The 41,827-nt window shown below is 38.3% G+C and carries 26 protein-coding genes and 3 pseudogenes; 9 read left to right on the top strand and 20 right to left on the bottom strand.

Translation table 11 applies throughout. The features are described 5' to 3' along the window. Positions 1-436: 436 nt before the first annotated feature. The 20 genes and pseudogenes from HMPREF9007_RS16540 to HMPREF9007_RS16630 form a co-directional block, all read right to left on the bottom strand. Positions 437-2,530 carry a SusC/RagA family TonB-linked outer membrane protein gene (locus HMPREF9007_RS16540; protein WP_277754641.1) on the bottom strand — a complete coding sequence of 698 codons (2,094 nt, stop codon included), beginning with the start codon at positions 2,528-2,530 and terminating at the stop codon, positions 437-439. A gap of 78 nt (positions 2,531-2,608) precedes the next feature. Continuing rightward, positions 2,609-3,661 carry a DUF4961 domain-containing protein gene (locus tag HMPREF9007_RS16545; protein ID WP_008760969.1) on the bottom strand — a complete coding sequence of 351 codons (1,053 nt, stop codon included), beginning with the start codon at positions 3,659-3,661 and terminating at the stop codon, positions 2,609-2,611. A 17-nt stretch (positions 3,662-3,678) separates the two neighbouring features. Then, positions 3,679-4,131 carry a DUF5004 domain-containing protein gene (locus tag HMPREF9007_RS16550; RefSeq protein WP_008760968.1) on the bottom strand — a complete coding sequence of 151 codons (453 nt, stop codon included), beginning with the start codon at positions 4,129-4,131 and terminating at the stop codon, positions 3,679-3,681. 29 nt (positions 4,132-4,160) lie between these two features. Continuing rightward, positions 4,161-6,017 carry a RagB/SusD family nutrient uptake outer membrane protein gene (locus tag HMPREF9007_RS16555; RefSeq protein WP_016269515.1) on the bottom strand — a complete coding sequence of 619 codons (1,857 nt, stop codon included), beginning with the start codon at positions 6,015-6,017 and terminating at the stop codon, positions 4,161-4,163. 217 nt (positions 6,018-6,234) lie between these two features. Continuing rightward, the gene (locus HMPREF9007_RS16560; RefSeq protein ID WP_008760966.1) at positions 6,235-7,566 is read right to left on the bottom strand and encodes a DUF5005 domain-containing protein; all 1,332 of its coding nucleotides are present in this window, start codon (positions 7,564-7,566) and stop codon (positions 6,235-6,237) included. A gap of 26 nt (positions 7,567-7,592) precedes the next feature. Continuing rightward, entirely contained in the window at positions 7,593-8,621 is a 1,029-nt protein-coding gene (locus HMPREF9007_RS16565) for a DUF4361 domain-containing protein (protein ID WP_008760965.1), read from the bottom strand. A gap of 19 nt (positions 8,622-8,640) precedes the next feature. Further along, a complete protein-coding gene (locus tag HMPREF9007_RS16570) occupies positions 8,641-10,692 on the bottom strand; it encodes a RagB/SusD family nutrient uptake outer membrane protein (RefSeq protein WP_008760964.1) in 2,052 nt (683 codons plus the stop codon). A 31-nt stretch (positions 10,693-10,723) separates the two neighbouring features. After that, positions 10,724-13,825 (bottom strand): TonB-dependent receptor, encoded by a 3,102-nt coding sequence (locus tag HMPREF9007_RS16575; protein WP_008760963.1) that lies wholly within the window; start codon positions 13,823-13,825, stop codon positions 10,724-10,726. A 31-nt stretch (positions 13,826-13,856) separates the two neighbouring features. Beyond that, complete coding sequence (locus HMPREF9007_RS16580; RefSeq protein ID WP_008760962.1) at positions 13,857-15,227, bottom strand: IPT/TIG domain-containing protein; 1,371 nt, start codon at positions 15,225-15,227, stop codon at positions 13,857-13,859. Positions 15,228-15,411: 184 nt separating this feature from the next. After that, positions 15,412-17,085, bottom strand: coding sequence for a hypothetical protein (locus tag HMPREF9007_RS16585; RefSeq protein WP_008760961.1), 1,674 nt, complete (start codon positions 17,083-17,085; stop codon positions 15,412-15,414). A gap of 114 nt (positions 17,086-17,199) precedes the next feature. Then, the gene (locus HMPREF9007_RS16590; RefSeq protein WP_225651866.1) at positions 17,200-17,871 is read right to left on the bottom strand and encodes a GDSL-type esterase/lipase family protein; all 672 of its coding nucleotides are present in this window, start codon (positions 17,869-17,871) and stop codon (positions 17,200-17,202) included. 559 nt (positions 17,872-18,430) lie between these two features. Beyond that, complete coding sequence (locus tag HMPREF9007_RS25990; protein ID WP_277754640.1) at positions 18,431-19,090, bottom strand: alpha/beta hydrolase-fold protein; 660 nt, start codon at positions 19,088-19,090, stop codon at positions 18,431-18,433. Between the two features lie 9 nt (positions 19,091-19,099). Next, entirely contained in the window at positions 19,100-21,778 is a 2,679-nt protein-coding gene (locus tag HMPREF9007_RS16595) for a glycoside hydrolase family 78 protein (RefSeq protein WP_032850277.1), read from the bottom strand. A gap of 70 nt (positions 21,779-21,848) precedes the next feature. Beyond that, positions 21,849-23,252: an SGNH/GDSL hydrolase family protein gene (locus HMPREF9007_RS16600; protein WP_032850275.1), complete on the bottom strand. Its 1,404-nt coding sequence runs from the start codon at positions 23,250-23,252 to the stop codon at positions 21,849-21,851. Positions 23,253-24,017: 765 nt separating this feature from the next. Further along, a pseudogene (locus tag HMPREF9007_RS16605) lies at positions 24,018-27,100 on the bottom strand (discoidin domain-containing protein). A gap of 13 nt (positions 27,101-27,113) precedes the next feature. After that, positions 27,114-29,462 carry a GH92 family glycosyl hydrolase gene (locus tag HMPREF9007_RS16610; protein WP_008760957.1) on the bottom strand — a complete coding sequence of 783 codons (2,349 nt, stop codon included), beginning with the start codon at positions 29,460-29,462 and terminating at the stop codon, positions 27,114-27,116. Positions 29,463-29,496: 34 nt separating this feature from the next. Next, positions 29,497-32,046, bottom strand: a complete 2,550-nt coding sequence (locus HMPREF9007_RS16615) for a glycoside hydrolase family 38 C-terminal domain-containing protein (RefSeq protein WP_008760956.1) — start codon at positions 32,044-32,046, stop codon at positions 29,497-29,499. Positions 32,047-32,053: 7 nt separating this feature from the next. Beyond that, complete coding sequence (locus HMPREF9007_RS16620) at positions 32,054-32,284, bottom strand: hypothetical protein (protein WP_008760955.1); 231 nt, start codon at positions 32,282-32,284, stop codon at positions 32,054-32,056. A 75-nt stretch (positions 32,285-32,359) separates the two neighbouring features. Beyond that, positions 32,360-32,884 carry an RNA polymerase sigma-70 factor gene (locus tag HMPREF9007_RS16625; RefSeq protein WP_008760954.1) on the bottom strand — a complete coding sequence of 175 codons (525 nt, stop codon included), beginning with the start codon at positions 32,882-32,884 and terminating at the stop codon, positions 32,360-32,362. Positions 32,885-33,074: 190 nt separating this feature from the next. After that, positions 33,075-34,680 (bottom strand): annotated as a pseudogene (locus tag HMPREF9007_RS16630) (DUF6377 domain-containing protein). Positions 34,681-34,939: 259 nt separating this feature from the next. Between HMPREF9007_RS16630 and HMPREF9007_RS16635 the strand changes: the two are divergent. From HMPREF9007_RS16635 to HMPREF9007_RS0124815, 9 genes and pseudogenes are all read left to right on the top strand, one after another. Then, positions 34,940-35,317, top strand: coding sequence for a hypothetical protein (locus HMPREF9007_RS16635; protein ID WP_008760953.1), 378 nt, complete (start codon positions 34,940-34,942; stop codon positions 35,315-35,317). Positions 35,318-35,430: 113 nt separating this feature from the next. Beyond that, the gene (locus tag HMPREF9007_RS16640) at positions 35,431-35,781 is read left to right on the top strand and encodes an NADH-quinone oxidoreductase subunit A (protein ID WP_008760952.1); all 351 of its coding nucleotides are present in this window, start codon (positions 35,431-35,433) and stop codon (positions 35,779-35,781) included. Beyond that, positions 35,772-36,365, top strand: a complete 594-nt coding sequence (locus HMPREF9007_RS16645; protein WP_008760951.1) for an NADH-quinone oxidoreductase subunit B — start codon at positions 35,772-35,774, stop codon at positions 36,363-36,365. The genes HMPREF9007_RS16640 and HMPREF9007_RS16645 overlap by 10 nt, the downstream gene beginning before the upstream one ends. A gap of 20 nt (positions 36,366-36,385) precedes the next feature. Beyond that, complete coding sequence (locus tag HMPREF9007_RS16650; RefSeq protein WP_008760950.1) at positions 36,386-37,978, top strand: NADH-quinone oxidoreductase subunit D; 1,593 nt, start codon at positions 36,386-36,388, stop codon at positions 37,976-37,978. Positions 37,979-38,093: 115 nt separating this feature from the next. Next, positions 38,094-39,170: an NADH-quinone oxidoreductase subunit NuoH gene (gene nuoH, locus HMPREF9007_RS16655; protein ID WP_008760949.1), complete on the top strand. Its 1,077-nt coding sequence runs from the start codon at positions 38,094-38,096 to the stop codon at positions 39,168-39,170. Positions 39,171-39,180: 10 nt separating this feature from the next. Beyond that, on the top strand, positions 39,181-39,669 hold the full coding sequence (locus tag HMPREF9007_RS16660; protein ID WP_008760948.1) for a 4Fe-4S binding protein: 489 nt from the start codon (positions 39,181-39,183) through the stop codon (positions 39,667-39,669). Positions 39,670-39,671: 2 nt separating this feature from the next. Beyond that, positions 39,672-40,184 (top strand): NADH-quinone oxidoreductase subunit J, encoded by a 513-nt coding sequence (locus HMPREF9007_RS16665; RefSeq protein ID WP_008760947.1) that lies wholly within the window; start codon positions 39,672-39,674, stop codon positions 40,182-40,184. A gap of 95 nt (positions 40,185-40,279) precedes the next feature. After that, on the top strand, positions 40,280-40,588 hold the full coding sequence (nuoK, locus tag HMPREF9007_RS16670; RefSeq protein ID WP_007764713.1) for an NADH-quinone oxidoreductase subunit NuoK: 309 nt from the start codon (positions 40,280-40,282) through the stop codon (positions 40,586-40,588). Between the two features lie 87 nt (positions 40,589-40,675). Next, positions 40,676-41,827 (top strand): annotated as a pseudogene (locus HMPREF9007_RS0124815) (NADH-quinone oxidoreductase subunit L); the annotation flags it as partial.

Genomic DNA, 41,827 nt, shown 5'->3' with positions numbered 1-41,827 from the left:
GCTTACTCGCATTCTTACGAGAGAGATACAGGCTTGCCCTGTTCCACGTAATTGACAAACGGATAGTTTAGGTTCTGCCAAGTCCGCCGGCAGTGCTGTGTCCGTGTAACCCCAACATGGGCAAGGGTTATCCGACTGCTTACCTTTTGGTGAGAGCTAAAGTATCTTGCGCTCCTTCAAACCTTACGACGGCTAAAGTCAGTTCACTTACGTTAACCATGCTATCCAGCCTCGCCACTCAACGGTATGATACTAACCGTCCTTGACATTCCCTCACGGTTCAGTCTTGTCCTTTCGGAAAGTGTACTTTGTCCTATAAGCTTGGCACAACCCATCACTGGAGATGCACCTTATAGTAGGCTACCGCTGACGGAACAGCGGGTTAAATCATGCAATTAATATCACTGTCTAACAATCAATTACGTGACTTTACAGGTCACACCCACGTTTGATATAAATTTGCCAGTTTATCTTTTTCTGTAAAACTTCCTGAACTTTGTCCTAAATTAGTCCCCAACCGATAATCATCACCTCCTGAGGAATAAGTCTGATAATACGTATAATACCCAGCATTATTCATACCATTACCTGTCTTACCATACACACCGCGTATCTTTAGTTGATTCAGCCACTCACAGTTTTCCATAAAATTCTCTTTGCTGATATCCCATCCTAAACCGAAAGCGTAAAAGGTTCCCCACCTTCTGCCTGGAGCATAACGATTGTAATAACTTTCACTTAATGCTACCTGTGCAAAATATCGCTCCGCATAATCATAAGAGACATCACCTATAATATTTGATGGATATTCAGGAAGATCCCAGTTAGTAAGAGTATTTCGCGTATCTCCTAGAACACTGGCCTTAAATTTGTGCTTACCAAATTGACGTTCATAATCAACAGCAAGCTGACCATACATCTGCCGATAGGTAGACACAGAACTAAATGAATTTGATTGCGTTTTCTTTTCTCCATACCGAGTATAAACGTCATTGCCATCCTTATCAATAGTATAATCAAAAACTTCGGAAGTTTTTGTTCGTTTCGTAGTCGAACGATTCTGAGAAGTTACACTACCTACCATACGAACAGACAAGCCTTTAACTAACTTTCCAAAATCATAGCGCAAATTAATAGCTCCCAATACATCCCGAGCCCCATCTGTTATATAACCAGAGTTAATAGTCTGCGATAACAAATTATTATTGAACGACTGACTACCTCCCCATGATCCATCTGGATTTGTCACAGGATATGCATTACTTGGAGTAGAATAAATTGAACTGAGAATATCATCATACCCATTTCCAGTCCCTCCTGGTTGGGTACCTTCTTCTATACGTCCCATCAAAGTAACTTTTGCTGTCAAATCATCAGTAATATTGATGTTCACTTTAGAAGAAATCATATAACGATCAAATGTCATATTTGTATCGTGAGCATCTCCACCTGGATTTTTAAATAATCCATTTTCACCTACATAGCCTACACTAATAAAATATTGTGCGTACTTGTTACCGCCTGTAGCATTCAAATTATAAGACTGAGTAGTCGAATTTTTGTTCATCAGTTCATCACACCAGTTCACACTTGGATGTGTATACGGACTGGAATGATCACGAAACTTAATAAAGTCATCATAAGAATAAAAGGGATTTTTACCATCATTCAGCAACGCCTCATTCAATAAATAAGCATATTGAGAAGTAGACAGCGGATTTAGTTTTTTCACTGAACTCTGCACACCAAACCGTCCAGTAAATGATAACTGAAATCCCTGTTTGATAGGATCTTTAGTAGTAATTACTAATGCACCACGGGAACTGCGCATCCCCAAAAACATAGATGACAAAGCATCCTTCTGAATTGATACCGATTCAATAGCATCAGGATCGATAGAATATAATTCTCTTTGCACACCATCCACTACCACCACCGGTGCATTGTGGCGTGATAGAACATTAAATTCCGTATTATCACTATATGCCTCTTTACCCAATGTAGGGCTATTAAAGTTAAAGATGGTTCCAGAAGAACTGGATTCAATTTGACTCTTACGTGCACCACGAGTACGTACAATATCTAGTCCTGGTAAACGCCCTTGTAATGAAGGAAGAATAGTAGTTCCCATCAATGAACTAACCTGATCTGTATAAACCGTAGCAGCTGAACCTAAATAGCTTGCTTTATCTTTCGTATCATAAGGTCCATTTATTACATCTGGAAATTTCACGAACTCTTCTGTCAACGTTACTTTAAAAATACGTTCCTGATTTCTTAGCTTGTTCACCTTAATTTCCTTATGTAAAAAACCTGGATGAGAAAAACGAAGCATATCGCCCTTCTTATACTGAAATTCAAAAGTACCATCATCACCTGTCACAGTCTTAAAATCAGTATTCTTCATCGTGATTACAACACCCGAGACAGGATTGCCATATTGATCGATTACCTTACCTGTAATATTAGCCGTTCCTCCTGCTTCTTGAGCCACCGCATTCAAATGTCCCAAGCCAAGTAGTAGCCACATTACAAAACATGTGAAACAGTACCGACTATTTCTTTTATTCAAAATATTACGCATATAATCTTTTTTTAAGGTTAAACTCTATTCACATTGAAATTCGAATACGAAAGGCTCTTTTATTCCTTCTTCTACCTCTTCTCCTTCATTATCTCTACTGTCATCTGACTGGGAAATAGATACTGTTCCATCTTCATTTGTGAAAATATACTCTATACGAGAAATTGTTTCACCGTCCGGAATGTTAAAAAATCCACCAGGCCAAAGAGTTACATTATATCTTGGCAATTTCGTTTCTCTTTTCATTAGTGTTTTCGCACTCTTTTCATTGACTGTATATATCTTTCCTTCTATCGTATAAGCAGTAGCTTCTATATACACATTCTCAGCTTTTATCAATTCATTGGTATTAATATCCCCTTGAAAAGTGAATGTTACATAATCATCTTGTAAAGCAGACAAAGGTTCAATTTGATAATAGTGCGTAGAACAAAAATCAATCACAGTACCTGATCCTTCTACCACTTCAAAGCAATCATCAGCATCCTTAACAGAATAATGAGCCTCGTCTCCTCCAATCCCATCACTAGAGTGATTGATAAAAAAACTTGGTCGGAATTTTAAGTTGCTTTTTCCTGAATTACACTTAATTGTTACTGTATAATGTATTGTTCCATTTACACTAGGATAGTTATCCGATTTAAATGCAATCCATTCCATATCGTTCAAGACATTGCCTCGTACACCATATTTTTTTTTCAATGCCGCTGACCAACTCATACCTTTATAATTTGCAGGCTGTTCAGTATCTGGAATTACTGTCATTTTGTGATCCACTTCCGTTTCATACCTATCTTCTCTGTATGTCACAGTTGCATTCTGACGTACATTCCAACTTCTTGGAGCCAAGAATCCAACAATAAACGTTTCATTGCTTGCATCACCATCGATGTTTATTTCTCCACTAAACGTAAAAGTTGCAATTTCACCAGCCTTAATATAGGCAACCATCTCTCCGGCCTCGTTCTCTTGTTTAACATTTACCTCCTTAATCAAAAAGGAACATCCAAAGACTATTAAGGAAAGTACCAACAAAAAAAAGATTTTTATTCTATGTTTTTTAAAATAATATTTCATAAGCTTTTCTTTTTAAATCATTCTTCTATTTTTTCAAAAGAATAAACATAAGAGTTGCTCGAGCATCCCGGACTAATTGTAAGGGTTATATGGCGTTTCCCTTGTACAATCGGGTAAGTGATTTCAGTTATAGCTTCTCTTTCAGCACCTTCCTCCTGAAAAGTTAAGAAAAAAGGATATGTCAAATTATCAATTCTCCATGTACCATTTTTCTTTACTAAAAAAGGGAGATAGTTTTCAATATTATATGTATTATCTTTATTCATAATCAGACGAAACTGACTAAAGTCCATCACTTCAGATATATCCGTTCCATTGCGTACAACAGTTTTTAATTGCCACTTCCCATCTAACTGCTTTGGTACTTCCATATAAGAATCAGGAGCTATTTCATCTTTAAATGTATTGCAAGCACTCACAGTACCTAATAAGACGAAAAGTAAAACCGTAGTTTGTATTTTAAATCTCATATTTCTTATTTTTAATATAACAATCATTCCTATTCATAATAAGGATTCTGCAACAAATCCGGTGATTTCACAGTCTCTTTATAAGGTATTGGATAAAAATACATCGCTTTACGGAAGGTATGCTGACGAGTATCAATGATTCTTCCTGTCTTCCGCTCACCATTTCTTGTGATTTCAAAACCATGCATCATCCTATTATCTGTATCTTCAGCAATCATCCAACGACGTACATCAAAGAAACGATGTCCTTCAAACGCTAAATCCAACCGACGTTCCAACCGAATAGCTTCTGTCATATCAGCCTGGCTCATATTATTTTTAATTCCATATGTTCCATCCTCGCCAGGCTCTATGCCAGCACACTCACGTATCTTTCTCAATACAATATATGGGCTAATTTCTTGATCTCCTAGTACATCTTTATGATCAGGTCCATAATATTCATTAGCAGCTTCTGCATAATTCAGCAAAATTTCAGTATAACGCATCAATGGTCGTGCTTGCGAACCTCCATAAAGCATTTGATTTGCCATTGAACCGAATTTCAAGAATTTATGTGTATAATACCCTGTCGGAGTCCCTCGATAGATAGCGTCCTGTTGTGTTCCCACAGATATATTAATTTCAGTATCCTGCATATTACTCTTCATTATGCATCCATCATAAGTAACAGTGAACATGAAACGAGGGTCACGTTTGTTAGCAGGATTCGTAGGGTCATAATCTGGACTATCCTTAGTCGGTGTGCCATCTGCCATTGGGAAAAGTTCAGCCAAATCATGATAAACATACCCTCCAATACCATTTCCTCCTGTACTAGGAGGAGCAAACCATCGGTTTGTATCTATACTAGCTCCTGCTTTCTTTTCAAAGATTGTACCGCAATAAACCTCCGTTCCCACTTTTCCATAATAATCAGCAGGTAACAACTGTGCATAATATCCCCATCCCGGATAAGCCTCATTATTCTCATCTTCATTACGAATGTACAAATCATACTGTTTCATCTTTATCACATCAAGGGCAGCATCTACAGCAATTTTCCAACGCTCCTTATCATAAGTAGGATACCCTAACAATTCTTTTGGAAAATCAGCAGGCGCAAAATCACTACCGTTGAATAATTTGCTAGCAGCATACAAACGTACACGTGAAATTAAGGCTTTACAAGCTCCTCGGGTTACACGTCCAAATTTGTTTCCACTTCTTTCAACTGGCAATGTTTCTGCAGCTTTATTAGCTTCATCCACGATATACTCAACGCAATCCGCATAAGAGTTACGCTCCTTGATTGCTTCTTCTACAGTTTCATAAACATCATCACCAATTAAAGCCACACCACCATAATGTCTTAATAGCATTGCATAATACCAAGCACGCAAAAAGCGTGCTTCTGCTTTATACTCTTCCTTTGCCGCTTCAGCCATTCGGGATCCATCTGCATATTTAAAGAACACATTTACTCGACGAATATTTCGATATGCAATTCTCCAAACATCGTCTTCAGAAATAGTAACAGGATTGACTGTTCCAGTAGCGAACATTACATCTGTCGTAAGCCCGGTACTAGCTTTATACGCAGCTTCATCACAACTAGTCTGCAATCCTCCATGATCATTATACTGATCTTTATACCGATTATGTTGGATATCAAAACCAATATCCACATAAATCTGGTTTAAGAAATCTGCCGTATAAGTACTATCAGCGAATACGGTTGCCTGATCTAAGTCCGTGGTTTCTGTCTCACCCAGAAAATCATCTGAGCAAGACGAAAAAAGCCACGCACCTACAATAGATAGGAATAAATAAAATAAGCTTTTCATATACATAGAAATAGCGGTTAATAAATTTAGTTGATAAACTCTAAAAACGGTAATATTCATTATTATTAGTTCTTTTTAATATGTGTACTACTTTATTGTTATTTATCTAATGACGATTTAAAAATGATATACCACTAAAACAATTACATGTTTTTTATTAATAAATTTACTTGTATGCAGGAAAGCTCAGAACATATTAAAAAAGAAAGTCATTTCTCCCTTTTATGAAGAAATGACTTTCTAAATCAATTTACCAAGATGAATTCGTCAGTAGCTATCACTCATCTTCATCATATATACTTTCCCAATTGAAAACACGATAAAAATAAGGACGGCAAAAGTCAGCACTACCCGGAAAATCAAAATTATCTCCAGCAGTATCAGCATCAGTATTAGTAGAAAATACTAATTCACCTTCTCGTGCAAGTTCTAGATGCAAATTTACTCTAAGCAAATTTTTATAATACTGATTACCTATCTTATCCACAGCATAAGGGACATTAAACAAAATTTTTTGATCTGTAAAAGGTCCATAAGGCGTCTCACCACGATATAAATAAACAGAATGACCATAAGATACGGCTTGTCCTATCATATAGTAGTAATCTCCTTTTTTAAAGATCTGTGGCATACTACATACATAATTATTTTCCATTATAGTAGAGCGAGTTCTCTCCTCTTTCGTCGGATACATCTTTTGCCACATAAAGTTACCACTTAAATCACGTATGTAATACTCCCACTCAGAAGTTAAATCATGAGTAGTGGTGCGAGCAACTAATGGTCTGTTATTCTCTGTTACATAAAGATAAATATGTCCATCTTCATCTTTCCATATAGTAGAACCATAGCCAACATCATCTGTATTGAATTCTTCGTTTTTACTAATTCTTTTAAGATAAGTACTATTACCCGGCTGTCCTTCCAAACTGTAAACAGCTAAACAGGTACCAGTTCGAGTCATTTTACCTTCATGATTATCCATTTCCCCCCACAACATTTGAAGTTCTTTAACTCCATTATTATCAAATATCGTAGCACCACCTATCTGATAGAAATGCTCTTCATCTGTTTCTTCCATAATAGTCTCATCTGGAGCTATGTGTGTATACGCCTGATAATAACCTTCTCCATCAGGATCATTAGTTTGTATATAATCAACTAACCATCTTAGATCATCATCCGTTTCTCCAAGACTACCACCAACAGTCGTTTGGACCATAATACTATTATGTGGGAAATTACAATTACCTCTTGCTCTTGTTTCAGCATCTACAACTCCAAAATAGCTATCATTAAAAGCCCATAGAACATTTCCATCAGACAATGATGTAGATTGCACACCAATTCCACCATTCCATCCCAATGTGCGAGTAAATAGCTTATCATACTTTTTGTCTTTATAAACAAAAACCTCACCACTATGCTGACCTACATTAGGAATTAGCTGTAATTCCCATGCCGAATCTATATTTGGAGGAGTAGTCGTTACATCACTATCCACTATTTCTTCATATGCAGTTTGCGCTGCGTCATAATCGTTGCATGCAACTAACACCACTGCAACGAAAGTTACATATAGAAGACTATATATATTTCTTGTTTTCATAAGATTTATCATTTATTATCAGCCACTCAATTATTTTCGTTAGCAATAGCCACTGGAGACATCACCTCTTTCATTTCATACCAATCATTTGAGTTATAATTATAACGATAATTCAACGTAAACTCTTTCTTCTCTGGATTATAATATGATGGGGTATCCTCAATATTTAACACTGTAATTCCACCATTTACATTATACCATTTATCTAATGTCACTTTTTGACATTGGATATATTCTCCAGTTGGCAATCCATTACTCCCGATAACAGGAACATCAATCATCTCCTCAGGATGGACCGTAACAACAATCCCTTGTTTACGGAGTTCTTTTCTATCCGATGTAAGTGTAGATCCCGTTAAAATACGAATACCATATTCCGTAACTGGAGCAACTAACTTTGTGGCATTTATTGGTTTATAATCTGGAGCATTATTCTTTTTGTCCAAAGGTTCCCAAGTATCTTTAGCTACTCTCAATCTTGTTCCATTCATAGTATAGTAGCTCTTCTCCTTAGTCGTTGCATAATCATTTTTCATAAGTATCTGCATCAATACATTCCTCCTTGCAGAAGAAATCATATAGTCAGAAACAGAAGCTATTCTTAAAGGAAGAAAGTAATTATCTTCAGGTTCCAACCCATCAATATTTACTTTAATTGGAAATAAAGAATAAGATGAATTTGCATTTGGATATAATTTTATACTCCAATCATCTACTTTATAATGAGTATCTGGTAACTCCAGGACATAGTTTTTGTAATTATCCCCATATCTCTTTTGATTATAGTCCGATAATACAGTTTCATTCCTTTCCAGTTCTACCATCACTTCTTTTTCAATTGGAGTTGTACCACTTGCATAAACAGAAAGGTATCCTATTTCCTCCCCGCCGAAAGAAAATTCTCGTTGGAAAATATTATCTTCTCCACTAACAATATAAATTTCCTTACGATACTGTTCATCCTGATAAAACTCTTGCTCGCAGGATGTGAGAACAGCAGTAGCTGTCACACCTACCATAAGCATCAATTTATTTGTAAAATTTCTATATTTCATAGTTTATACATTTAAAATTTTATTTATCCCAACCAGGATTCTGATCAAGAACAGAAACCTTTCTAATCTCATCCAAATGTAAAGGTAACCATACCATCTTAGGTTTGAAATCACGTTCAATTATTGATTTATACTGAATGACAGTGGGCTGATAGAATCCTTCCCATTCAGCCTGTTCTACATTTAACCCCATTAAAGGTTCCCTTTCTAAATCTTCAACAATTCCCCAGCGTCTAATATCATAATAACGTTGTCCTTCCCAAAATAACTCAATCAAACGTTCACGTTGAACAACTTTATTAAAAGCTTCCACTGTAATCAAATCATCCGCTGTTAATCCCGGAATACCAGCACGATAACGTATCTGATTAAAATAATATTTGATAGCTTCTGTATCACGAGTATAAGTCTGACCATCAATTTCATATGCTTGAGTTAAATTATTCAAGGCTTCTGCATAAGCAAGCAATATTTCTGCATATCGAATAATCGGAAATGACTTATCTTTTTGACGCGCCCCACTACCACTCATAGCATCTTGTGGATTGATATATTTTCGAGAAGTATATCCAGTTATATTATAAACATTATTATTAGAATGATTTTTACCAGAATTAGCTCCATTCCAATAATCAATATTAACATTTTTCTTAGCACTTTCAGTAGTAGATCCCATCGCCCACCAAGCATGTGAGTAACCAATATTCACATAGAAACGTGGTTCACGATTAGTATATGCCAAATATGTTCCTTGGCTGATTTTATAACCTTCAGATAAAACTTTGTCTTCTGTCGTCACACAAGTCTTATCATAAGGACGGGATATATACGGATATGCACTACTAGAATTTTTAATATCACGCCCATCTGCCATATAAAATTGGTCTACTATATGCTGAGGTACACATAAACAAGAAGATCCTCCAAAATTCAATGGGAATACGTAACCCATATGGCTACCAACCTGCGCTGTAGAACTACACCATATGAACTCCGGATTTTGATTAATAGCAAGCTCTCCATTAAACATTTCGGCATAAGAGCGATACGGATCTACGACTTTTTTATCTCCCATCCCTACACCATTTGGAAATTCTGCAGTAGGAACCTCTTGCGGTAGAGTGACTACATATGTACCATAATTCCCTGATTCAGGATGTTCAGCATCAGTAGAAGCAGCAACAGTATATAATTGATATCGTCCTAAATCAATAACCTTCTTCGCAGCCGCAGCAGCAAGTGCCCACTTACGTTCATCATATGATTGAGAAACATAATGATCTCCATCTGTACAACGGGTAAAATCACCAAAAAATCTACGGGCTGCCTCTCCACCGTTATATAATGGGCTAGCAGCTTGTAATCTCACACGAGCAGCTAAAGCTAAGGCAGCTCCTTCTGTAGGAATATATTGATCCATCGAAGTGGTAGCATCAGGTAAGTTTTTAGCAGCTTCATCAAATTCTGAACAAATATAATCCACACATTCGTCATACGTATTACGTGTTCTTGCATAATACTCCGCTTCCTCATTATTACTAACAATTTCATCACCTAACAAAATCATTGGACCATTCTGTTGCAAAATTAAATAATATGCATAAGCTCTTAAGAAACGGCATTTTGCACGAAATTCCATTCTTTCAAAACTATTCATATCACGAACACCATCAATATGTGGCAATATAGTATTCACCTTACGAATCACCTTATAACATTTAGGCCAAATATTGAAATCCCATGTCCAACCGCCCATTGAACTAGAAGTAATCTCATTATTCATTAACTTCGTTCCAGAGAATTGTATAACAACCATACCATTCCAATCACCACAGCTCACAGCCTCGTCTGAACCTGTAACTCCAGGAGTGTTCCCATATTCCCAAATTTTATCGACAACAGGAAGCAGAGCGGCAGCCCCATTAAAATAACGTTCAATATTACGCTTATTTGCATAAATAGAATCTTCTTGAAAGGTATCCTCAAAATAATCATCTATATTCAAATAATTACAAGAAGCAAAAAAGCCGGATACCAATAACAGAACCGATAATATAAAATATTTTTTCATGAACTAATTTCTATTAAGTTTATACATCGTATTAGAAATTCAAATATAGCTGCAATGAATAACGTGCAGGTAAAGGATAAGCCTGTCCACAAGATGTCGCTTGTTCTGGATCGAATATATTTACAGAATCCCATACTGCCAAATTTTCACACATCAACTGAATATTCATGGAATTAATGCCCAAAATACGTTGTAATGCAGGAACTTTTAGATTATATGCCAAGCTCAATTCCTGTAAACGCAAGTAACGGGCATCACCCATCCAAAATGTAGAAGGTTTCGTATTATTCTCATTTTTTCCATAATACAAACGTGGAAAACGAGCATTTGGATTCTCTGTAGCCTGATTTCCTGAATATTCAGCAGAAATCCAACGATTCTCCGGATTATAAGCAATTGTCATTATATTTCCTTTATCCTTCTGATTAAATGGCATGTATCCATCGAAGTTTCTACCATCCGAACCGCCATATAAGAACTTATTACGTCCTGTCCCTTTGAACAAGACATTTAGTGTCCAACTTTTATAACGAAACTCAGCACCAATACCATACATCAACTGTGGTACCCCTGAATAAGCAAATAAAGGAACTTTATCATCATCAGTAATTTTACCATCACCATTTATATCTCGATATTTAATATCACCAGGACGTACCGTACCAAATTGTGTAGGACTCATTTCTACATCTTGTTGATCTTTAAACAATCCCATAGCAACAAATCCACGTTGTACATTATTGGCATAACCATTATTTTCCAAATATGTATAAGGCTTCTTTGTATCTTCCCAATTTAATATCTTATTCTTACTCAAAGTAAAATTACTACGTAATATCACATGTGCATCCTTTCCTATCTGTTGATAGAATTCCATATTTCCATCAGCACCCCAGCTTTTCATACGACCTATATTACCATAAGGCATTTGAATCAAACCTACATAATCAGGAATTTGTTTACGTTCCTGAAAAATACCATCTCGTGTATCCTTAAAATAATCTAAAGTCAAAGTAAATTTATCTTTAAACAAATGCAGATCCATACCAACATCAAATTTCTTTGCTTTTTCCCACATCAAATTATTGGCACCAACTTGTTCTTCTGTTAAGCTACCAGTCCCTCCCCAAGGATTTGAAGCATTTTCTTCTTTTATTAGGGTCAGATAAGGAAAACGTCTAGAACTGATGCGGTCATTACCAACAACACCATAAGAAACGCGAAGCTTGAGAAAATTCAACCAACTTACATTTTCACGTATAAATTCATATGAAGATGGTACCCATGCGAAAGCTCCTGCCGGAAAGAATCCATATTGTTTACCTGGTTCAAAGTTTTCAGATCCATTCAAACCAAAGTTCAAATCCCAAAAATATGTATCTTTAAAACCATATGTAAAACGGCCCGAAAGACTTTGATAACGCTTTGGTATAGCATTCATACTTTTATCTGCACCAGTTTCAGATGTATCTTCTATATAATAAAACAGTAAACCACCTAAACGATGATCGCCAAAGGTACGGTCATAATTAACATTTGCCTCTAAATATAGCTTCCTCCAAACCCAAGCAGCACTGCTATATGTAACGGTTTTCTCATCAGCTATTTTCTCAAAACTCAAGGTTCCATTAGGGTTACGCTCCTTCAAAGCTTCATTTAGTTCTGGCATTTTATAGCGTGCTTCTCCAAATAAACTTTGTGTATCCCATGATCCCTGTACTTTAGCTGATAGCCCTTTAGTAATCATCGACAAATCCTGTGTAATACCTAAAGTAACTAAATTCCTGGTATTCTGTTCTCTAGCATTACCTGTATAATTCAATAGAACATACGGAGATATTTCATCCTTAGTTCCTGCAGCAGGATAATATCCGTTTGAATAGCGTAATGGATAGCTTATTGGAGTAGTCTTTGCCTGTGAACTCCATAGCCAATCTGTCAAACTGACTCCTCTAGAATATTCCCCCATGCTCGGGCGAGTATTCACCGACATATAGCCAGTTGTTCCAATATAGACTTTAGTTGTTTTAGTCAAATCTATATCCAAATTCAAACGATAATTATAAGTATCATAGCCTACACCTTTATTGTATTTACTATCTTTGGATGGATTATAAGCCGCAGATTCTTTCGACATTCCTAAACTTGCAAAATAACGGGCAACACTGCTACCACCTTGAGCACTTACATAATAAGTTTGCTGGAAAGAATTGGGATTTAAAATAACATCTTGCCAGTCAATGTTTGGGTACAGATCCGGATCTAAGCCATATTTTATAATATCCATTTCTGTCTTGTTATAAATAGGAGATAATCCGGTTGCAACAGAAGCTTCATTTGCCATTTCAGCATATTGAGTGGCATTAACATATTCAGGTAAACGTTTTAAATGTGAGATTGTCATATTAGCACGACCACTGATCTTCAATTTGGACTCCAAACCACGCTTCGTCGTTACCAATACTACACCATTTGCACCTCGACTACCATACACCGCTGTAGCCGCAGCATCTTTCAAAACAGAAAAACTTTCAACATCGGCAGCATCTATCTGACTCAAACTACCTTCCAAACCATCAATCAACACTAATGCACCACTATTAGCACCAAACGTACCAATTCCGCGCACCCAAAACTCGGAAATATTTTTGCCCGGTTCACCACTAGATTGAACTCCAATCACACCTGCAACACGACCTGCTAGTGTATTAACTATATTTGTAGCAGGAACCTCTAGTTGCGCTGGATCCATCGTTGTAATTGCACCAGCAACACTGACCTTTCGCTGCGTACCCATACCTACTACAACTACTTCATCAATATTCTCCGTAGCCGGTTTTAAGGTAACTTTAACATTGTCAATTTTATTCGTCAAACGTTGCTCATAGTTTTCATATCCCAAAAAAGACACAACCACTATATCATATATATTTACCTTTAACCGAAATTTACCATCAATATTAGTTGTTATTCCCACACCTGGTTTATCTTTAACATATACATTTGCTCCCGGAACTGGTTCATTAAATTCATCGAAGACTGTACCAGTCAACATAAAGCTTTGCTCTTTCTGTGCATGTACTTGTGCTACAAACGCAAGAAGCAAAGCAAAAATTACAAATATTCGATTCATATTATATTAAATATAAAGTTTCACTAATTATTTATTCGACAGCTAATCGACGAATAGCACGATTCTCTGAGTCGCCGATATACATTACATCGTCGTTATCAATACAAATTCCCAATGGCTTTTTGAATTGAGCATCTTCTGCACTACCATTTACATAACCTGAATTTTGGGGTTTTCCTGCTAATGTAGATACATAACCTGTACTCATTGTTATCTTACGAATACAGTGATTTTCGGTATCAGTCAAAATTATATTACCTTCTGAATCGACACACATCTGTCCAGGTTTATTAAACATAGCTTGTCCTATTGGTCCATCCAAATATCCACTTTTACCTTCTTGACCAGCCCAACATGCACATTCTTTAGTACGTAAATCATATTTATAAATACAATGCTTATCATTATTTGAGAAATAAAAAACATTCTCATCTTGAGGATCGAAAACAAGTCCATAAGCACTACCATCCTTGGTTCCAACCAAATCCCCATTCGTTAGATTCTCTCCTCTAGCATTCTCTACATCAATCCGTACCAGATTTCCACCTAACATTCTTGAATACATTTTTCCATCTGGTCCCATTGTAAAATTACACTTGGCTGCCCATACTCCAAATCCTTCAATATTTGGAAAATTTGGATCATCCCATGAAATAGAACTTATAGCTGTAGTTGGTGCATAATCCGTCTTAGGGTCAAAATAATAAACTTCATGACTATCTCTATTAGCCCAGAATTGATAGACAATATCATCCTTACTGTTATACCCCAAAACAGGAGAGTTAAACAACGCATTAATATCTGACTTTAGAGATATTAATTTATCAGCCTCCTCATTTAACATAAATGCAGCAAACTTTCCATCATTATCTACTAAAAAGAAAACATTTTTATCCTGATCTACACAAATACACCTATCAATATTTGCTCTAAATTGTGCTTCAGATAGTGGTATAGTTCCTGTTGGATTCACCTGTGCCGATGTACTTCCTCCCACTAACGTAGTCACAGTAGTCTGGATATAATAATCAAATGTCTGCTTGTACTCCTCTATTTGTTCATGTACTTGTACTTTAACCACACATTCTGGGTCCTCTATTGTAGATGCACGTTTAGGAGCCAATACCAACATTCTATCATCCTTCACAGAAATGACAGAAGCCTCTTTATCATTGAAAAAGACCTTCACATTTTCCTTACTATCCCCAAAATTCGATCCATTAAGAATAACTTGAGTTGCAAGTTTTCCTTCGGGCGGATAAAAATCAGTCAACACAATCGGCTTATTCGGATCATAGCCCGAAGTTGACTCTTCATCATCTTTACAAGACGAAAAGCAGCAGCCTACAGCCAAGCAGACAAGCCACTGCCATTTAAAACATTTTTGTAATAAGTTTCTCATAGAAAATACCGTTTTTAAGAATTTATATAATAATAATGATCATAATTTTACTTTCGTTATTTTATGTTTCTTTCTCATACTTTTTGCTACCATTGATAGTAAGACGACTAAAATAATACTAACCACTAAGTAATATTCATTTATTTTTTTATATTCTATAACATATAAGAAGAAAAAACGAAAACTATTTCCTGTATTTATCAATGGTCTCTTGTATACCTACAGGAAAACCAAAAAAGTTAGAAGAAATCTTATACATTGAAGGGCAATTATCGTTTTCTAGAGATAAGTCGTTCCATTCTTTCCACAAATCATCAAATGCAGTAATATATTTATCCATCTCTATCCGGTTAAAAGACTTTTTTGTTGTATCTGCCACATAACCGCATAGCATAATCTGCCACGAAACAGCAAAAAGCTCATATTTAATGCGTCCATACGAACAGGAAATACGAATAAAATGATTCAATTCTTCTGAGGGAAAATGTAGTTTTTGAGATATCAGTTCTATTTCCTTCCAAATACGAACAGCTTCTTCCTTTTCTTTCAGATAAGCATTTACTTGATTTCTTTCAATCATACGATCAAAATAACTCTTTTGATATACATCTCCCGTTATGGTGTCATCACGTGTCCAATTAACATAAGTATCTCCCATAGTACTATATTGCCCTTTTATCACTCCATCTTCTGATAATAGGCAAAGTCGACGGAACATCTCCCATTCTGACTCGGGAAGCCCTTTTGCTTTTACAAAATCATATAGTATTTCTTTTTCTGTTTTCAAAGGATTACTAGCCCAATGTGAGATGACATAAGCATTTAATTCGATCCAAAACTCATTCTTGATATAAGGACCTCCCCAGCCACCGCCACGTGACCAAGTCCAAACACCCTTAAATAAGGGATTATCTTTCACTTGGTTTAAACAATACGGCTTCTTTATACCAGGTTTCTTAAATTCTTCAAAACCATCAATTACTCCTTTAGCGATATAATTGGGATGTGCTCCCTTTCCTTCATACTCACGTTGACATTGCACTTCAACTACTTGTTGATGTTTACCAATACCTATACAAGGATTAAAAGGAACACCATATTGTCCTGATTCTTCCAACCAATATTTATCCATTGTATTATAATTCATATCAGGATCAGTAATTGCTGATCTCCAAAAATCCGTCATGGTATGCTTGATAGAGAAATAAAGATTTGGATGTGGCTCTATACTGTCTGTAACGGACAAATAATATTTAGGGATCGAATGCAATTGCCCCATATCCCATGTACGATAAAACAACTTCTTATTACGTCTTTCACAAACCTCTTCCCGTAACAAATTAATTAACGTAATATGATCATACATACCATTTTGTACTGGATGATTGCCTACATAATAAGGAGCATCGTGCAGGTAAGTTTCTCCAGTACGAATCACTAATCCATCCAATTGTGGAAACGTTTCAAACATTTCCTTCATCAATTCACGAATACAAAGCTGAGTGTAAGGTTTCGATATATCAAGTTTTCCTTGTTCGTTAGTAAGTTCTGTTCTATGTTTTTCTACCAGCAAAGAAGGAAGTACTAACATATCAAGCATACAGTATACTTGAAGGTCTTCCTTTTTTGCTGCATCATATTTTTTATGTATTATTTCTGCTTTTTCTGCCACCCAACGTCCGGCTTCAGTCGTATCCGGGAATAAAGAAGGATCAAAACTCTTCCAATCAATTCCAAACTGTGCAGCCTCAAACAAGAAAAAAACTTTTGCTCCATATTCATTTTTTTTCAAAAAAGAAGGATCGAGAAACTTCGATTCCGTCATAGCCTCACCCGGATTATGGTGTACCATATCCATTACAACATATTTCTGTCGTACACAACTAGTTAACAATAGATTAACAGCACAACATAATAAAAAAACAAAATAAATATATCGCCTCATGTGTCGTTTTATAGTATGATTTTTCTTCTAGTTAGCAAATGCATTTTCCAATTTAGGAGCTTTTTTACCTGTAATAGCTTTATATATATGCTCCGCCAATATAAGCGAACCGCTCTTATTCAAATGTACATTATCCCATACATAGCAAGTTGAATCAACTTTATGTTCTAATGGGCTATACAGATCTACCAATTTCAGATGAAACTTCCTAGCTACTTTCTTTTGTATCGGATAAATTTCATCTTTTATTATTTCATTACGGATCCCATATAAATTATTACTTGCCGGAATACAACGACATATAATAATTTTTGGTTTAGATCCACACTTCTGAAAAGTGCTGATCATATACTCTAAATCAGTTTCAAATTCATCCTTATATTTCCAGTTCTCCGGCTTGGAATCATTTGTACCAAGTTTAATAATTACAACGTTCGGTTGAAATTTCTGTGCATTGATAAATGCATCGGTACTCATATAAGGATGATCACCTTTTCGCAATAAAGTATGGCCCCACTTTCCAAAATTGCCAACTTCATATCGATCTCCAAGCATACGAGCCAAAGGAGTCGGATAATTGTCAGCCCCTTCAGTTATACTATTGCCAATGCAAGCTATTTTAATTTTATCCTGCGCTACACCACAAACAGGTATAAGCATCAGAAATGCGAAAACTAATATTCGAACTATTTTCGTCATATGATTTTGTATTCTAGTCACTATTTTTCCTGTTTTTAACTGAAAACAAAACCTCTTTACCTTTAAAAAAACGATCTACCTATCTTGACCTACAGTATTTTACAAGTTCCCTCCGGTGTAGTAAAAGCAATGAGGAGCAAATTTTAACCGGAGGATAAACTTGAAAACCAATCAAACACCAATTCTAACCTTTTACCTAAATTAAACCCATAAAAAACAATGTTTATATTAAGAACGAGTAAGCAAGCAAATACCACTAAAAAGAAATAAAAAAATATCTATAAATTTTAATTCATACGACAAAAGGACTTGATCTTCAAAGCCTATTTTGTTAAGAATCACTTTACTTACGCTCAATATTGAGTAAATATTTTAGAAACAAATCGCATAACCTCAGGTAATTCCATCCGCCAATAAGTCCACGAATGACTGCCGTCTTTCATACGAAATTCATGACCAACCTGATGCTGTAACAACGTGTTATGTAAAAGACAGTTCGTTACCGATAAGAAATCATCATCACCACAACTGATATACCAACGAATCCATTTGATACGGTCTAGCTTTTCTTTCGGAGATTTCTCCAAGATAGTTTGTATATCCATTTGCCCGAGAACTTCCGCTTTTTTTCTTCTGACACCTTCGATAAATCTGATTGACTCTTGATCTGATCGAATGTCCATGCCCCTCCAACAGCACTTAACGGAGCAGCAGCAACAAACATCTCCGGATAATGAAGAGCATAAAACAACGCTCCACCACCTCCCATAGACAAACCGGAGATAGCACGATAACGACTTTCAGCACGCACTCTATACGTTTTCTCGATATGCGGAATCAATTCTTGAAAAAAGAAGTCCTCATAATTATATGTTCCATCCAACAAGTTAAAATAACCTTTATGAACCGTGTCAGCATCTGGCATAACAATAATCATCGGAGCTGATTTACCCTCAGCAATCGCTTTATCTGCAATATACTGAACCTGCCCAAATTGCACCCATCCCGTATGATTATCTCCTAATCCATGAAGCAAATACAATACCGGATAACTACCATCTCCTTCCTCATAGCCTGCTGGCAAATAAATGGAATAACTACGTTCCATTCCCAGAATCTTACTTTTTACGGTACGTGTCTCATACACTTTCCCTTGCTGGGCAAAAGCCGTAGTAACCAGACACATCGCTAAAAGCGCTGATAATAAATGTTTTTTCATACGTATCTATTATTTCATGTAAATATAATATTTAAAATTACCTGCTTTTAATTGAATCATTTTCTTTTCTATGCGAATATTCTTCCCATCCATCATACAGGATACAGCCTCATCGGGAATACAGAGTGTAGCAGTAACCCCAACTGGAATATCCACTTGAAGATTCATAATATTATCTGTCAATTCCCAGTCAACAGCAATCACACCATATGGAGTATCTTTTGTCACCTTAGCCCAAGTCACACCTTTCGGTATTTGAGGATCAATAAATACATGTTGATAACCGGGTACCGATTCATCTATTCTAAGTCCCCCTATTGCTTGATAAAACCAGGTTCCGATTCCATTATAGCAGTTATGCACCCTACTCCGTTCACCACTCCAATACTCCCAAGTCGCTGTAGCACCATTATCTATCATATACAGATAACCTGGATAATCACGTTTCTTCAACATTTGATATAAAAAGTCAACTTCCCTGTTACGAATAGCCCACTCTGTCAAAATTGGGACACCTACCAACCCTACAGCAATATGACCTTTGTGCTGCTTTTCAGTATCAGTCATCATCTTTCTTTTCACATCATCATACAAAGAATCCGGTACAGCTCCTACAAGCATTGGATAACACATATCCAACTGTGAACCTGTAGAATAGATACCTTTACCCGGATGATAAAACTTTTGATGAATCAACTCATTTAGATTCTTCCTGCGCATAGCAAACTTCTCTGCCTCCTCTTTTTCCCCAAGCATCAGAGCTATTTTTTCCATTGTCCCCAAACATTCACTGATAAAACAATTATTTACCAGATCAACAGAAGATTGTGCTCCTGCATCTACTCCTATCGGTGCAAGCCAGTCACCAAGAAACCAATCCCGATATTGAGTATCAGGCCAGCGTTTCAGCAATCCATCCACCGTATATTTATCCACATATGAGAACCATTCTTTCATTTTCGGATAATAGTTCTTTATTAATCTCGGATCATTGTAATTCACATACGTTCGCCATGGCGCCTGTACAATAAATCCACACCAATACGGACCACCGCCACCTGCACCGGGATTAGGACCTACATGGGCCAGACTTCCCCCTTCGCGCATTGAATCTCCCCATGTTTGTATCCAGTTTGTGAAAGTCGGTGCTACGTCATACATTGTTTGCAAACTCATTGTAGACGAATTTCCATCGCCACCATAGCCTGCCCGCTCCAAATGCGGACAGTCGACCATATATCCGCTAAATGTCAGACACTTCATAGTATATTGAATCATATTATGAATGGCGTTCAAGTCAGCATCCGAACATTCGAAAGTCGCAGTCTGCCGATAATCGCCATAAATCTGGAGAGATTTTATCCATTCAGTTTTCGGTCTTGCCGGAAGGTTGGAGATACGGACATAACGATAAGCATGATGATTGAATTTATTCCTAAAATATTCTCCCCTCTGTCCACCTGCAATATAGACATCACTTTCACCTTGCTTGTCAAATTCTCCTTCTTTAGTCAGATTATCGCTATATTCCATCGTGACCTCATGTCCCGCAGATAACATCGGCATCTTCATTTCAAACCATCCGGTCTGTATTCTTCCCATATCTACCAACCAGGTATCTTCACTAAGTTTCCTGATAGAAACAGGTTGCAACGTTTGATGTATCTTGTTAGCTTCACACATTTGAGGTGAAACAATGTGTCTTGGTACATTTACTTCCACCACAGGATACCATTTCATTTTATCTAGAGAATAAGTTGAAAAATCTGTCGGCACTATTCTCCCATCCACCCTTTCACCACCAAATTGTAAAGCACACCAATTACCTGTATCCGAATAGCCACTTTCTCGTCCCCTCCAAGAAGTGTCAGTTGCAGTCAATACTTCCCATTTTCCATTTCTCAGCATATTCAGTTCCGCTTTTACCAACGGACCGTCATAAGCAGCACCAAAAGTAGTTTTCTTATACCACCCTTGTCCAAGCCATATCAGCAGGTCATTCTCTCCTTCTTTCAAATAAGAAGATACGTCATAAGTGACCATTAACGAACGTTTATTCAGTTGAGAGACTGCAGGGGTAAGAACATTCTCCGTAACCTTCTTTCCATTGACATATACTTCATGATATCCCAGCGAATTCACATACAGAAAAGTCGTTGCCAGTTCACCTATTTGCACTTTTTTACGAAGTAAAGGAGCACAAACCTTGCCTCCTTCCGGTGATGAACCGATATAGACACCGTGTATCTGTTCCTTATTCAAAAGACCAACAGAAAAACGCGCCACCGGACTCCATTGGGAAACATGCCTTTTCCGATCCCAGACACGTACCCTCCAGTAGCATAAAGAACGCGAAGCCAAAGGTAAGCCTTGATAAGGCACCATCACAGAAACATCAGACTTCAACTTCCCCGATTTCCATAAGTCAGCCTTCCCCCCAATTAATAGAAGACTATCTGACGCTACCTGAATTTCGTAAAATGCTTGTCCATCCACCACCCCATCTCCTTTCAACTTCCAACTCAAATGGGGAGTAACGTTGTCAATCCCTAAAGGATCAACCATATTCTCACATTTTAACTCCACTAAAGAAAAAGAGACCTTGTTTTCTTTCCCATGTACAATCTTTGGCAAACACCAAAGACAACACATTATTCCTATGCCTAGTAACAGTTTTTTATTCCTCATAAATAAGTTTCTGCGAATATTACAGCTATGGATCATCACCCCAACACTCTTATAATGGATAATGCATTACTCAACCTATCTTTGTCAACTTGACTTTATGAGTTGTCGGCTTATTCATTTTATAAATTGTATCGACGATGATCTTCATATATCTACTCCATACTTCGCGTATCTCAGGATACATCGCTTTGGTATACCACTCATAACTCATCCTCAGAAAACCATCTTTAGGTAAATACTCCCTAAGTTTATTTATCGCCTTCTCATTATCAGCAAACAGCAGACCTTCCTTTTTCAAGAACGAATATTCTGTCCACAAATATTCTCTGAAACGTTTTTCTACTTCAAAACGTTCTTCATTCAGATACATGATTTTCATGGCTTGCTGGTATTGGGGTGTATTGGGATAATCGGCCAAATTGATACCATCTTCCAACTGTCCAGATGAAACATTATCGATAAACAATCCATCTATTGTCAGCCGATAATGTCCTTTTTCTAAATTAGTCACCTGCAAACGTTCTTGATTAAATTCCTTCATAAATGGTATCAAATCCATAGCATCACGTTGTGACCTTTTATTTCCCCAACCATGTCTTGGAATAGAATCCAAAGGATAAGGAAGTGAATTTGCCAAATAATCAAAACTTAAACCACCAGCTTCTTTCTTTAGTTTGGAGACCTTACAATTCCTATGACTTAATAGATTCTTGTTATTTGCATCAATTGAAATATCCGAAACTTCGACTCCAGCCAGTCCCTGCGCCTTTAAAAATAAATAAGCCATCACCATCTGTCCATCATTATCAGGATGGATTCTATCTACTCTACAAAAAGTGAATGTCGAATCTTTCTTTTGCTCTTCCAGACTTATTTGTACCATCGGCTGATTAAAATCCACAAATCCCCATCCATTTTTCTTAGCCGCCTTACGCTGGGCATCAATTATCTTTAAAATAGCATCATTTTTATGAAGAAAAAGTAAACTGTTCAATTTCGTAGTTTCATCATAAGGTGATCCACCTATCAGCACTTTGGTCATTTTATTCTCTGCCAGCAAGCGCTTCTCTATTTCCCGAAAGCTTTCCAAAGATTTTTCAATCCGTTGCTCCGACAACTCCTTAGCATTCTCTTTCCAGAAAATATCATACCCTGTGTCATTCATACCAAAAGTCAGAGTTACATAAGTCGGTTTTCTGTCAAAAACATCGTAGTCCAACCGATCTTTAATATCCCACGCACTCTCACCGCCAATTCCGGCATTCATTATTGTAATCAGTTTGTTTGGAAAACGAGTCATATAATATAACCACACAAATGAATGATAATGTCCACCATGAGTTATACTATTTCCAACAAAGACTACCCGTTCTCCTTTTTTAAAGGGTGGAATTGATTGTGCGTACAGGCTATTAGAACAAACACAGATTAGAAATAGCAGGAAAAAGACCTTTACGTTTATTTTACTATTCATTTGATTATACACTTTATTACAAATTTAATTATTTATCTTTCAAAACATTCTCTTTTCCAACTTTGAATAAAAAAGAATCTTATTAAAAAAGACGATTCAAGTTTACTTAACCACTAAAATAAATGTTTTATTTTTCAAGTAACTCCCACTAAGAAAAAAACAGTTTTTTATTGTCACTTGTCACTTTTTAAAGATAAACAGCTATCAATCAAGCAAGTAATGGTGATAATAACTGGTGATAATAAGGGTGATAATAGAATTTTATAAGTTTCTATTGTCACCCCTATCCCACTACAAATCAAGTATGCTCACTTATTTATTCAACTCTAAAGCCTTATTTTCTTCATTCTGTTCATACATAGGACTATTTATCATGGTACAAATAAAACAAATGTCGGTAACATTAATATATGAAGAAGGCAAGACTAATAAACTTTGTCAGTAACATTTCTTAGTTTCACGTACGTGGAGCGTTCGGTCTACGTACGTGAGCTAATGGGATCACGTATGTGAAGCGATAGGACCACGTATGTGAAACGAACTGTTGTTAGTTCCAAAAGATATTAAGCAAGTACACATAATAGATTAATAAACTGATCATTGTCTATTAAATCAAGCAGGTTATTCAAAAAAGAAAGTTCACTTTCTACTCTTCCTGAATATATCAGGCACAATATAGAGGGAAATTAAAAACACCAGAAGACAGGACAGGTAATGTCTTCTGGTGTTCAAATTAAAAAGGTGCCCCTTAGTTTTCTACGTATATCATATATCCAACTTCTTTTGTTCAGCCTTACCATATTGTTTTAGCAAAACACTGACTCCTCCTTTCAACATTTCCGGTTCCGCCTCAACAGAAATAGTCCGCTCTTCACCCGGCATCAAAGTTATATAATTATCAGACATGATAACAGGAAGGATTCTTTCTTGTGTAGCCGTATTCACCAATCTTATCCGGTTAGCACAAGCAACAGTTTTCGAATGATTCTTTACCGACAATTTCATCTTCCCTTCGGATAACATTGACTTATCAACTAATTTGCACGACAGTTCTGCTTCCGGCAATGTATTCAAAGCTGTATAGTCAAGATCTGTCACGCCGTTTCTCCAATAGAAATTATCTGAAATCAAATTACCATTTGCGTCAGTCAGTTCTAACCGGATGAAATGGAGCGGAGTCAGTTCCTCAACATTCTTTTGTTTCTTACCATATATTTCAAATTCATACAGTGAATATCCAAAGTCTGTGGCACGGCTAACTCCTGCCATTTTCACATAGCGTGCAGTAACTGGAGAAAGTTTTATCTCATCTGTACTGCCTTGTCCATCTTTGTTTGTATAGACTGTTTTCCATTTCTTCGCATCATTCGACACTTGGATCTCGTACTCTTTGGCACGTGCCGTTTCCCATTTCAACACAACATGCTCTATTTTTCTTTCTTACCCAAGTCAACATAAATCCATTGAGAGTCACTCGCATCACTTTCCCAACGACTGCCTGCCCCTCCGTCAGCTACTAAAGAAGCCGATCTGGATGGTGATGATGAAGAAGCTATCACATTCTTGCCAAAAGCCAAATTGTACGGATTGAAGTTTAACGTGAACGCTTCTGCAATGTTACTTGCCGGTACATCCATCTGTTTTGTACGTCCATATGCCGCAACCTCTTTTCCGTTCAGGTTGTAGATGGTCGCTTTGGCATAAGCGCCTTTCAAGTCTTTGGTAGTAGTATTTACAGCTTTTATACTGTTATTAGATGAGTTCCACTGAAGATGAAGATGTTCGCAAGCCTTCTTTGCTCCCCAATAAGCTCCGGTAGGATCATAATAATAATCGTACGTCTGCCACACGAATGATGGATATGCCGGGTGACTCATCCAGATCAAAAGCCCTGCCGCATCATTCCACATCTTATCATTCCATGCTTCATACATCCCTTTCATTACTTCAATATTCAGCAACTGAGCTTTCTCACAGAACTCTTCCAGACTCGAAGATTCTCCGAATTGCGTATTCACTGATTTCTTATAATTGATAGGATTGGCATTGGACGCTTCTTTGCCGAAGAAGTGCTTATTCCAAACGTTATCATCATCATCTTTCAATTGTTCATCAGTAGGCAGAGGCCACCATGACTCCTGAGGAATAAACAATTTCACACTTTCAAATGTCGGGAAAGTAGCCGTTCCTATTTCAGTACGCATACCATAACCATGATCTATACCATACGGATAAGCAGGTTTATTGAATGCCAGATTACTGCCCGAAGTCTCAAAATGGTGCTTAGGGGGCTGATTTCCCCACCATCCGCTTCCGGATAAACCATCTTGATTGGAACAAGACTTATACATTCGATCGTTTTTATCTTCCTGAGCTATCATTTCACGCAAATAATTATCCAAATCGGGTGCCGGATGTGTTTCATTAGCACCACACCAGATAGCTATAGAAGGATGATTCCTTAAACGTCTCACCTTATCAAGAGCATTTGCTTTGAATGCTTCCGGCTCAGCTACATCATTATAAGCGACATACAGCCAAAAATCATTCCACACCATGATTCCATACTTATCGCAATAATCATAGAATTCATCATCAGTCACACAACCTGTCCACAAACGGATCATGTTGTAGTTCATATCTTTATGCAACTTGATTTTCGTTTCGTACTCTTTGCCATGACAACGAAGCAAATACTCGCTCATACCCCAGTTTCCACCTTTCAGATAAATCTTCTGCCCATTGATAAAGAATGTAAGGACCGGGTAATTCACTACGTTGTTGATCATCTTATACTCATACTTCTTGATACCAAAAGTAATATCCTTTTCATCCGATATTTTTCCATCTACCGAACAAGTCAGTTTACAGGTATAAAGATTCGGTTCTCCATAGCCGTTAGGCCACCAAAGTTTCGGGTTACGAATGACTAATGCAGCAAAATCGCTCTTATCCACCGACAACTGTACTGTTTCTTTTCCTTCCACCCGAATGTTCTTGGAGAAAGTAATATTTCCCGGCTGAATAACACCGGAAACTTCCACTTCTTTCGGAGCAGAAGAAACGTTCTTGATTCCTGTAGAGAAAAATAGTTCTGCTTGTTGCAAAGTCGGCAATTCCGAGCGAATCCACGGATCTTCCATCACAGCATCACCTGTAATAGCCAGATAAGCATTTCCTGTAATTCCGGCAAGACGTCCCGGCACATACGGCATCCAATCCCAACCGGCACCTGCCAGATAGCTGGGACTACAAGCAACACCATACGGATCTTTTCCTTTACGAGTCTTTTTCTGATCAGGATCAGTAATCAGAACCGCAACCGCATTCTTTCCTGATCTCTTAATCAGATGTGTCACATCAAATTTAGAACGCAACATATGTCCGCTCACATCTTTAGTGGATGTCTTCGTTCCCGATATTTTTTCTCCATTAAAATAGAAATCTGCGAAACGGTTGGTATTATCAAAATGAAGCCAAACACGCTTACCTGCTGAATAAGATGCCGGAAGTTCAAACTCCGTACGATACCAGAAAGGACGGTTATAAAACGTCTCATCTACTTTATATATATTATCAGCGTAATTAGGATCGGGAACGATTCCAGCTTCAACATATGCTGTAAAAACAGCTCCGGGAACTACGCCTTTTACATAGTCCGGCATTTTAAAACCGGGGGTAGAGATTTGTTCTCCCCCTATATTATTCAAATCTGCCTGCGGTTTGACTTCCCATACTATCTTAGGATTGGAACTGTTCAGTGACATGGTAGAAGTCTGAGCATGCCCTATTCCATTCAGTACAAACAAACTTGATGCTAGTAAAAGAAGTCTAAACTTATTCATCATAATATTCAGTTATTTAAATGTTAGATAAAACACCCCATTCTGTATTGGGCTTATCGCCCATAAATAATTCCAATGTTCCTCCTGCTGCGATTTCAGCAAAGTCAAGGTAACATTTATTGTACTCCTTGCCATTCAGCAAAGCTTTTTGTATATATAGATTATTTGTGTTGTTGTTGTGAGCAATAATTGTAAATACTTTCCCTTGATGATATTTTGAGTCCAGATTAAATTCTACCTTGTCAAAAACAGGACTGGTTATTTCCATGCGGGTGTTACCGGGACAGGAAGGATGAATGCCGGAAGCAGCCAATATATACCAGGCCGACATCTGTCCTACATCTTCATTGCCCACAATCCCTTCTACTTTGTTCGCATAAGCATTTTTACAAATATATCGTGTCCACTTCTGTGTATACCAAGGTACATCCAACTGATTAAAAAGGAAAGGAACAAAATGTACCGGTTCATTAGCATGATTATAATAATCATTCCATAACATATCAGAAGGAGTGTGGTCAAATAAATTAGTCAGATTAGCTATAACCTCTTCCTTGCCTCCCATCAGTTCAACCATTCCCGGAACATCGTGCGGCACAAACCAGCCTTGCTGATACGCATTCGACTCAATGCAACCATACCATTCTTCGGTCAGTGCATTCTCCGGCCATGCTTTCCATGATCCATCTGCATTCCGGGGACGGAACCAGCCTTTTTCCGCATCAAACATGTTACGATAGGCTTTCCCTTTTTCATAAAAGCGCTTTGCATCTTCTTCTTTCCCCAACGCCTTTGCCAATTGAGCCACGCACCAGTCTGCATAGGCATATTCCAGCGTATATGAAATACTCAACGGTTCAGGAGTATATCCCAACGAATCATTCCCAAACTTAGCTGACGTGTTGACTGCATATTGATATGCTTTTTCTACATCATACGTGCGAATTCCTTTCATATAAGCATCTGCCAGCACCGACAGTGCAGGATTACCTATCATACAGCCAGAATAAGAATTCAGAAGTTCCCAACGTTCATAATATTCCCGTCTGCTCTGATCTGCCATCGTTATCAGCGAATTCAACGCATCACTCACCAAACGCGGATTAATCATCGCCTGTAAAGGGAACTGGCTACGGAAAACATCCCAACCACTAAATATAGTACGCTTGGTAAATGTACCGTCCTGTTCATATACCTTTTTATCTCCGCCAATATATCGCCCATCAACATCTGTATAGATTCGAGGGTCAATCATCGTATGATATAATGATGTATAAAAAACAGTTTTTTCGTCATCAGTTCCACCGGATATCCGTATACGGCTAAGTTCTTTATTCCACAAATCACTCGCTTCCTGTTTTACTTGAGCAAAGTTTTTAGAAGCAATCTCCTGTTTAAAGTTATTAACTGCTCCTTCCATATCGACAAAGGAAATGCCTACTTTCATCTCAACCTGTTCTCCCTCTTTTGTGGGAAATTCTGTGAAGAAGCCAAGGTGCTTTCCTTCCAGTTCTTTCTTATCTTTAATGACCGGAGCTTGTGATATACGTGTCAGATAGGGAATACTTACCACTTCATCACGCTTCCGAACCCATTCATCGGGAATATCCGCACTCCAAAAGCCATAATTACTCAATGGTTTACTAAATTGTGCATAATAATAAACTGTGTAATCGGAATTTCCCTCACCATTTCCCCATCCACCACCATCAGGTGTACACTTCATCCAGCCTTGAATGGTATAATCATCCAATACTTTCACATATTGCGAAGTAGAAGTCCCCCCCACTCTACGTGCCAGGTCTATCTGAATACGAGATTGTTCATTCGAAGGAAAAGTAAATTGCAATATTCCACAATGAGGTGTCGCACTGCTCTCTACTTTAATCTTATAATCAGTCAGTTCTACCGAATAATATCCCGCTTTAGCTGTTTCGGTAGCTTTATCATAAGAAGAACGATACCCTTTTATACTACCATCTTCTTTACCCGCTATTTTTTGCAGTTCGCCCGTTGTAGGCATCACCAGGAAATTTCCTAAATCCCCAAACCAGCCCACTCCACTCATCTGAGTAAAGGCAAAGCCTTCAATGGTTTTGTGTTCATCACTATAACCGGAACTATTATCACCTCCGGTTATAGTATTGGGACTTACTTGTACCATACCATACGGAGTAGTAGCGCCAGGAAATGTCTTACCTAATCCATGATAAACACCGGCAGCTCCTACACTGGTACTAGCTCCTATAAAAGGATTTACATAATCAGTCGGAATTAATTCTTCTGTTACTACTCCTGCTGAAGAACAAGCAGTCAGCCACAAAAAAGAGCAAGCTATTAAAATATTAGCGCTAGCTTTATACATAAAAATATTACAGTTTACTATTATTAGAATATGTTCAATTCAAGTTCAAAGCAAATGTCTTTAGACCGAAACGAGGCATAGAAATACTAATTTCAGATTTTCCGGTACGTGTTTTTATTGTCTTTCTATCTATAACTCTACCATTCAGATCTACTTCTTCTATACTAGACAGCGGCATATCAAAAGTAATATTATGCTGCTTCCTGTCACCTTCCGCATTAAACAATCGCAAGATTATTTTTCCATCTTTTATATTGGCTGCACTCACCTGATAACCGGTATTTTTTAAGTCTACCAGTGACCTTGACTCCAATTTTGCAAATGAATGATAGGAACATAACAATGGTTCATTCCAACAATCGCTCTTCGTGGCTATAGCAGCCTTGTCCCATTTGCCACGATGAGGAACAATAGCATATTTCATTTTCAACGGTCCCGTGATCTTATAGTCAGGTCCCCAAAGCCCATTACCAGAATATTGGGCAGTCAGTCCTAACGGATAATCTTTTCCGTGTGAATAGGAAGTAGTATGGTCTGCGAATAAAGCCAATGCATAATCTCCTTCCTGTTCTGCCAAATCAACCCAATGAAGAATAATGTTATGCTTAATCTGATCCCAACTATTGAAAAAAGTATCATCTAACTTACTTTCACAAACATCAAACGGCGCATTTTTATAAATACGAGGAGAATGAAGATTTACAGGGAAAAGTACACTTAACTTAAATCTGTCATCACAATAAGCTCTGCGATTATCCCGCCAACTATTTTCTTTATATTCTCCAATACCTACATTTTTCTTCCAATTAATAGTAAGGTCAAAATCGATACGCTTCTCCCCTTGAGCAATGCTTATAATCTGTACAAAAGGATGTGAAGCTATTTTCCCTTCCAGTTTTACCTTTGTCTCTTGTATATTACTTCGCAAAACCGTCAGCTTAGCCGGAGCTTCTGTAGAAGAGCGAAACTTGCCTTCGTCATAAAAATAGCCTCTCAATTCACCTATAGAATATTCACCCGATTGTTTGGCAAATTCTTTGTTTTCTTCTTTTTTTGCTACAAGGCTTTTAATAATTCCTCCCTTCGACAAGTCAAAAACAATTTTATACATATCATTTTCAACCACATATTCTCCTTCATTTATAATCTTTTCGCTTCCTGAAACCGTTCTTTTACCTGTCTTTACTTGTTTAATACGATATGTGGAGTAACCAAAGGGAGGAACATCTGCTTCAAACAACAATCTTATTTTTCCACCTTCTTTTCCTATTGAATAATCAACTTTTTTATTTCTATAATCATTGACTTCCAAATCAAAGTCTGCATATTCCTGAGGGAGTTCAACAGTTACCAGTTCTTTTCTTTTTGTTCCCAATGTATTATAAACACGTACAAATCCCTGGGCTTTTTCAGTATTAATAGTATCGTTATCAAAACTGAATATAGAAGCAGCTGTAATTTTATCAGCCACAGTATTTGTCTCATCTGTCCATCGCTTTATTTGATCCGCCCAGGTTCCAAATTTATTTAGGCCATTGTAAGGTACGATCCAAGAATCATGATGTTGCGCAAGCATCAAAGTACGCCATGCTTCATCCAAATCTTCCTGAACACAAGTGTACCCATTGGCAAGATGAGCAATAACAGACATCTTCTCTGCTATTATTATTTTATTCTCAGAAGTACGTACTTCTTGAGCAATTCTCTGCAACACTTGGCTTCCCCACATTAAGTTTACACGCATATCTTCCTGCGAGAAATGCCAGTCATCATTCGTTTTACCAATGGAAATATTTTCAAAATAATCTTTCCACGTCACATAAACTGAATTACTTTTTGTATTCTTTCCACTTCCTAACCATGGACCATTTTTCCATCCGGCATCTTGGAAACACATTCCCACAGGATGTTCAATCCCTGCATCACGACAAGCATTCAGATAAGATTCTTCATTACACCAAGCAGTTGTTTGCCAAGTAGAATTCTCTTCCAATTTCTCGCAAGCATAGCGAGGAACAGTAAGAATGGGAGTTCCATCCGGGCCTACCCAATTGACCAATTCGCCGCCATAAGCGTTAGTGTATCCTCCCCAACAAGTATTCGGGCATTTGAGTACGGCATACTTAAAACCAAATAACTTCAATATCTGAGGCAAACAACTTGTGAAACAGGGTTCTTCCACAGAATAAGTGGTAAAAGTCACTCCCGGAAAATGTTTATTTATCTTAGCAATACCATATTGAAACTGACGTATAATGCTTTCGCCCGATATATTATAACAATAAGGCTGAGCATAAGTAGGATTTGTAAACTCTACCTGCTTAGTTACTACTACGTTTTTTAATTGTCGATAGGCTCCGGGAGTCTGTATTTGCACCGTATCCCATGTTTCAGGCTCTATTTCCAGACAAATTCGCCAATCCGGATGCTTGGATAACTGGTCGACAATAAACTGAGTTTTCCACTTCACCGGATAATGCCCGTATATCCCTCCATGATATCCATCAACAAAATAAGCTTGTTGCGAATGAGCATGCGTACATATAAAGACGACTAGTAATATGATGTTATTAAGTCTATTCATGGTATTTTTAAGCCTTTTTATTTTCGCTATTCTCTATCCGACTCATAAATTCAGATAGTTTTTGCTTAGCAAGTTCTTTATCATCTTTAGGGAACGACCAATCCACAAGAGCAACAACACTCTGATACTCAATAAATTCTTCGCGCATTTCCCCATTATTCTTCACATTCAGAAGGAAGACTTCCTTTTCTTCTGAAGTCAATTCACCTGCAAAATATTTATTTAAATTAGTTCCCATTATTCGTTCCTTTTTACAAAAGAACGATTATCCCAGTAAATACCCCTAAAAAAATATCAATAAAATTATTAAAACTCATGCTGCAAGGCAAATATTTAGTTTTACCCTTAACTTTTTGAGTGCTATCCCCATCTGACATTCTACAGTATTTACTGAAATACCCAAACGTTCTGAGATTTCTCTATATTTTAACCCTTCGACACGACTTAATAAAAATATGTCACGACATTTTCGAGGCAGACTATTGATTGCGTTACGAACGAGCATTTCCGTTTCATTTCCTTCCGAGATATCAGACACATCAAACCTATTTAAAGATTGTAATTTCAAGGACATTTCTATTTCGAAAGAGGTTTGAACTGATTCAATATATTTCTGTTCAAACATTTTATGTTTCAAATGATCCAAGCATCTATTCTTTATTAATCTGAAAAGATACGCGTTCATATTTTCAATGCGATCCATAGAATCACGTTTCGCCCATAAGTCGGTAAACACATCTTGTGTTATGTTTTCTGCATCCTCTTCCAGTATTACAAATTCTTTTGCAAACCGAACCAGTTTTGAATAATAAGTAAGATACAATTCTGAAAAATCCATAGCTGTGTTTCTTTAGATTAGTATTCAGTTATCAAAAATCTTGTGATGCAAATATAGAGATGAAAAAAGCCTACTCCTTATTGGAAGTAGGCTATAAAGTAGACGTTTTTGAACATCTTTTCCAGATAACACATTAGTATTCAACACATTAACAAACAACCATTTTAAGGTTTTGGTAAACCAAATAGAATCATTTTTGGGACAAAGAACCAAGCTTTTTCACCTCTTCTTCGAAGATATTTCCATCCAATAAAGACATTCTCTTCACTTTACTCTTATAATTATAGATCGTTTGTACTGAGTAATGCAAAAAAACAGCAATTTGCGAAACATCTGTAATCCCCATTCGCATCAAAGCAAAAATACGCAATTCTGTATTCAACTGGTCTTTATCCAGTTTATAATAATCTTCCGGTTTCAACAATGAATTAAACTCTTCGACAAAATTAGGATACAATTTTAAGAACGCCTTATCAAAATTGGTATATAATCCTTCCAATTCTTTTTCGAAAGGACGAGAAGAAGATTTGTATAAATCATCAACTTGTCCGGTTTTTATTTTTCGATTTACATTTTTCCTATATTCATCCAGTTTATTAATGTAAACGGCACACTGGTTCATGAAATAGCCTACATATCTTTCTTTTATTAAATTAGCCTCATCCAAATTCTTGTTCAATGCAACTAACTCTTCATTCATAACATTGAGATTCTTCTTTGCACGGGAAACAATCTTAGTCTGTTTATAAGTAAAATACAAAGTGATAGCAAGAGCCACAACAAACAAACTAGTGAGCAAAATATAAAAACGAAGATTCTGCTTTTGCTTTTCCAGCCTATATAAATAAGTATTTTCTATAATAGGATGAATACGAGCTATTACCGTATTCTTAAAACGGGAATTATAGAAGATAGCATCACTCAGTGCTACTTTAATATAATTATAAGATCTATCGATATCTCCTTTATGGTATAAATTCACGGCTAAAGTCAACAAAGCCTCATTTTCTTTCACTGCCAGTTTTATATCGGTCATAGCAGCTAATATAAGATACTTTTCTTCCAATTCATGCTCTCCGACCAGCCGATATGCTCTTGATAGCCCCATAGACATCATTGCAAACCCATGAGTTCCTGTTTTTTCCTTTTGATAAATTTTAGTCAGTATCTTAAGTGCTTCTTTTGTATTTCCCTGATCCTGAAGCTTTATAGCTCTTTCTTTCGAATATTCTTCCGATGCATCATACAAGATACTCATAACTGTATCTCGATACGCTTCTTTTTTCAACCAAATATTCACTGGCAAACCGAGCATCATCTGTATATTTAATCAAATTTTCATAATACCGAATACGATTCCAACAATACAAAGCCTGTAAATGACTAGGTAAATCCGAACAATTGATTGATTTGAAAATATCATTAGCTTGAATAAACAACCCCGATAAGGAATAAACAAAAGCCAGTTGCAGCCTTCCTTCCAGCAAATAGGTTTTATTATCCAGTTTCTTAGCGATCTCAATATTCTCATTAATGTACTGTTCCGCAGAATCGCAGACAAACGTTTCGTATTGATGGAGAATCTCGGAATTCAGACGATACATATCGTCCAAGGTCTTTTGTTCCTTCTTTTTTGCTTTCAGCTCTTTGATAGTAGCTTCCTTCTTTTCTGTATACACAAGACGCTCAGAAATCACTTTATCTAAAACTTTCAATAGAGAATCATTCTCGTTATTTGCATAAAGATCCAACAAAGAACCCAATAGGATTGTTATAAAGCAAAGTGTGTGTTTCATATCAATGTGTTATATACAATTTGCAAAAAAATGAATTTTCTTTGGGTAATTCGTCAAAAAGAACGTAAATCGTTCTTTTTATTACATCTTTTAACCAAATAAGAACGGATGTATACCATAAAAGAAGAAGATTCTCCAGAGTAGCACTGAAATAAAAACGGACTTGAAATAAAGCAAGTTAAAAAATACTTTTTTGTAACCCCGACTTTGCAAAAAACATGAATATTAATCCTATATTTGCAGCCGTTAAAAGAGAAAGATGAAACAAAGCTTAAAATACGGACTATTTCTGGTACTTGCTTTGCTGATCCATGTTGTTTCCAATGAAGCAATGGAAGATAACTGCAGAGTATCCCCCCCGACATATCGCCAGGAGAAGTGCTACGTATCTCAGGATCATCCTGTTCATAATGCTCTTGAACGTCTTCATTATTTCTATTCTACCCAGTCTTGTGATATGAGTCATGCGGATGTTGCACACATCCCTACAGATAAAAGCGTGCAATTGCTGATTACTTATTTCCGTGAATACAAAAGCCAGCAAAACACGTCTCAGACTCATTCACTCCATATTCCCAAGTACTTTTACGATCCTATTACATATTATATATATGGTTTAAGGAAGATCGTCATTTAGACGGTACAATCCATTATCTTATTCGTCAATTCATTACAGTTGGTTTCATCCGGGTGTGGAGAAACTAATTGTTTATTTCTATATAATATTCAATCTAAACAGCTATTGAAATTATGAATTTTACATTTTTAGTTGTTGTTTTACTGACAGCGCTCGCTTTTGTCGGTGTAGTAATAGCCCTTTCACGAGCTATTTCACCACGTTCGTACAATGTACAAAAGTTTGAAGCTTATGAATGTGGTATACCAACGCGTGGTAAATCATGGATGCAGTTCCGTGTAGGTTACTACCTGTTTGCCATCCTGTTCCTGATGTTCGACGTGGAAACAGCTTTTCTGTTCCCTTGGGCAGTAGTTATGCATGACATGGGACCTCAGGGGCTCGTTAGTATTCTCTTCTTCTTTATTATTTTGGTTCTGGGCCTTGCTTATGCCTGGAGGAAAGGAGCTTTGGAATGGAAATAACCAAAAAACCGAAAATAAAATCAATTCCGTATGATGAGTTCATCGACAATGAGTCATTGGAAAAGTTGGTCAAGGAACTTAATGCCGGAGGAGCGAACGTTTTTCTTGGGGTTCTGGACGACCTTGTCAACTGGGGACGCAGCAATTCACTGTGGCCGCTTACTTTCGCAACCAGCTGTTGCGGCATCGAATTCATGGCACTGGGTGCCGCGCGTTATGATATGGCCCGCTTCGGGTTCGAAGTAGCACGTGCCAGTCCGCGCCAAGCTGATATGATCATGGTCTGCGGAACAATCACCAACAAGATGGCACCGGTACTGAAACGTTTGTACGATCAGATGCCCGATCCGAAATATGTAGTTGCCGTAGGCGGATGTGCTGTCAGCGGAGGGCCTTTCAAGAAGTCTTATCATGTGCTGAATGGAGTAGATAAGATTCTTCCGGTCGATGTATATATCCCCGGATGTCCGCCCCGCCCGGAAGCTTTCTATTACGGCATGATGCAACTACAACGCAAAGTGAAAATAGAGAAATTCTTTGGTGGAACGAACAGAAAAGAGAAGAAACCGGAATTTATGAAATGAAGAATGAGGAACGAAGAATTATGCAAGAAATACAATTTATAGTCCCTGCAGCGTTACACGACGAAATGCTGCGCTTGCGAAATGAAAAACAGATGGACTTCCTTGAAAGCCTCACTGGTATGGACTGGGGAGTAGCAGACGAAAAAGACGCACCGGAGAAACTCCGTGGTTTAGGCGTTGTCTACCATCTGGAATCGACTGTTACGGGAGAACGGATAGCACTGAAAACAGCCGTTACCGACCGTGAACGACCGGAAATTCCGTCAGTCAGCGATATATGGAAAATAGCCGACTTCTACGAACGTGAAGTGTTCGACTACTATGGCATTGTTTTCGTAGGGCATCCCGATATGCGCCGCCTTTACTTACGTAATGACTGGGTAGGATACCCCATGCGTAAAGATAATGATCCGGAGAAAGATAATCCGCTTTGTATGGCTAACGAAGAGACGTTCGATACAACACAGGAAATAGAACTTAATCCGGACGGAACGATTAAAAACAGAGAAATGAAACTCTTTGGAGAAGAAGAGTATGTAGTCAACATTGGCCCGCAACACCCTGCAACTCACGGTGTAATGCGCTTCCGCGTTTCTCTTGAAGGTGAAATTATTCGTAAGATCGATGCTAACTGCGGTTATATCCATCGGGGTATCGAGAAAATGAACGAGAGTCTTACATATCCGCAGACATTGGCATTGACTGACCGCCTCGACTATCTGGGCGCACATCAGAACCGTCACGCTTTGTGTATGTGCATCGAGAAAGCGATGGGCATCGAAGTGAGCGACCGTGTCAAATACATTCGTACAATTATGGATGAGCTGCAACGTATCGACTCTCACTTACTGTTCTACTCCGCCCTCGCCATGGACCTTGGAGCACTGACTGCTTTCTTCTACGGATTCCGTGACCGTGAAAAGATTCTCGATATTTTTGAAGAGACTTGCGGCGGACGTCTGATCATGAACTACAATACCATCGGCGGTGTACAGGCCGACCTTCATCCTAACTTCGTCAAGCGGGTAAAAGAATTTATCCCTTATATGAGAGGTATCATTCACGAATACCACGACATATTTACCGGCAACATTATCGCTCAGAGCCGTATGAAGGGCGTCGGAGTGTTAAGCCGTGAAGATGCAATCTCATTCGGTTGCACCGGGGGTACAGGCCGTGCTTCTGGCTGGGCTTGCGATGTACGTAAGCGGATACCGTACGGTGTATATGACAAGGTGGACTTCCAGGAAATTGTTTATACGGAAGGAGACTGTTTCGCCCGTTATCTGGTACGTATGGACGAAATCATGGAGAGTCTGAAGATTATCGAGCAGTTGATAGACAACATTCCCGAAGGCCCGTATCAGGAAAAGATGAAACCGATCATCCGCGTTCCCGAAGGCAGTTATTATGCCGCCGTAGAAGGAAGCCGCGGAGAATTCGGAGTCTTTCTCGAAAGTCAGGGTGACAAGATGCCTTATCGCCTGCACTATCGTGCTACGGGATTGCCACTTGTTGCTGCAATCGACACGATTTGCCGCGGAGCGAAAATTGCCGACTTGATTGCCATCGGAGGAACACTGGACTATGTAGTTCCGGACATCGACCGATAAACAAGAGATAAACAAGTATTAAGTATAAGGTATTAAGTATTAACCGACTATACAATACGCTATATGCCGCATGGAATTAATACTTAATACTTAAAACCTAATAATTAAAATATATATGTTCGACTTTAGTATAGTAACAAACTGGATACATGAGCTGCTGCTCTCCGTTATGCCGGAGGGATGGGCCATCTTTATAGAGTGCATAGCTGTCGGCGTGTGCATCGTTGCACTATATGCTATTCTGGCTATCGTACTGATTTACATGGAACGCAAAGTCTGTGGTTTCTTCCAGTGCCGCCTCGGTCCGAACCGTGTCGGTAAATGGGGTTCTATTCAAGTGATATGCGATGTACTCAAGATGCTGACCAAGGAGATTTTCACTCCGAAGGATGCCGACCGCTTCCTCTACAATCTGGCTCCATTCATGGTGATTATCGCCTCGTTCCTCACTTTCGCTTGTATTCCTTTTAATAAAGGAGCGGAAATTCTGAATTTTAATGTGGGCGTATTCTTCCTGCTGGCTGCTTCCAGCATCGGTGTGGTAGGTATTCTGCTTGCCGGTTGGGGTAGTAACAACAAGTTTTCGCTGATCGGTGCCATGCGAAGCGGCGCACAGATCATCAGTTATGAGTTGTCAGTGGGTATGAGCATCATGACGATGGTCGTACTGATGGGCACCATGCAGTTCTCCGAAATCGTAGAAGGACAGGCTGACGGATGGTTTATCTTCAAAGGACATATTCCTGCCGTTATCGCTTTCATCATCTATCTCATTGCCGGAAATGCAGAATGTAACCGTGGCCCGTTCGACCTTCCCGAAGCGGAAAGTGAATTGACGGCCGGATATCATACGGAATATTCCGGTATGCACTTCGGTTTCTTTTATCTGGCAGAATATCTGAATCTGTTTATCGTAGCCAGCGTGGCCGCTACCATCTTTTTGGGAGGCTGGATGCCATTGCATATCATCGGTTTGGACGGATTCAACGCTGTTATGGACTATATTCCCGGCTTCATCTGGTTCTTTGCCAAAGCATTCTTCGTTGTGTTCCTCTTAATGTGGATCAAATGGACTTTCCCACGCCTGCGTATCGACCAGATTCTGAATCTGGAATGGAAATATCTGGTTCCAATTTCTATGGTAAACCTATTATTAATGGCATGTTGTGTTGCCTTTGGCTTCCACTTCTAAAATAAGAATTATGGAATATAAAGATCAAAAATATACGTATTTGGGAGGACTGATACATGGTATCAGCACTCTGGCAACGGGTATGAAAACCAGTATCAAGGTATACTTCCGCAAAAAAGTAACCGAACAGTATCCTGAAAACCGGAAAGAGCTGAAAATGTTCGACCGGTTCCGTGGTACACTGGCAATGCCCCACAATGAGAATAACGAACACCGCTGTGTAGCCTGCGGATTGTGTCAGATAGCTTGTCCGAACGATACAATCACCGTAACCAGCGAAACGATCGAGACTGAAGACGGCAAGAAGAAGAAAATCCTGGCAAAATATGAATATGACCTCGGAGCTTGTATGTTCTGCCAACTGTGTGTCAACGCTTGTCCGCATGATGCCATCACGTTCGACCAGAACTTCGAACATGCCGTCTTTGACCGGACGAAGCTTGTCCTGCAACTGAATCATACCGGTAGTAAAGTAATTGAAAAGAAAAAAGAAGTTTAGATATGGGATCAACACTTGAAACAGTAGTATTCTACTTTTTGGCAGCATTTATTATTGCAATGTCCATCATGACGGTGACTACCCAACGTATTGTCCGCTCAGCCACCTATCTGCTCTTCGTGCTCTTCGGCACGGCTGGCATCTATTTCCTGCTGGGTTACACCTTTCTGGGGTCTGTCCAGATTATGGTTTATGCCGGTGGTATCGTCGTCCTTTATGTATTCTCCATCCTGCTGACCAGTGGAGAAGGTGACCGCGCCGAGAAACTGAAACGAAGCAGGTTTCTGGCAGGACTCTTTACGATGATTGCCGGTTTAGCGATTATCTTGTTTATCACCCTGAAGCATAACTTCCTGCAAACGACCAACCTGGTTCCGCTGGAAATAAACATCCACACCATTGGTAATGCTTTATTAAGCAGTGACAAATATGGTTATATATTGCCTTTCGAAGCAATCAGTATTTTATTGCTGGCTTGTATCATCGGTGGTATCATGATCGCCCGAAAGAGATAAATAAGTAAGTATTAACTATTAAGTATCAGGTATTAGGCTGCGCAATGAACCGCAAGGAATTAATACTTATTACTTAAAACCTAATAATTTCAGATATGATACACATGGAATATTATCTGGTAGTTTCTACCATCATGATGTTTGCAGGAATCTATGGGTTCTTTACCCGCCGTAATACGCTGGCTATCCTGATTTCTGTAGAGTTAATGCTGAACGCCACGGACATCAACTTCGCCGTGTTCAACCGTTTTCTCTTTCCGGGAGGCATGGAAGGCTATTTCTTTGCACTCTTTTCCATCGCCATTTCGGCTGCGGAAACGGCTATAGCTATCGCCATCATGATTAACATTTACCGCAACCTCCGAAGCATTCAAGTCCGCAATCTGGACGATCTGAAGTGGTAGTGCCAAAGCGGCACGACCTAATTTCCATTCGGATGGATATCATGATAAATATGAACAATAATAAAACAAGTAATTAAAATAAACTGTATGGAACTAACAATTCTAATACTCCTTCTTCCCTTCCTCTCCTTCCTCATTCTGGGAATCGGAGGAAAATGGATGTCTCATCGGACAGCGGGTGCTATCGGTACGCTGATACTGGGAGCAGTAGCAGTACTATCGTACGTTACGGCTTTCCAATATTTCTCCGCCCCTCGTTTGGAAGACGGAACATTTGCCACATTGATACCTTATAATTTTACGTGGCTTCCTTTCACCGAGACTTTACGATTTGATCTGGGCATTCTGCTAGATCCTATATCCGTGATGATGCTGATTGTCATTTCTACCGTGTCACTGATGGTGCATATCTACTCCTTCGGCTACATGAAAGGTGAGACGGGCTTTCAACGTTATTACGCTTTCCTGTCCCTGTTTACGATGTCTATGCTGGGACTGGTTGTTGCCACAAACATTTTCCAGATGTATCTTTTCTGGGAACTGGTGGGTGTCAGTTCTTATCTGCTGATCGGTTTTTACTATACAAAGCCTGCTGCCATTGCCGCTTCCAAGAAAGCGTTCATTGTCACCCGCTTTGCAGACTTAGGCTTCCTTATCGGTATTCTGATTTACGGATACTACGGTGGCACATTCGGCTTCACACCGGATACCGGTATCATTGATCAGTGGCGGCGCTTCCATGCTTCCATTGGCTTTGGGACTGATGTTTATCGGTGGCGCCGGAAAGAGTGCCATGTTCCCGTTGCATATCTGGCTGCCCGATGCCATGGAAGGTCCTACTCCTGTCAGTGCCTTGATCCATGCGGCTACGATGGTAGTTGCCGGCGTTTATCTGGTAGCGCGTATGTTCCCGCTTTTCATTGCTTATGCACCGGACACCTTACATATGATTGCCTGGGTAGGTGCTTTCACCGCCTTTTATGCAGCAAGCGTGGCTTGCGTACAATCGGATATCAAACGTGTGCTGGCCTTCTCGACCATTTCACAGATTGGTTTTATGATGGTAGCACTGGGCGTTTGTACTTCTATGGACCCGCACCACGGAGGACTGGGATATATGGCTTCCATGTTCCACCTCTTCACACACGCCATGTTTAAGGCATTACTCTTCTTGGGTGCCGGCAGCATTATCCATGCAGTACATTCCAACGAAATGTCAGCCATGGGAGGACTACGCAA

It is taken from the genome of Bacteroides sp. 1_1_14, from assembly GCF_000162515.1.
Taxonomy (GTDB): Bacteria; Bacteroidota; Bacteroidia; order Bacteroidales; family Bacteroidaceae; genus Bacteroides; species Bacteroides thetaiotaomicron.
Note: the sequence above shows the minus strand (reverse complement) of the source record. Positions and strands in the feature narration are given on the sequence as shown.

Coding starts and splice junctions, on each gene's coding strand:
- HMPREF9007_RS16540 (WP_277754641.1), bottom strand. CDS start 2,530: ATGTGGCTACTACTTGGCTTGGGACATTTGAATGCGGTGGCTCAAGAA.
- HMPREF9007_RS16545 (WP_008760969.1), bottom strand. CDS start 3,661: ATGAAATATTATTTTAAAAAACATAGAATAAAAATCTTTTTTTTGTTG.
- HMPREF9007_RS16550 (WP_008760968.1), bottom strand. CDS start 4,131: ATGAGATTTAAAATACAAACTACGGTTTTACTTTTCGTCTTATTAGGT.
- HMPREF9007_RS16555 (WP_016269515.1), bottom strand. CDS start 6,017: ATGAATATTACCGTTTTTAGAGTTTATCAACTAAATTTATTAACCGCT.
- HMPREF9007_RS16560 (WP_008760966.1), bottom strand. CDS start 7,566: ATGAAAACAAGAAATATATATAGTCTTCTATATGTAACTTTCGTTGCA.
- HMPREF9007_RS16565 (WP_008760965.1), bottom strand. CDS start 8,621: ATGAAATATAGAAATTTTACAAATAAATTGATGCTTATGGTAGGTGTG.
- HMPREF9007_RS16570 (WP_008760964.1), bottom strand. CDS start 10,692: ATGAAAAAATATTTTATATTATCGGTTCTGTTATTGGTATCCGGCTTT.
- HMPREF9007_RS16575 (WP_008760963.1), bottom strand. CDS start 13,825: ATGAATCGAATATTTGTAATTTTTGCTTTGCTTCTTGCGTTTGTAGCA.
- HMPREF9007_RS16580 (WP_008760962.1), bottom strand. CDS start 15,227: ATGAGAAACTTATTACAAAAATGTTTTAAATGGCAGTGGCTTGTCTGC.
- HMPREF9007_RS16585 (WP_008760961.1), bottom strand. CDS start 17,085: ATGGATATGGTACACCATAATCCGGGTGAGGCTATGACGGAATCGAAG.
- HMPREF9007_RS16590 (WP_225651866.1), bottom strand. CDS start 17,871: ATGACGAAAATAGTTCGAATATTAGTTTTCGCATTTCTGATGCTTATA.
- HMPREF9007_RS25990 (WP_277754640.1), bottom strand. CDS start 19,090: ATGAAAAAACATTTATTATCAGCGCTTTTAGCGATGTGTCTGGTTACT.
- HMPREF9007_RS16595 (WP_032850277.1), bottom strand. CDS start 21,778: ATGAGGAATAAAAAACTGTTACTAGGCATAGGAATAATGTGTTGTCTT.
- HMPREF9007_RS16600 (WP_032850275.1), bottom strand. CDS start 23,252: ATGAATAGTAAAATAAACGTAAAGGTCTTTTTCCTGCTATTTCTAATC.
- HMPREF9007_RS16610 (WP_008760957.1), bottom strand. CDS start 29,462: ATGTATAAAGCTAGCGCTAATATTTTAATAGCTTGCTCTTTTTTGTGG.
- HMPREF9007_RS16615 (WP_008760956.1), bottom strand. CDS start 32,046: ATGAATAGACTTAATAACATCATATTACTAGTCGTCTTTATATGTACG.
- HMPREF9007_RS16620 (WP_008760955.1), bottom strand. CDS start 32,284: ATGGGAACTAATTTAAATAAATATTTTGCAGGTGAATTGACTTCAGAA.
- HMPREF9007_RS16625 (WP_008760954.1), bottom strand. CDS start 32,884: ATGGATTTTTCAGAATTGTATCTTACTTATTATTCAAAACTGGTTCGG.
- HMPREF9007_RS16635 (WP_008760953.1), top strand. CDS start 34,940: ATGAAACAAAGCTTAAAATACGGACTATTTCTGGTACTTGCTTTGCTG.
- HMPREF9007_RS16640 (WP_008760952.1), top strand. CDS start 35,431: ATGAATTTTACATTTTTAGTTGTTGTTTTACTGACAGCGCTCGCTTTT.
- HMPREF9007_RS16645 (WP_008760951.1), top strand. CDS start 35,772: ATGGAAATAACCAAAAAACCGAAAATAAAATCAATTCCGTATGATGAG.
- HMPREF9007_RS16650 (WP_008760950.1), top strand. CDS start 36,386: ATGCAAGAAATACAATTTATAGTCCCTGCAGCGTTACACGACGAAATG.
- nuoH (WP_008760949.1), top strand. CDS start 38,094: ATGTTCGACTTTAGTATAGTAACAAACTGGATACATGAGCTGCTGCTC.
- HMPREF9007_RS16660 (WP_008760948.1), top strand. CDS start 39,181: ATGGAATATAAAGATCAAAAATATACGTATTTGGGAGGACTGATACAT.
- HMPREF9007_RS16665 (WP_008760947.1), top strand. CDS start 39,672: ATGGGATCAACACTTGAAACAGTAGTATTCTACTTTTTGGCAGCATTT.
- nuoK (WP_007764713.1), top strand. CDS start 40,280: ATGATACACATGGAATATTATCTGGTAGTTTCTACCATCATGATGTTT.